A 54,257-nucleotide genomic window follows, 5' to 3' on the forward strand; every position below is an offset into this window, starting at 1 on the left:
GCGGTCAGCTTGCCTTCCATCATGATGTCAAACAGGCTTTCCGCTTGTAGTTTCTCCAGTGTGCAGCCGCAGAAACGCTGGCACAGTTCCACCCCGTTAGCCTGCTCGACGCAGCTTTTTTCACAGCTCGATTTGTAAAGTTCGACCTGATCAACCGGCGGAGGCGGGGCGATGAGGGAGAGTGCATAAACGAGGCCGATCAGCACCGGTTGGTGGATGAGGTAGAAGGCGAGGCTATGGCGGCCGGCACTGGCAACCAGATTGCGCGGTGAGCTTGGATTGCGAAAACGGTCCAGCCAGCCGCGTGGCGTGACGAATTGGGAAACCGCAAGGCCGCCGAGGAAGGGTGCGAGCCAGGGCAGCAGCGGCACGTAATCATTCGAGCGCGGCGGCATGGTGGAAAAGCCGATCCAGGCCAGCCATTTTGCGTTGAAAAGATCGGATTGCAGATATTGCGGCAGGATAAACGCAATGATCGCGAACAGCAGCGTCACGGGCGCGGGTGCCCGCAGGAACAGCAGTCCGACGAGGCTTGCGGCAGCGATATTGTGCAAGATGCCGAAGAAGATGAAACTGTCCGGGAAGGCGAAATAGGTGGCGACGGTGATGAGCAGGGCCGAACCGGCCACCATTGCAAAACGCTTGCCGAAGGACGGCCGGTTCAGCCCCTTGCCATGGGCGAGAAACAGGCTGAAGCCGGCAAGAAACAGAAACGAACTGGCGATGCCGCGCGCATAGAGCTTCCAGAGACCCGTGGTTGCCGTGCCGGGTTCAAGATAGCCGAAATATTCCAGATTCCATGTGAAATGGTAGGACGCCATGGCAAGGAGCGCGAGCCCCCTGAGGGTGTCCAGCCCGCCTATGCGGCCTTTGCGGCGGTTTACATTTGCGTCTGCGTCTGTGTCCATGTTTTCCGCTTTTCGAGGGGCCGACATTCACTTGGGTTCGCTTGAAATGATGCGTGGGCTTGGCCTTTTAAGTGCGGCTATTTCAAGGCCGGTTTTCTTCCATGATGGCGCGGCGGGCTTCTGAAAAGAACTGGCGGCGCAACAGAGCGACGATGATGATGACGGTGCTGGCGATGAAGACATAGGGGCTGATGAACCAGCCGAGATAACCGATGGACAGAAAGATCGTCCGCAGGCCGTCATTAAAGTTCTTAGCAGCGATGATGTTCATCTTTATGACGTTTTCGGCCGCACGCTCGGCCGCTTCGCGATCCGCTCCGACATCGTGGACCATGGGAATGGCGCCGAACAGGATGGTGCAATAGTTGAACAGGCGATAGGACCAGCCGAATTTGAAGAAGGAATAACCGAACAGGCAGGTGAGCCCGATGACCTTCAGTTCGAAGGCCGTGCGCCCGGCATAATGCACGAAGGGCATGTCCCGAAACACCGATTCGACCTGTTCGGTCGCGCCCAGAAGGGCAAAACATCCGCCGATGGCGAAGATGGAGGTGGAGGCGAAAAAGGCGGTCCCGTTCTGCAGGCCGGCCATGATCTGCGTGTCGATCATCTTCAGGTCGCGCTTCAGCGAATTCATGATCCAATCGCGACGGCGCCCGGCCATGGCCTGATTGAGGCTGGTTCTCGAAAAAAGCGTTCTCCCTGTCGTGACATGCGTATAGGCAGCCCACAACAGGATGAAAACGACGATCGAGATATAGTCCATGATGGTCATCACGGGCAGGCTACCTTGCTTTTCCACGAATCTTCGAAAGCATATTGATTTGAAGGCTATGGCAAGGCAATGGCGGCGATGGCCGTCACCAGAATTCTCTTTTGACCTCGCCGTTTCATCAATCGGTTTTTTGCTAACTTTCCGGTAACCAAGTCGCTTTATCAATCCTGTCGCGGACGACAGGTCTGCCGGTTCCGGGTCAGGTTTTGCGTACCGGTTCCGTGTGATATTCCGGCGCGGACGCCCGCCGATTGACAGGATGGCCTTTCGCCCCTAGCCTTTCATCAGGACCGGTGTTTCCGGCATCCGGGGTAACCAGGGCTTTTGATGTCCCGCATCCTGCAGGCAGGTCTTGTTTCTCCGGTGCGGTATCAGCGGCAGTCCGGCATGAACAACCGGGGGACGCCTTTTTCTACGAATCGTTCCCTTCATGACCGTATGTCTCTGGCTTGCGACACCGCAAAGATGCCGGTCCGCTTCATTCTTTCCTTTCAGGTTTCCCATGACAGATAAAAACCGCTCCGTTTTCATTCTTGGCGGCGCGCGCTCCGGCAAATCGCGTTTTGCCGAGGAACTTGCGGGCAAGGCTGGCGGGCACCTGCATTACATCGCCACCGGCCGGGCTTGGGATGACGAGATGCGCGACCGTATCAGCCACCATCAGGAACGGCGCGGCGTTGAATGGACCACCCATGAAGCCCCTGTCGATATCGCTGCCGTTCTGCTGCGGCTCGATGACCCGGAGAACATCATACTTATCGATTGTCTGACATTATGGCTCACCAATCTGATGATGGAAAACGCCGATATGGAAGCGGCCTTTACGGGACTGGAGACAGTGGTTGCATCGTCTCGGGCAAGGCTGATCCTCGTCTCCAACGAGGTCGGCCTCGGCATCGTGCCGGAAAACCGCATGGCACGCGAGTTCCGCGATCACGCCGGCCGCCTGCACCAGCGAATTGCGGCCATTGCCAGTGAGGTTTATTTCGTTGCGGCAGGGTTGCCGCTGAAGATGAAGGGCTGAAATGGTCCTGAGCTAACCTCGGTCGCTCTTCTGTGACGCATCAGGGCCGAAAGCTTTCGGTCATTTCAGGCGGCGGTTCCTCGGGTGGTTGCGACCCTGATTTTGCCTTTCCGGGAGAGGTGCCGTTCATCGTCGCGAATTCGATGCCGTTCTTCTCAAAGGCATCCTTCAGCATTGAATAGGCCTTTCGACGGATGACCGATTGCTGACCACTCGGTTTTACCATCATGCCGAAACCAAGTGTCATGCCGTATTCCCCGAACTGTTCGACACCCTTGAGCTTGACCGTCTCGATGAGAAGCGGCCCGAATTCCGGATCCTCCTTCAATTCCCTGCCAATCTCGCGGGTAATCGATTTCACTTTTGCAAGGTCGGTATCGAAGGCAACGGTCACCAGAAACTTGTCGATCGACCAGTCGCGGCTCATATTTTCGACGGCGCCGAGCGATCCGAAAGGCACCGTGTAGATGGGGCCGCGGTGGTGACGCAGTTTCACCGAGCGAATGCTGAAGGACTCCACGGTTCCCTTGTAGGAACCACTCTGAATATATTCACCGACCCGGAAAGCGTCATCGATCATGTAGAAGACACCGCTGATGATGTCCTTCACCAGCGTTTGCGAACCGAAGCCGATGGCGATCCCGAAAATCCCGGCGGAGGCTAGCAGGGGCCCTATGTTGACCCCAAGCTCCGACAGAACCGTCATGACACTGACGGCTCCAATTACGATCCCCAGCATGTTGCGCAGGATCGGAAGGATCGTCTGCAGCCTGTCGTCCGAGGCCGACACGCCGTGCTCTCCCGTCGCCGGAGCATTCATCTCCAGCCTGCGCGCAATGACTGTCTTGATCGCCACCCAGAAGAGGTCTGCAAAAAGCAGGACCAGGATGCCATGCAGGAGGCCGGTGAACATCGCGCTCACGGTCGACCCGCCCGGAAGCGCGCCGGGATGGTTTCGAATGAGGAACAGGAGCCATATGACAGCGGCGCCCAGCACCAGCAGCCTGACGCTGCGTTGCGCCAGAACGGGGCGGAAATCCGTCTCGGAATAGCCCCCGATGGCGGTCGCGGTTTTTCGCGCTGCTATTCCCAGAGTACCCACGGCACCGGGAAGGACCAGCGCAAAAAATCCCAGCCAGAAAAATACGCCGGTTCCCGCGATCCACAAGGCAAACAGGATGAACAGGTAAAAGGTCAAAGCTACGTCCAGCGATCGTCGGCGTTCGGTATTCGCGTCCGCTTGCGGCTGGCGCCAGACAAAATAGACGCCTAGGGCGAAGAGCGCGGCGATCATCGCATAGGAGATGAGTTTGACCACGGCAGCCATCGCTCCAAGGCTCGCAAGCGTACGAAGCACGGCCCAGCACACCACCGTAAAGGTCAGGAGATCGAAAGAGCGTGAGAGCCAGAATTTGCGCCGCGAATTTTGGCCGTCATTGATGACCCGTTTCAACAGGTCAACGACCGCTTTCACGAGCGGAAGGCCGATGCTGACCACAAGCCAGGGAAGCAGAACCGCGCTCAAGAGTGGCGACCATGGGATGGTGAAGAACATGATCATTGCCGAAAGGCCATATCCCATCGCCGGCAGCAGACGTCTCGAGGCGGTCGCGAGAGCAAATTCGGCGACATTGCCGGGCAGAGCGCGCGCGGCGCGAGCGGCGGTGATCCGGTAGGTCGCGATGCCGGCTGCGATACCCACGCCGAAAAGCAGTGCGACATGGGAAAGGAAACGCAAAGCGCCATAGGTCTCGATTTCATTGACGAGCGTTCCGCCCGCCTTCGACAATTCACCTGATATTGCCGGGGCATCACCCGCCAGTCGTGCCAGATGTTCGCGCCGCTTGCTTGCCCACTGGTCGAGCGCGCTTATGTTGCTTTCATCAGGTGCGGCTATATCCGACGTATCAGATAGCCGCTGCGCCAGAAGGGTGCGAACATCATCCTGCCCCATGAGGTTGAGGAGCTGATCGACTTTCTGTTCGGTGGTCTGATCAGTCGGAGTTGCGGGTGTTGCGGTCTGAGCGAGGACGGCGGAGGGGGAGGAAAACAGGCAAAGGGCCAGGTAAAGAGCCGGCAGGCGGGCCCAAAGCCTCAAAATGCGGGATAAAACATTCATTCCTCAACCCCACACCAGCCCGGAAGATGCCGAGCCTCCCGTGATTTCGCCAGTTTCATCGCTTCGGCCAGTGCTTCGTCAAAGGAGTCGACGAGGAGATCATGATTGATTCGACGTCTCAGAAAATCGGCCCAGCCAAATTCGGAGAAGGGAATAATCACTTTCGCATACCCTCCGGCCATGCGCAGGGCCCCGGCAAGCGATCGAAAAGGATCGTCCTCGAGATCGTTTACGTTTTTCGGGATGTCGGCGGGTTGCCGCCGCAGACCATGTGCATCAAAGGGGTAGATCATGTTGCGATGGTCCATTACCGACCAGAACTCATCCTTGCCGAGGTGGGAAAACCTCGCGACGACGCTTGTCAGCACATGTTCCACGCCTTCCTTTGAGAGTGCAAGAACGAGATGGTGGTGATCGATGAGATAAATCCTGTCTTTGGGACCGGCGACGACCGGAACGATGTGGCTCCCCAGGAAACCGTCTCCGTCTTTTTTCCTTGTTTCACGCCACTCTTTTCTTTTCAGCTCGACCTCACGGAAGCCCACGGCGATTTGTGTCGGTCGCAGTTTATCGATGGCGATACGAGACAGGCGGGGCTCATAAACGTGCGTCATTTTTCCTCCTTGAAGCCGTCCATCGCGGCGACGGCGTCGTCAACGCTGTAGTTTGCCCGACGCAAGAGATCGTCTCCACCACCGGCGGCGACAACGTCGCGCACGGCATCATGCATTCGGGCATAGAAAATCCCGATGTTGCGACCGCGCAGGTTGGCGTCGAATTCCAGCAGCGCGTCAAGCGCTGTCGTATCGAGTTCGAATATTTCTTCGAGGCTGATAATGACGGCCTTTATGTCCGATCTCGCGAGGATGCGGCGGGTGATTTCCGCAAATGTCGGCTCGGCATTTCCAAAGAACAGCGGTTGCGCGGGGCGAAGGACGAGCGTGCCTGCCGGCGCGGTAGCATCCGGGTGCCTGCTAACCTCAACGAAGTCATGGGTGTCGCCAAGGCGGCCAAGCATCACGATGCGCGGGGATGAAAGTCTCCGCAGAAACACGGCGAAAGACAGCACGATTGCGGCCAGCATTCCATTCAGCACACCAAGGAACAGCACGCCGGCGGTCGCCGTCAGGGCAAGTGGAAGGTCCTGCCGCAGCCGCCACAGCCTGATAAACGGAGACGGATCAAGGGCATGGAGCAGGGCGACGATGATGATGGCAGAAAGGGCTGCATGCGGGATGAAGGCAAACCAGTCGGCCGCGACAAAAGTGAAGCCAGCCAGTCCGATTGCCGCGATGGCCGAGGCCAGTCTGGTGCGCGGATTGGCGGCTTCGCTTGCAGCACCGGCGGAAAATCCGGCCCCGACGGGCATGCCCTGCAAGGCGGCACTTGCGACATTCGCAAAGCCGAGCGTTTTCAGTTCGCGATTGGCATCCACGGTTTCCCCGTGCCGTAGCGACAGGCCTCTTATCGTTCCCCAGGATTCTGCAAACAGGATCAGCACAAGCGGCGGGGCGAAACGTGCCACATGCGCCAGTTCGTCAAACGAAATCGCGGTGAAGTTTCCCCAGATGCCGGACAGATCGATGGTGCCGACAACATCGACGCCGCGTTGCTGCCAATCGAATACCACCGAAAGGGAGATTGCGAGGGCAATGATGATAAGGCTTCCCGGAAGCTGCGGATAACGTCTTGCGAAAAGCAGAAGGACAAGGGCGGCGATGCCGATCGCCAGGCTGAAACCGTTCCATTGGCCTGGGTTGGTCAAGATTTGCCAGATCGCCTCGAATGTTCCCGGTCCCGCATTCGGCATGCCGAAGATAGCGGGGAACTGTTTGAGGGAAATGAGGATTGCCAGTCCGAAGGCGAAGCCACGCAGCACGGGTCTCGAAATGATGCTCGACAGAGCACCCAGCCGCAATGCGCCGGCGGCAAGGAACAGGAGCCCGACAAGAAACACCGCGACCGCGACCAGCAGCATTTTTTGGCCGGGCTGCGGCACAAGTGCGGTCAGCATCGCCGCAAGGATTGCGGCGGATGATGAGGTGGGCGAGATGATGGCGAAACGGCTCTGGCCGAGAAGGGCATAAACGAGACAGCCTGCCATGGCTGCATAGAGAGCGTGCTGTGGTGGAACACCGGCAATGCCGGAATAAGCGATCGCCTCCGGCAACATCAACCCGGCGACGGAAAGCCCTGCGAGAATATCCCGCCCCTTGTTACCCATGCCGCACCGTGATCCCCGCCAGAGTTCATACGCCAAGACAGATCATTTCCAACGACGATATCAGGATTAGCGCGAAGTCTCGATGGAAATCCAGTGGCTTGGCGGCGCGGATCGATGGATTTAGACGCTGACCGAAACCGCTGCGACAAGGCCCGGCGTTTTTATTGTTCGCAATTCGTTTCATGAAACCGCGCCCTGTTTTACCGGGCTGCGACAGCTTCGCTTTCTTGATCTGGATCAAGGTGACCTTCCACTCCCGGTGGCAATGCTCCAACCGACGCAAAGGCGCGTTTCCGCTCTCCCAGGCGCGTGCCGTGCCTTTCGTCGGTCGGCTTGCACGTTGGGGGAAACCAACAATGAATTACACGTTAGAAACCGCGATTGTGGCCCTGGGGGCCTTTCTCGCGTTGCTCGGGGCAGCCTTTGCCCATGACAGTCTTTTCGCCGCCCATATGTGGGTGCTGTTTTTTACACTGCTGGTCAGTACGGTGCTTCTTTTGCGCCGTGTCTCCTTTGCGCCTGTCGATCCGGCCGTGCGCGCCCGCCGCAATTCGGAATATTTTGACGAGGTGGTGAAATACGGTGTGATCGCCACCGTCTTTTGGGGCGTCGTCGGTTTTCTGGTTGGGGTCGTCGTCGCGTTGCAGCTTGCCTTTCCCGATCTCAACATCGCCCCCTATTTCAATTTTGGTCGCATGCGGCCGCTGCACACCTCGGCGGTGATCTTCGCTTTCGGGGGAAATGCGCTGATCGCCACCTCATTTTATGTGGTGCAGAGAACCTGTCGCGCGCGCCTGTTCGGCGGTGATCTCGGCTGGTTCGTGTTTTGGGGCTACAACCTCTTCATCGTCATGGCCGCCACGGGCTATCTGCTCGGCATTACGCAAGGGCGCGAATATGCGGAGCCGGAATGGTACGTCGATATCTGGCTGACCATCGTCTGGGTCGCCTATCTCCTGGCGTTCCTCGGCACCATCCTGAAGCGCAAGGAGCCGCATATCTATGTGGCCAACTGGTTCTACCTCAGCTTCATCGTGACGATTGCCATGCTACATATCGTCAATAATCTGGCGATACCCGTGTCGTTCCTCGGGGTGAAGAGCTATTCGGCCTTTTCGGGCGTGCAGGATGCGCTGACGCAATGGTGGTACGGCCATAACGCCGTCGGCTTCTTCCTGACCGCCGGCTTCCTCGGCATGATGTATTATTTCATTCCCAAGCAGGTGAACCGCCCGGTCTATTCCTACCGCCTGTCGATCATCCACTTCTGGGCGCTGATCTTCATGTATATCTGGGCCGGCCCGCACCACCTGCATTATACGGCGTTGCCGGACTGGGCGCAGACGCTGGGCATGGTGTTCTCGATCATGCTGTGGATGCCCTCATGGGGTGGCATGATCAACGGTCTGATGACGCTTTCGGGCGCCTGGGACAAGATCCGCACCGATCCCATCGTGCGCATGATGGTGATGGCGGTTGCCTTCTACGGCATGGCGACCTTCGAAGGGCCGATGATGTCGATCAAGGCCGTCAATTCGCTCAGCCATTATACCGACTGGACCATCGGCCATGTGCATTCGGGTGCGCTTGGCTGGAACGGCATGATCACCTTCGGCGCGATCTATTACCTGACGCCGAAACTGTGGGGCAGGGAGCGTCTCTACAGCCTGCAACTCGTCAACTGGCATTTCTGGCTCGCCACGATCGGCATCGTCATCTACGCCGCCGTCATGTGGGTGGCCGGCATCCAGCAGGCGCTGATGTGGCGCGAATACGATACCCAGGGCTTCCTCGTCTATTCCTTCGCGGAATCGGTCGCAGCGCTGTTCCCCTACTACGTGATGCGCGCATTGGGCGGCCTGATGTTCCTCAGCGGCGCGCTGATCATGGCCTACAACGTCACCATGACCATCCTCGGTCATCAACGCGAGGAGGGCGCCAGCAAGGGCGCGGCTCCTTCGCTGCAGCCTGCTGAATAGGAGAGGCCGATGTCCATACTCGACAAACACGGCGTCATCGAACGTAACGCCACCCTGCTTCTGGTCGGCTCGCTGCTTGTGGTTTCGATCGGCGGTATCGTGGAAATCGCACCGCTCTTCTATCTCGAAAACACCATTGAGAAGGTGGAAGGCATGCGGCCCTACACGCCGCTGGAACTGGCCGGGCGCAACATCTACATCCGCGAGGGATGTTATGTCTGCCACAGCCAGATGATCCGTCCGTTCCGCGACGAGGTGGAGCGCTACGGGCATTACAGCCTGGCGGCAGAATCCATGTACGACCATCCGTTCCAGTGGGGCTCCAAGCGCACCGGGCCGGACCTCGCGCGCGTCGGCGACCGTTATTCGAACGAGTGGCATGTGCAGCATCTCGCCGATCCACGCTCGGTGGTGCCGGAATCGATCATGCCGTCCTACGCTTTTCTGAAGACGACGGCACTCAAGGTGACGGATGTCGACATGGAGCTGAAGGCAAACCGCGCGGTCGGCGTGCCCTATAGCGACGAGATGATCGAAAAGGCGGGCGCCGACATGAAGGCGCAGGCTGACCCGAATGCCGATACGAGCGAGCTTCTGATGCGCTACCCGAAGGCGAAGGTCGGCGATTTCGATGGCGATCCCGCAAAGCTTACCGAAATGGATGCTCTGGTCGCCTATCTGCAGATGCTCGGCACGCTGGTCGATTTCTCGACCTATGACGATGCTGCCGGATATCGGTGAGGAGGCGAAACGATGGAAACCTACACAGCCATGCGCCACTTCGCCGATAGCTGGGGTCTGCTTGCCATGACCCTGTTTTTTGCCGGCGTCGTCATCTTCACGCTTCGCCCCGGTTCGAAAAGGGCCGCGGACGATGCGGCCAGCATTCCGCTCAGGGAGGACTGAACATGTCCGAAAAACACATCGATAAAATCAGCGGCGTCGAAACCACCGGCCATGAGTGGGACGGTATCCGTGAGCTGAACAACCCCATGCCGCGGTGGTGGGTATGGACCTTCTACTTCACGATCCTCTGGGCTATCGGCTACACCATTGCCTATCCGGCATGGCCGCTGATCTCAGGCGCGACGCAGGGCGTCCTCGGCTGGAACAGCCGCGGCGAGATCGCTGCCGATTTGGCCGCTGCAAAACAGTCGCAGAGCGCTTTTGTGGACAAGATCGCCAGTTCATCGCTTGCGGACATCCAGGCAGACCCGACGCTGAGGCAATTTGCCCTTTCCGGCGGTGCAGCCGCTTTCAAGGTCAATTGCATCCAGTGTCACGGTTCGGGTGCCGAAGGCGGGCAGGGTTATCCGAACCTCAATGACGACGACTGGATGTGGGGCGGCAGCGTCGACGACATCTACACGACGGTGAAGCACGGCATCCGTTTTGCCGATGATCCTGACACCCGTATATCGGAAATGCCGGCTTTCGGCGACATTCTGAAATCGGATGAAATCCGCGAGGTTGCGGCCTATGTCACCAGTCTGACGGGAACGCCTTCCAATCCGGCGCTTGTCGAACCCGGCAAGCAGCTCTTTGCCGATAATTGCGCCTCGTGCCACGGCGAAGACGCAAAGGGCAACCGCGAGTTCGGCGCGCCCAATCTGGCCGATGCGATCTGGCTGAAGGCGCATGGGGAAGAAGGTATCGTTGCGCAGATCCGTTCGCCGAAACATGGGGTGATGCCTGCCTGGGGCGAACGCCTTGGCGATACGACGGTCAAGCAGCTGGCCATCTTCGTGCACTCGCTGGGTGGCGGCGAGTGAAGCAATCGCAATGTAAGGAAGGGCGCCGCTGAGGCGCCCTTTTTATTTTTCCGATCAGGTGTTTTCGGCCCGTCCATCCGGATATTCGGCGGGTCCCTTCAACTCGATCTTGTTGCCGAAGGGATCACGGAAGTAGAACGAGTGCCCCATCCCCCGCGCGCCGCCATGAAAGGCTTCCTGTTCGATCGTGACGTTAAATTTCGCCAGATGTGCGCGAAGCGCATCATGGTTCAGAGGACCGGTCGCGATGCAGATGTGATCGACATTCCGTCCTCCGGCGACGGGCGGAGCAGCCTTTGTGCCACCGGGATGCGTGACATCCCACAGCACGATCAAGGCATTTCCGCACCAGACCTGTTCCATCCCGAGATCAGGGTAAGAGTAACCATCAGTACACCCCAGCACGTTCCGGTAAAAATCGAGCGCCCGCGTCATGTCGTCGACGATGAAGACGATGTGATCGATACCGACCAACGAAAAAGGCGGCGTTGTCAAAGTCATGGCGGATTCCTACCGATCAGTTTTTCGACCAGACGGCCAGTTCATACCCGTCCGGATCGGTGAAATGGAAACGCCGGCCGCCGGGAAAAGCGAAGGTCGCGACGCTGATCTGGCCGCCGGCGGCTTCGACACGCCGCTGCACATCCTCGATATCGGCGGCGTAGAGAATGACGAGCGGTCCGCCCTTGGCCGAAACCGGAGCCGTGGTGGTGAAGCCGCCCGTCAGACGGCCGTCGGAAAACTCGCAATATTGCGGACCGTAATCCTTGAAGGTCCAACCGAAAGCGCCCCCGTAAAATTCCTTGGCTCGCTCGATGTCGGAGACGTTGAATTCGACATAATCGATGCGCCGGTCATTGGTATTTTCTGTCATCATTTACTCCGTCAATCCGCCTCAAGCAGGGCTTTCAGTGTTTCGAGATCGGCCGTGATCGTGCGCGCGTCCTGCTCGAAATCCTCGTCCGTCATGCCGTCAAGCCGAAGCAGCGTGAAGCTCACTTCCGCGCCGCTGCCATTCGGCGTTACCCGAAGCGCGTTATAGACCTTCAGCCCGTCAGGCAATGTGACGACATGATCTATGACGCCGAACTCGTTGGCGGGCGCGAAATTCACGCGCACCTCGCCAAGCGGTCCGCCATCAGCGATCCAGTCATTGCCATCCGGCTTCAGCCCGCCGCCAAGACCTGCCGCCCAGCGTGGCATGTTCTGCGGGTCAGAGGTAAAACCATAGACCTGGGCCCACGGCTTTTCGACTGACAGGTGAATGATTCTCGACTGCATAACGGGCATTTCATCCTCCCTCTGCGGCGCTATCCTCCCTGCGCCACTTTGTCATCACTTGATGCAAGTCAAGGATGTTTCACCGGGGAGGTGGGAGAAAGCAAGGAGATAAAAATGGACTCCTCTCATGAACATCTATCGCGCCGGACAGGATCGCCCGCAACAGCCGGTTGAAAGGCTGGAGGCGGAGGCTGTCAATTCCGCAAAGACGCGCAAACCGCTTTATGAAGCGCGCAAGAAGATTTTCCCCAAGCGCGCGGAGGGCCGGTTCCGGCGGTTCAAATGGCTGGTGATGCTGATCACGCTCGGCATCTATTATCTGACGCCTTTCCTGCGCTGGGACCGCGGGCCCTATGCGCCGGATCAGGCCGTCTTGATCGATATCGCCAACCGGCGCTTTTATTTCTTCTTCATCGAAATCTGGCCGCAGGAATTCTTTTTCGTTGCGGGCCTGCTGGTCATGGCGGGGCTGGGGCTGTTTCTCGTCACATCCGCCGTCGGGCGCGCATGGTGCGGTTACACCTGTCCGCAGACCGTCTGGGTTGATCTGTTTCTGGTGGTGGAACGCGCGATTGAGGGCGACAGGAATGCCCGCATGAAACTGGATGCGGCGCCCTTCACATTTGGAAAATTGCGCAAGCGTGTGCTGAAACATGCGATCTGGCTGGTGATCGGCGTTCTGACCGGCGGCGCCTGGATTTTTTATTTTGCCGATGCGCCGACGCTGGCCAGGGAATTCGTCACCGGCCAGGCGCCGATGATCGCCTACTCGACAGTCGCCATCCTTACCGCCACCACTTATGTCTTCGGCGGGCTGATGCGGGAACAGGTCTGCACCTATATGTGTCCCTGGCCGCGCATTCAGGCGGCGATGCTGGACGAGAATTCGCTTGTCGTCACCTATAATGACTGGCGCGGCGAACCGCGCTCGCGGCACGCCAAGAAGGCTGCGGCATCAGGGGAGAGCATCGGCGATTGCGTCGATTGCAATGCCTGTGTCGCGGTCTGTCCCATGGGCATTGACATCAGGGACGGGCAGCAGCTTGAATGCATCACCTGCGCGCTCTGCATCGATGCCTGTGACGGGGTGATGGACAAGATCGGCAAGCCGCGTGGGCTGATTGCTTATGCGACGCTTGCCGAATACCAATCCAACATGGCGCTGGCGACCGGCAATGGCCAGCACGCGATCCGGCCCGCCAACGTGCGCAAGGAGGATGGCAGTTTCAGCAATCGTGTGCGCCACTTCAACTGGCGTATCATCTTCCGTCCGCGCACTCTGCTTTATACGGCCATCTGGGCTGCCGTTGGCATCGGCATGCTGTTTGCGCTGGTGACGCGTGAGCGGCTCGCGCTCAATGTCCTGCATGACCGCAATCCGCAATATGTGCTGGAATCGAACGGTTCGATCCGTAACGGCTATACCGTGCGCATCCTCAACATGGTGCCGCAGCCGCGCATCATGAGCCTGACTATCGATGGCCTTCCGAACGCGGTGATGAAAATCAACGGCATGGCCGACAATGCCGCCCGGGCCTTCGAGGTGACGGTCGAACCGGACGAGGCAACAACCCTCAAAGTCTTCGTCACCCTGCCGGGCGAGGATGTCGCGCGAGCGGCGGAAAACTTCGAATTCATCGTCAGCGATACGGCCGGCCACGAAACGGCCCGTTACGATGCGGTCTTTAATGCTCCGGGAGTGAAAAAATGACAATGAACGATCAACGCGCTTCCGGATTTACGTTCACCGGCTGGCACATGCTGGGTGTCATGGTGCTATTCTTCGGCACCGTCATCACCGTGAACATGATCATGGCCTGGAATGCGGTCCATAGCTGGAGCGGGCTCGTGGTGCCCAACACCTATGTGGCCAGCCAGCAGTTCAACGCCAAGGCGGAAGCCGCCAAGGCACGGGCTGCAACCGGCATCAAGGGCAGGCTCGTGGTGGATGAGAAGACCGTGCGCTACGAGGTTTTCCATCCCGATAAAGGCCCCGTCGATACGGATACGGTGACGGCGCATTTTCGTCGGCCTGTGGGAGAGAGCCAGAATTTCGAGATGGAATTGATCCCGGCCACCACCGGCGTCTTTACCGGCGCACATGACATGCTGCCGGGGCAATGGATCGTCGAGGTTACTGCCGTCAAGGACGGCCGGATCATCGTGCATGAGGGCACGCGGATCGCCGTTATCAGGGGGCGCCAATGAGCTGCTGTGCACCGGGAACGGAAGGCTCGCTTCAACTCGGCGAGCCCGTCAATCCACCATCGTCGGAGGAATTGCTGCTGGCGAGCCGTGATCTGGGGCAGGGGCTGCGCCAGACCGACCTCAGCGTGCCGGATGTTTATTGCGGCGCCTGCATCACAACCATCGAAACCGCGCTTAACCGTCTGCCGCAGGTGGAACACGCGCGGGTAAACCTGTCGTCTAAACGTGTGGCGGTTGTGTGGAAGGAAGAGGTCAATGGCGTCAGGACCGATCCCGCCGAGATTGCCCGTGCAATTCTGTCGACAGGATACCGCACACATCTTTTCGCCAGCGGGCAGGATGCTTCGGACGCCGTGCGTTCGCAGCTGATAAGGGCGGTGGCGCTGTGCGGCTTTGCCTCCGCCAATATCATGCTGCTGTCTGTGTCCGTCTGGTCGGGTGCGGACGCTGCGACACGCGACATGTTTCACTGGATTTCGGCGATGATCGCCGCACCGGCGCTGATCTATGGCGGACGTTTCTTCTATCAATCTGCCTGGAACGCGCTGAAACACGGCCGCACCAATATGGATGTGCCGATCGCGCTCGCCATCACGCTCTCTTATGCCGTTTCGCTGTGGGAGACGATCCATCACGGAGAGCACGCCTGGTTCGATGCGACCGTATCGCTGCTGTTTTTCCTGCTGATCGGCCGCACGCTCGACCATATCATGCGCGACAAGGCTCGCTCGGCCATTGCCGGACTGGCCCGTCTCTCACCGCGGGGCGCGACCGTCGTCAGTGTGGATGGAACGCGGGAATATCGCCAGCTTGCCGATGTCCAACCCGGAATGTCGATTGCGATTGCGGCGGGTGATCGTGTGGCTGTGGACGCGATCGTCGTCTCCGGCAGCAGCGATCTCGATATGTCCATCGTTAATGGTGAAAGTGCACCGCGCCGCGTTGCGGCAGGCGACAGCCTGCAGGCAGGCACGCTCAACCTCACCGGTTCGCTCACCGCCAGGGTGACCGCCTCGGCCAGGGATTCCTTCCTGTCGGAAGTGATCGGGTTGATGGAGGCGGCCGAAGGAGGGCGGGCGCGTTACCGCCGTATCGCCGATCGCGCCGCAAGCTATTATTCGCCCGTGGTGCATCTTCTTGCGCTGGTGACGTTTTTCGGCTGGGGCATTTTGGGCGGGGACTGGAAACAGGCGATGCTGATTGCCATCGCGGTTCTCATCATCACCTGCCCCTGTGCGCTCGGCCTTGCCGTTCCCGTCGTGCAGGTGGTGGCCGCTGGAAGGCTCTTTCGGCACGGTATCATGGTCAAGGAAGGTTCTGCTATGGAGCGGCTGGCCGAAATCGACACCGTACTATTCGACAAAACCGGCACTCTTACCGTTGGTAAACCGAGACTCGTCAACACAGGTGATGTTAAGCCGGCCACCATGGCAATTGCGGCGGGACTTGCCGCCCATTCGCGTCATCCTCTCTCGAAAGCCCTGCATGCCGCCTATAACGGTGCCCTGCCGGCCTATGAGGTGGTGCGGGAGATTCCGGGCTCGGGTGTGGAGGCCGAGACGGAATCCGGCATCTACCGGCTCGGCAATCGCCGTTTTGCCTGCCCGGATGAGGCAAGGCTCGATGATGGCGATGCGCGGTCGGAAGTGGTGCTGTCGCTCGATAGCCATCAACTGGCGAGCTTCGGTTTCGAGGATAATCCGCGGGTTGGTGCGGTTGCGGCTTTGCATCATCTCTCAGTGCGGGGTCTTGTGCAGGAAATCGTTTCGGGTGACCGGCCCGCCGCCGTCAGCGCGATGGCGCAGCGGCTAGGGATCGGCAACTGGCGTGCCGACCTGTCGCCGAAGGACAAGGCGGCTCGTTGCGCCGAGCTTGCCGACGAGGGGCGCAGGCTGCTGATGGTGGGGGATGGTATCAACGACGCGCCGGCGCTCGCCGCTGCGCATGTTTCGATGGCGCCCGCCACCGCCGCCGATATTGGCCGGCAGGCCGCCGATTTCGTGTTCATGCAGGAGGATCTCGATGCCGTTCCTTTTGCGATCGAGACGTCGCAGCGGGCCGGAAGGCTCATCCGACAGAACTTTGCGCTTGCCATCGGCTACAACATCATCGCCGTACCGATTGCGATCGCCGGTTATGCGACGCCGATGATCGCCGCCATCGCCATGTCGACATCGTCGCTGATCGTCGTTGCCAATGCATTGCGCCTTGCCGGTGCAGCTGAAACCATCCGTGCGCGGAACGCGGTGGAAACAGGATTTGCGGGCGAGGGGGCGCAACTGGCATGAATATGCTGATCTATCTCATTCCCGTCGCACTGTTTCTGGGCGCGCTCGGGCTTTTCGCCTTCCTCTGGTCGGTTCGATCCGGGCAGTATGACGATATGGACGGGGCTGCCTGGCGAGTAATCGATGATGGTGATGACCGGCCACGGTCCTCTTGACGGAGAAACAAGCGGTCCGTTTTGAATTGGTATCGACCTGTCGCAAATATGCAAAGCTGACTTGCGTCATCAAAATTTAATCGTTTCAGTCGCGGCCAGCCTTGCCGTTTGGTGATTACAGTGCCACAACACGACCACCAAAAAAGCAAGATGGAGGCACATCCGTGGAACAGGCAGAAATCGGTTTGATCGGTCTCGGCGTCATGGGCTCGAACCTGGCGTTGAACATCGCGGAAAAGGGCAACAAGATTGCCGTATTCAACCGAACCCCGGAAGTTACACGAAAATTCTACGCCGATGCAGGCGACCTGCAGGGCCAGATCATTCCCTGCGAAACCATTGAGGAATTCGTCGCCGCCATTCGTCCTCCGCGTCCGATCATCATCATGATCAAGGCTGGCGATCCCGTCGACCAGCAGATGGAAATCCTCAAACCGCACCTGTCCAATGGCGACATCATGATCGACGCCGGCAATGCGAATTTCCGCGATACGATCCGCCGTTTCGACAATCTGAAGGACAGCGGCCTGACCTTTATCGGAATGGGCGTTTCCGGCGGTGAAGAAGGCGCGCGCCATGGACCGTCGATCATGGTTGGCGGTACCGAAGACAGCTGGAAGCGTGTCGAGAAGGTGCTGACCTCCATTTCTGCCAAGTATAATGACGATCCGTGCGTGGCATGGCTCGGTAATGACGGCGCTGGCCATTTCGTCAAGACCATCCATAACGGCATCGAATATGCCGACATGCAGATGATTGCCGAAATCTACGGTATTCTGCGTGATGGCCTGAAAATGAGCGCGTCTGAAATCGCCGATGTCTTCGGCGAGTGGAACAAGGGCCGCCTCAACTCCTACCTGATCGAAATCACCGAGAAGGTTCTGCGCGCCGCCGATCCGATCACCGGCAAGCCGATGGTCGATCTGATCCTCGACAAGGCCGGCCAGAAGGGCACCGGCAAGTGGTCCGTCATCGAGGCGCAGAACATGGGCGTCGCCGCCACCGCCATCGAGGCGGCCGTGGCTGCCCGTATTCTGTCGTCGCAGAAGGATGAGCGCGAGGCTGCCGAAAAGATCTTCGGCCTGCCGACTGTTGCCCCGGCGCCCGCGGACAAAAAAGCCTTCATCGCCGATCTGGAAAACGCTCTGCTGGCCGCAAAGGTCGGCGCTTATGCGCAGGGCTTCGCCATCATGTCGGCCGCTTCCAAGGAGTTCAACTGGAACCTGCCGATGCCGACGATCGCCCGCATCTGGCGCGCCGGCTGCATCATCCGCTCGGAATTCCTCGATGAGATCACCTCGGCCTTCACGAAGGATCCGCATGTGGCAAACCTCATCGTGACGCCGGCCTTCTCCGCGATCGTCAAGGATACCGATGCGCCGCTGCGCCGTGTGGTTTCCTACGCCATTCTGTCGGGACTGCCGGTTTCGGCGCTGGCTTCGGCACTCGGCTATTTCGATGCCTATCGCCGTGGCCGCGGCAGCGCCAACCTCATCCAGGCGCAGCGCGACTTCTTCGGCGCGCATGGTTTCGAACGCACCGATGGTGTTGACAAGCCGCACGGCCCATGGGGCAGCGGCGCCGACATTTTCTGATCGGCTGAAACCATAAACGACAAAAGGCCCGCGCAAGCGGGCCTTTTTCATTTCATCGATGCCTGGATTAGCGGGCGGCGGCGAGACCGACGATGAGGCCGCTGACGGCATTGATGAGCAGGAACTGGTTATCCACGCGCACCCAGCGCTGGTCGCGGCGCGGTTCTGCAAGGTGATAGCGGCGGTAGTCACGGCGGTCGACGTAGTGGCGACGATCGCGGGCCGAGAGGCGCTGGCCGCGATCCCAGCGGTGCTTCTTGACGATGACTTTCTTGTTGGTGACCTGACGCTCAACGGTGACGCCGCGATGGCGATCGTCATGGCGGCTTTGGGCCTGAGCCATCGGAGCTGCAAGAACGGTGGCTGCCAGAAGAATCGTAACGAACTTTTTCATGGAAGTTTCCTCTCGTGTTTCGATGAGGAGAACTTACGAATAAACGAATGAACGGAAACTGAATTTAAAATTACAATTATGTAATGGTTGTTAATGGTTAGGGGTATGATTTAAACTTTTAATTTGAGATTTTTGGCTCGGTTTTCGAAGCGAGCAGGCCGCCCAGCGGAGCTGGGCGACCGTTTCGTATCAGGTGCGTTCTGCGGATTTTGCCCAGAGGTTGATATCCGCATCCTTGGCGTAGCGGTCGATTTCCGCAAGCTCCTCGGTGGAGAACTCGGCATTGTCGAGCGCCTTCACGCAATCTTCGACCTGTTCGACACGGCTTGCGCCAATCAGCGCCGAGGTGATGCGACCGCCGCGCAGGACCCAGGCGATGGCCATCTGCGCCAGCGTCTGGCCGCGGCGTTCGGCGATGCTGTTCAGCGCGCGGATGTTTTCAACATTGCGCTCGTTGAGGAAGGCCGGGTTCAGCGACTTGCTCTGCGAGGCGCGGCTGCCTTCAGGCACGCCGCCGAGATATTTCGTCGTCAGCATGCCCTGGGCCAACGGCGAGAAGACGATGGAGCCGATGCCCAGTTCTTCCAGTGTGTCGACGAGACCGTCTTCCTCGATCCAGCGATTGATCATCGAATAGCTCGGCTGGTGGATGATGCAGGGCGTGCCGAGGTCCTTCAGGATCGCGGCGGCCTCACGGGTGCGCTTCGAATTGTAGGAGGAAATGCCGACATAAAGCGCCTTGCCCGAGCGCACGATCTGGTCAAGCGCGCCGCAGGTTTCCTCAAGCGGCGTGTCGGGATCGAAACGGTGGGAATAGAAAATATCGACGTAGTCCAGCCCCATGCGCTTCAGGCTCTGGTCGCAGGACGATATCAGATATTTGCGGCTGCCCCATTCGCCATAGGGGCCGGGCCACATGTTGTACCCGGCCTTGGAGGAGATAATCATCTCGTCGCGATAGCCCCGGAAATCCGTCTTGAGAATTTCGCCGAAGGCGGTTTCGGCGCTGCCGGGCGGCGGGCCGTAATTATTGGCGAGATCGAAATGGGTGATGCCGAGATCGAAGGCCCGGCGGCAAATGGCCTGTTTCGTCTGGTGCGGCGTGTCATTGCCGAAATTGTGCCAGAGCCCCAGCGAGATCGCCGGCAGTTTCAGGCCGGTCTTTCCGCAATGATTGTATTTCATGGACGCGTATCGGTTTTCGGCCGGTTGCCAAACCATGGGTCTTCCTCCACTTGCTGATGACTGGCTGCCGGAGAACCCGGCAACCCTTTGAACCGATGAAAACAGGTGCGAGCGCACCTGTCATTCCCGAGAGGGATGGTTATGCCTTTCTCCGCATGGTTTCAATGGCGGGATCGGGCGAGGACTGGCAGGTATGAAGATCGAAGATGCGGAAACGCGGCTGGGGGCCGGCCGCCTTCGGGGTGAAGATGATGCGACGCGTTTCGCCGGCGGAAAGGTCGAACAGGTTGTCGGAATAACGTCCGGGCTGGTCCGCCTCCAGCAAGACAAAGAGGGCGAGACCGGCGGCGGTGACATCGATTTCAAACTGGCCGTTTTTCAGCGGGCCGACGGAGAGATCCAAGCCGGCGGGCTGAAGCTCCAGTGCCTTGTAGGTGTCGCGCGCATGATGGCCTTCGCCGGTCATGCCGTTGGAAGCGATGAAGCTCCATGCAAGGATGGAGCCATCCGGCAGGCTGTCCATGTCGATGTCCGTCAGCGTCGCGGCCTTGTCCGTCGCGCATGTCCCGTTGGCGGATTTCAGCGGCACGCGGTTGCCGTCCATGGTCAGTGCCACGATGTTCATGTCGATTTCTACATCTTCCGCCGTGTCGTTGACCATCGAGAAGCTCACCCGGCGTCCATTCTCCGAGGGAATGGCCGAGACCGCGACCGGCTGGAAGAAACGGCGAGCAGCGTAATGCAGCGCCTTCCAGCCGCCGCCATAATCGAGGCTCGACCAAGAGGCGACCGGCCATGTGTCGTTCAGCTGCCAATATAGCGTGCCCATGCAATGGGGCTTTAGCGAGCGCCAGTAATCTACAGCCGTGCGGATGGCCAGCGCCTGCTGCACCTGGCTCAGATAAACGAAGTTCTGGAAATCCCTGGGGAACCGGAAATAGCGAAACATGGTGCCGGCGATCCGTTCATTGCCGCCCACATTCTTCTGGTGCAACTCAATGACCGGGGAGGCGATGTTCATGTCCTTGTCTTCCGCATAGGTGCGGATGACAGGCATGGACGTATAGGACTGGAAACCGAACTCGGAGCAAAAGCGCGGCTTGACCGAGCGGTAATTGTCGAACGACTTGTTTTCGTGCCAGACGGACCAATAATGCATGTCGCCGGAGCCATCCGCGTGCCAGGCATCGCCATAATCGAGATAACCCGAGGCTGGGCTCGACGGCCACCAGAGCGCTTCGGGGGCGGCTTTTTTAAGCGCTTTTTCGATAGTGCGGTTCAGGCGGTCGTAAGCCACAAGATAGCGGTCACGATTGTTGCGGGATTCGTCGAACCAAGTCAGCGCACCCACCAGCTCGTTATCGCCACACCATAGCGCGATGGAGGGGTGGGAGGAGAGGCGTTTGACCTGATAATCGACCTCGTGTTCGACATTGTCGAGGAAGTCATCGCTGCAGGGATAGAGATTGCATGCGAACATGAAGTCCTGCCAGACCAGAAGGCCAAGGCGATCGCAGAGGTCGTAGAACCAGTCCTCCTCATAGAACCCGCCGCCCCAGACACGGATCATGTTCATGTTGGCCTCGACTGCGGAGCAAAGGAGGTCTTCGGTCTTTTCCCGGCTGGTGAGCGAATAAAGCGCATCTGCCGGAATCCAGTTGGCGCCGCGGCAGAAGATTTCCCGGCCGTTGATGCGGAAGGCGAAGCGGCTGCCGGCCTCGTCCTTGTCGGTCAGAAGCTCGATGGTCCTGAAGCCGATCTGGCGGGTGACTGTCTCGTCGGGCAGTTCTACCGTCAGTCTGTAGAGCGTCTGCTCGCCACTGCCGGCCGGCCACCAGAGTTCCGGATTTTCCACGAAGAAGACGTGGCGTACAATCGTCTCGCCCGCGCCGACGCCGCAATCGAGCCGTAGTCTTTCGTCGTTAAGGGAGAGGTAGACCGGCAGGCTTGCCGGTCCTTCGGCAAACAGCGTGATCGCCACATGCAGCTCGACACCGCCTTCAACATGGTGCTGCGAGGTAACGATATGTTCGATGCGGGCCGTATCGAGCCGCTTCAGCAGGATTTTGCCGTAGAGGCCAAGCGGCGCGATGGCGATGTTCCAGTCCCAGCCAAAATGGCATTGCGGCTTGCGCAGCATGTTGCCATTGGCGATCGGCGAGTTGCCGGGGTGATAGGGAATGTAGAAGGGCTGCCGTGCCTGCCGCTCTGCGCCTGCCGCGATATTGGAGTGAAAATGGATGCGGATGGTGTTTTCACCCGGCCGCACGGCGCGCGAAATATCGGGGCGATAACGTCGGAAGCAATTGTCGGCGCTTAACACCGGGATATCGTTGACGAAGATGATGGCGACGGTGTCGAGATAGTCGATATCGAGATACCAGCTCGCCTCGATGTCATCGAGGATGAAGGTCCTCTCTATGATCCAGTCCTGCTGTGCGACCCATTGTACGGCCTTCTCATTGGCGCCGTGATAGGGGTCGGGAATGATGGCGGCATTTTTCAGGGCGGAGTGAATATCGCCGGGAACGGAAAGCTCGGTGGCATGGTCTCCTTCCGCCGAGGTCAGGCGCCAGAGCCCGGCCAGATCGATGACGGTTTCGGGCGTGGAGGAAGCAATCATGATCGGACCCTGCATAATTTGAATTCAACGAAGACGGCCGGCATTATGATGCAGGCTTGTGTCAGAATCTGGGGAGAATGGATGGGTGCAAAGCGGCCGCGACATGCTTATCCGGCTTTGCGATTTCCTCCCTCCGGCAACGTTACCGTAAAACAATCCTCCAGTCATTCCTTTGAGTGGCCTCCGGGTGCCTGAAAAATGCGTGGCGTTTACTGAGTAGAATAGGGAGATTTCATGGAACCCATTCATAGCAGTTTTATTGATTTATATCAGTCAATTAAAATTGTTTTCTAATCTGAATAAAAAGGATTTTTGTCGGGTCAATATCGACAGTTCCAGGCTATGACTAAAGGGCGGGGGCCGGGAAATATTTTCTCGATCTATATCGTTATAGCTGGCTTGGCGGATACGTGGAAACGACTGGCGGTTTGCCGGAGACCTTTGCCTTTGCAACGGAGCAAAAGCTATCTATGATTACCGTTAGGTAAAGCGTGGCGAAATGACATGAACGATACTGGAAAATCCGGCGGGGGCGACATACCTGCAACGACGGGCGAGCGCCCGACCCTGAAGACCATCGCTTATATGACGGGCCTTGGCATCACCACCGTGTCGCGCGCGCTGAAGGATGCGCCTGACATCGGCGCCGAGACCAAGGAGCGCGTGCGGCTCATCGCCCGGCAGATCGGATACCAACCCAACCGTGCCGGCGTGCGCCTTCGCACCGGCAAGACGAACGTCATCGCGCTGGTGCTGAGTGTCGACGAGGAGTTGATGGGTTTCACCAGTCAGATGGTGTTCGGCATCACGGAAGTGCTTTCCACGACGCAATACCACCTTGTCGTTACGCCCCACACGCACGCCAAGGATTCCATGGTTCCGATCCGCTATATTCTCGATACTGGCTCAGCGGACGGGGTGATTATCTCGAAAATTGAGCCCAACGATCCGCGTGTTCGCCTGATGACGGAACGCAACATGCCTTTCGTCACCCATGGGCGCACGAATATGGGTATTGAACATGCCTATCACGATTTCGATAACGAGGCCTATGCCTATCAGGCCGTGGAGCGTCTAGCGCAAAGCGGGCGGAAGAGAATTGCTGCTGTCGTTCCGCCCTCGCAATTCTCCTATCACGACTATGCCCGCAAGGGCTTTAACCGCGGCATCAGGGATTTCGGGCTGACCGAATTTCCCTTCGATGCCATTACGACCGAGACGCCGCTCGATAAAATCCGCGATTTCGGTGAAGCGCTGATGAAATCGGATGATCGACCGGACGGCGTCGTCTCGATCAGCGGTACCAGCACGGTGGCGCTTCTCGCCGGTTTTGAGGCCGCAGGGGTAAAGATTGGCGAGGATATCGATGTGGTCTCGAAACAGTCCGCCGAGTTCCTGAACTGGATCCAGCCGCAAATAGTCACTGTCCACGAGGATATCAAACTTGCGGGCAGGGAGCTTGCCAGGGCCCTGCTGTCACGCATCAACGGTGAGCCGCCGGAAACGCTGCAAACCATCAATCGCCCGGTCTGGTCGGCCATGAAGCTTTAGCCGTAAACGGTCTGGAGTATTTCCGGTAAAAGTTTGTGACGATTTTTCCTCAGGAAAACGCGTGGAAACAGAGACGGAAGCGCACACCGAACGACGAGGTTAAACACGGTGTGGTTGTTCTGCTGATCCGGCGTTTCCGCTGATCAGGACAGGCAGTCCTTCAGCGAACCGGCAATGCCGCGCATCAGCTTGAAATAAAGATCGGGGCCGGGCTCCAGCGTCGCGGCTTCCGGATCGAGCGTTGCCGATTTCGCCGCCGTGCCTTCGGTGATGACCGAAATCAGCTTCGGCTCGAATTGCGGTTCGGCAAAGACGCAAGTGGCGCCGAGCTGACGAACCTTCTCCTGCATCTGCTTGACCCGATCCGCGCCCGGCAGAGTTTCGGGGCTGACGGTGATCGATCCTGCGGTTTTCACGCCGTAACGGTGCTCGAAATATTGATAGGCATCGTGGAAGACGATGAAGGGCTTTTCCTTCACAGGCTTCACCGTTTCCGCGACTTCGGCATCGAGCGCGTCCAGATCGTCGATCAGCTTCCTGGTGTTGGCCTGATAGGTCGCGGCATTGCCGGCATCGGCCGCAATCAGTGCCGTTTCGATCGCCTGAGCCATGGCCTTGGCATTGGCGGGGTCCAGCCAGAGATGTGTGTCATAGGCGCCGTGTTCGTGCTCCTCGGCATCGGCATGGTTGTGCGCATGATTATGATCATGCGCGCCTTCGCCCTCGCTATGGCCCTCTTCGCCATGATCGTGCGCGTCAAAGGGGCCGCCTTCGCGGAAGGGCAGCTTCTCCAGACCCTTGGCATCTTCCAGTTCCACCACCGTCGCCTTGCTGGCCAATGCCTCCAGAGGCTTTTGCAGGAAAGCTTCCAGTCCGGGGCCGACCCAGAATACCACATCCGCCTTTTCGAGCTTGCGTGCATTGGACGGCCGCAGATTATAGGTGTGCGGCGAGGCCGCGCCGTCAACGATGAGCTGCGGTTCGCCCACACCCTTCATGATCGCTGCAACGAGAGAGTGGACAGGCTTGATCGAGACCACGACGTCGGGCGCGGCAGTTGCGCCCGAAGCGGCGGCCGCTATTGCCACCGATGCCATGAGCGGGATCAGGGTCGATTTCATGAAATGCACTCCACTTGAACAAGTATAGTTATGTTATTACATTTATTGCGTAACTCTATAACGTATGCAATAGCGGTAGGCAACATCGCCGAACGGACAATCCCATGCTTCATTCAGCCCCCGAGGGCAACGAAATACTGGTTTCCCTTGCCAATGCCGGCGTGCAGCGGAACGGCCGCTGGCTGGTGCGCGGCGTGGAGTTTTCCGTCAGCAGGGGCGAGATCGTCACGCTGATCGGCCCGAACGGCTCCGGCAAATCCACCAGTGCAAAAATGGCGATCGGCGTGGTTAAGCCAAGCGAGGGCAACGTCTCTCGCAAGCCCGGTCTGCGCGTCGGTTATGTGCCGCAGAAGCTCTCGGTGGACTGGACCATGCCGCTTTCCGTGCGGCGTCTGATGACACTCACCGGGCCGCTGCCTGCGCGCGAGATCGACGCGGCGCTGAATGCGACTGGCATCGCACATTTGGCCAATGCCGAGGTGCAGCATCTTTCCGGCGGCGAGTTCCAGCGGGCGCTTTTGGCCCGCGCCATCGCCCGCAAGCCCGATCTGCTGGTTCTCGACGAGCCTGTTCAGGGTGTTGATTTTTCCGGCGAGATCGCACTTTATGATCTTATAAAAAACATCAGAAATTCAAGTAATTGCGGAATTCTGTTAATCTCACATGACCTGCATGTGGTGATGGCGGAAACCGATACCGTTATCTGCCTGAATGGCCATGTCTGCTGCCGCGGAACGCCGCAGGCGGTCAGCCAGAGTCCGGAATATATGCGGCTGTTCGGCGGCGCGGCGTCCAAGGCGCTTGCGGTCTATAGCCACCATCACGATCACACCCATCTGCCTGATGGCCGGGTGCAGCATGCGGATGGAACGGTGACGGATCATTGCCATCCCGAGGACGGACACCATCACGGGCATGAGCATGAGCATCATCATGCCCATGGGCACCGTAAGGACGGGCATGGCGAATGCGGCTGCGGCCATGACCATGCACCCGCGGACCAGCGGCAGGGAGAACGCCATGTTTGACGATTTCTTCACTCGCGCCATGGTCGCCGGCATCGGTGTTGCGCTCACCGCCGGTCCGCTTGGCTGTTTTGTCGTCTGGCGGCGCATGGCCTATTTCGGTGATACGATGGCGCATTCGGCGCTTCTCGGCGTTGCGCTGTCTTTGCTGCTGCAGCTCAACCTCATCGTCAGCGTCTTTCTCGTGGCGTCGGCCGTTTCGGTTCTTTTGATTTTCCTGCAGCGGCGGCAGGCGCTTTCCGCCGACGCGCTGCTTGGCATCCTGTCCCATTCGGCACTGGCGATCGGCCTCGTCATCGTCGCCTTCATGAGCTGGGTGCGCATCGATCTCGTCTCGTTCCTGTTCGGCGATATTCTTGCCGTCACCCGCAGCGATATTGCGCTGATATGGGGTGGCGGGCTGGTGGTGATCGTTTCCATGGTGTTCCTGTGGAGGTCGCTGCTCGCCTCGACCGTCAATACGGAGCTGGCGGAAGCCGAGGGGTTGAACCCGGAACGGTCGAAGCTGATCTTTACGCTGCTGATGGCGCTGGTGATTGCGATTGCCATGAAGGTGGTTGGCATCATGCTCATTACGTCCCTGCTCATCATACCGGCCGCGACTGCGCGGCGTTTTTCCAGCACACCGGAGGTGATGGCGGTTGTGGCCTCGCTGATCGGTGCGGTGGCCGTTATCGGCGGCCTGTTTGGCTCTCTCACCTATGATACACCGTCTGGCCCGTCGATCGTGGTTGCCGCGGTGATCCTGTTCGTTATAAGCCTGTTGCCGGCGCCGGGTTTTTCCCGCTCCGCAGATGAAGGAGGCAAGCCATGAATGCGCAGACCCAGCAGAACCTTACCAAGAACCAGTCGCTGGTCATGAATGCTCTTTCAAATGCGCAGCAGCCGCTCAGCGCCTATATGATCCTCGACAAGCTGCGGGACGACGGGTTCCGCGCGCCGCTGCAGGTTTACCGGGCTCTGGAAAAGCTGGTGGAATTCGGTCTCGTGCACCGGCTGGAAAGCCTCAACGCCTTCGTCGCATGCACGCATACACAGGCCGAATGCTGCTCGCACCACCACGGCACCGTGGCATTCGCCATTTGTGAATCCTGCGGGCAGGTGACAGAGTTCCACGATCACGAGATCGACCACCGGCTGGAGCGCTGGGTGAAGGACAGCAAGTTCAAGGCTGAAAAGACCACTATTGAAATACGCGGCCTCTGCGCTGCATGCGCGGCGTAAAGCCCAATTCCAAGGGGTGGGCATGTGGCCCGCCGTCGATCACTTTTCGATGATCGCCAGATCCTTCGAAAAACGCTTCCAGTTTTCGATATATTTTTCCGCCGAACGGCGAAGGCCCGCCACGGTTTCTTCATCCAGCGTGCGAATGGCCCGCGCCGGCGAGCCGACAATAAGCGAATTGTCGGGAAACTCTTTGCCTTCGGTCACCAGTGCATTGGCGCCGACGAGGCAGTTGCGGCCGATCTTTGCGCCGTTCAAAATCGTCGCGCCCATGCCAATGAGCGAATTGTCGCCAATTGTGCAGCCATGCACGATGGCATGGTGGCCGATGGTGCACATATCGCCGATGGTCGCGGCGAAACCGGGGTCGCTGTGCACCATCACGCCTTCCTGAATATTGGTGCCGCGACCGATGCTGATCGGTTCGTTATCGCCGCGCAGCGTTGCGCCGAACCAGATGCCGACACCTTCGCCGAGCGTCACCGAACCGATGACATTGGCATCGGGCGCAACCCAGTAACGATCCGGGGCAGGTGTCTTAGGCACCCGGTCGGCAAGGCGGTAGAGCGGCATGGTGGTGTCCTCGCGTTTGCGTTTCCTGCCGATGCGGTCAGGCGATTTTGACCGAGAGCGTGCCGACGCCATCGACACCACACTCGATCGTATCTCCGCGCACGATCGGGCCGACGCCGGCCGGCGTTCCCGTCATGATCACGTCGCCGGCGGCAAGGGTGAACAGCTTGGAAAGCTCGGCAATCACTTCCGGCACCTTCCAGATCATCTGCGCGAGATCGCCCGTCTGCTTGCGTTCACCGTTGACATCGAGCCAGATCGCGCCGGTCGAGGGATGACCGATTTTATCAGCGGGAACGATGGCCGAGACCGGTGCGGAATGTTCAAAGGCCTTGGCGCCTTCCCAGGAGCGGCCCATTTTTTTCAGCCCGTCCTGCAGGTCGCGGCGGGTCATGTCTATCCCGACGGCATAACCCCATACATGGGTCAGCGCCTCTGACGCCGGAATATCGGCGCCGCCGCTCTTCAGGACCACGACACATTCGACTTCGTAATGCACATTGGAGGACAGCGGCGGGTAGGGGAAATCAATACCTGCGGGCAGCAGATTGTCCGGGTTCTTCTGGAAATAAAAGGGTGGCTCGCGTGAGGGATCGTGGCCCATTTCAATAGCGTGATCCGCATAATTGCGGCCGACGCAATAGACCCGCCGCACGGGGAACATATCTTGTGTGCCCTCGACCGGCAGCAGAACGGGTTTCGGGGCGGGGATGACGGTGGCGGCCATGGGATTTCCTGTCGTCTCTTGAAGCTGCAATTCTTGTCCCGCGATTCCGGAGCAATTTCCAGTTCAAAATGCTGTTGTGGGCGAAACTGGCTTTTTGCGGTCCTTTGCTGTAGAAGCCGGCGCAAAGAGGTTTATCCATGTACAGACAAGTGCTTGCCAGCGGCGAAAAAATCTTTGCCGTTGCGCCCATGATCGATTGGACCGACACGAGGTGCAGGTTTCTGCACCGGCAATTGTCGAAGCGTGCCTTGCTGTTCACCGAAATGATTGTCGCCGATGCCATCATCCATGGCCAGCGCGAGAAGTTGCTCGGTTACCACCCGCAGGAACATCCTGTCGCGCTGCAGCTTGGCGGATCGGATCCCGCCAAACTTGCCGAGGCGGTACGGATTGCCGGCGATTACGGTTATGACGAAATCAACCTCAATGTCGGTTGCCCTTCAGACCGGGTACAGTCAGGCACATTCGGCGCTTGCCTGATGCGTGAACCTGACGTCGTGGCGGACTGTATTTCGGCGATGAGAGCGGTTGCGAGCGTGCCGGTTACGGTCAAATGCCGCATCGGGGTCGATGACCAGGAGCCCGAAACGGTATTGCCGGATTTTCTGGCAAGGGTCGTGGCTGCCGGTGCGGATGCGGTCTGGGTCCATGCCCGCAAAGCCTGGCTGCAGGGGCTTTCGCCGAAGGAGAACCGTGAGGTTCCGCCGCTAGACTATGATCTCGTCTATCGCATAAAGCGGGAAAATCCTGATGTCTTCATCGGCATCAATGGTGGCATCGCCGATCTCGATCAGGCGGGCGAACATCTGAAACACATGGATGGAGTGATGCTCGGCAGGGCCGCCTATCACAACACCTCCATCCTTGCCGATGTCGACCATCGCATTCATGGAGAGGAAGCCCGCAACTATGACTGGATGGCGTTGCGGGACGTGATGATGGCTTATGCCGCCGATTATATCGCCGCAGGTGGACGTCTCAATCACGTCACCCGCCACATGGTCGGCCTGTTTCAGGGCATGCCGGGCGCGCGCCGTTTCCGTCAAATCCTTTCCAGCGACGCCACCCGGCCGGGAGCCGGGCCGGAGGTGATCGAGGCAGCTTTCGCCGCCATCGATTTCAACCCGATGAAAGAACTGGCGGGCTGATAAGGCTCAGACCGCTTTTTGCAGTTCCTGCGCACCCACGGGCGCATTGACCTTGCCGCCGGTGATGAAGAAGGCGAAGACGTCGCGCGGGGTCTTTTCCACCTTCCGCTCAGGCGCAATCAGCGGCAGGTCGTCAGGCACGCTGCCCGCCGCATAGGTCTTGACGCGTTTTGCCCAGTCATTGATCCCGGCCTTCGGATAGCAGGTCTCGATATCGTCCTCGCCCTTCTGCAGGCGGCAATAGACGAAATCGGCGGTCACGTCAGGCAGCATCGGATAATCGTGATGATCGGCGCAGACGACCGCGACCTTGTGTTTGGCCAAAAGTTCGATGAATTCCGGCACCTGGAATGTCTCGTTGCGCACCTCGACCACATGCCGCAGGGAAATGCCATCCTGCTTCTCCGGCAGCAGCGCCAGAAACGCACCGAAATCTTCCGAGTCGAATTTCTTTGTGGGCGCAAACTGCCAGAGGATCGGGCCGAGATGGGACCCGAGTTCCGTGAGACCCTGCGTCAGAAACTTCGTCATGGACTCACCGGCCTCGGCCAGAACCCTGCGATTGGTGACGAAGCGGCTCGCCTTCAGCGAGAAGATGAAATCCTCAGGCACTTCGGAGGCCCATTTGGCGAAGGTTTCGGGTTTCTGGCTGCTGTAATAGGTGCCGTTCACCTCGATTGCCGTGAGCTGACGGCTGGCGTGCTCCAACTGGCGCTTCTTCGGCAGTTTTTCTGGATAAAACGTGCCTTCCCAGGGCTCAAAAGTCCAGCCGCCGATACCGGTTCGGATCGTTCCTGATGTCGACATATGCTGTTCCTCCTCCGGCCTTCGGCCTATCGAACCCTTGCGACGAAAGCTGCGGATTATTCCGCAGCTTCCCGTTTTCCGGCCGGCCGGCGCTCGAGAAGCTCCTTCAGGAAGTGACCGGTATAGGAGCGCTCGACCTTGACGATGTCTTCCGGTGTGCCGGTTGCCACCACTTCACCGCCGCCCGTGCCGCCTTCGGGGCCGATATCGATGATCCAGTCGGCCGTCTTGATGACTTCGAGATTGTGTTCGATCACCACGACGGAATTGCCCTGTTCCACCAGCGCATGCAACATTTCCAGGAGCTTGTTGACGTCGTGGAAGTGCAGGCCGGTCGTCGGTTCGTCGAGGATATAGAGCGTGCGGCCCGTCGAGCGCTTTGACAGTTCCTTGGCAAGCTTGACGCGCTGCGCCTCGCCACCGGAGAGCGTATTGGCCTGCTGACCGACCTTGATGTAACCGAGGCCGACATCAAACAGCGATTGCAGCTTGTCGCGCACCGCCGGCACGGCAGCGAAGAATTCCACGCCTTCCTCGACCGTCATATCCAGCACGTCGGCGATGGATTTGCTCTTGAAAGTGACGTCCAACGTTTCGCGATTATAGCGCTTGCCGTGGCAGACATCGCAGGTGACATAGACGTCAGGCAGGAAGTGCATCTCGATCTTGATGACACCGTCGCCCTGGCAGGCCTCACAGCGGCCGCCCTTGACGTTGAAGGAGAAACGGCCCGGCGCATAACCGCGCGCCTTGGCTTCCGGCAGGCCGGCGAACCAGTCACGGATCGGCGTAAAGGCACCGGTATAGGTGGCCGGATTGGAGCGCGGCGTGCGGCCGATCGGTGACTGATCGATATCGATCACCTTGTCGATGAATTCGAAACCATCGATGCGGTCGTGCTCGGCCGGGATTTCGCGCGCGCCCATCACCCGGCGGGCCGCCGATTTGTATAGAGTCTCGATCAGGAAGGTGGACTTGCCTCCACCCGATACGCCAGTTACGGCGGTGAAAACGCCAAGCGGCACAGCCGCGGTGACATTCTTTAGATTGTTGCCGCGTGCGCCGAACACCTTGATCTCGCGACCCTTCTTGGGCTTGCGGCGCTCAGCCGGCACGGCGACGCCGAGTTCGCCCGAGAGATATTTGCCGGTCAGCGATTTCGGATTTGCCATCACCTCCTGCGGCGAGCCTTCGGCGATGACCTGACCGCCGTGAATGCCGGCCGCCGGGCCGATATCGACGACATAATCTGCCGTCAGAATGGCATCTTCGTCGTGTTCGACCACGATGACGGTATTGCCGATATCACGCAGATGTTTCAGCGTCTCAAGCAACCGGGCATTATCGCGCTGGTGCAGACCGATCGAGGGCTCATCGAGAACATAGAGAACGCCTGTCAGGCCCGAACCGATCTGCGAGGCCAGGCGGATACGCTGGCTTTCACCGCCCGACAGTGTGCCGGAGTTGCGCGACAGGCTGAGATAATCCAGCCCGACATCGTTGAGGAAGCGCAGGCGTTCGCGGATTTCCTTGAGGATACGGACAGCGATTTCGTTCTGCTTGGCGTTGAGGCTTTCCGGCAGCAACTCGAACCAGTCACGCGCGGTGCGGATCGACATTTCGGTGACCTCACCGATATGCAGCTTGTTGATCTTGACGGCAAGCGCTTCCGGCTTCAGGCGATAACCGGCGCAGGCCGGGCAGGGGGCCGCCGACATGTAACGCTCGATTTCCTCGCGCGCCCAGGCGCTGTCGGTCTCTTTCCAGCGACGCTCCAGATTGGGCACAATGCCTTCGAAATTCTTCACCGTCTTGTAGGAGCGGGCGCCGTCCTGATAGTTGAACTCGATCTTGTCATCCGTGCCCTGAAGAATGGCGTGCTGCGCCTCCTTCGAAAGATCGGACCATTTGCTCGACAGCTTGAAACCGAAGGCTTTGCCAAGTGCTTCCAGCGTCTGGTTGTAATAGGGCGAAGAGGATTTTGCCCAGGGCGCAATGGCGCCGTCACGCAGGGTGCGGGCGGGCTCCGGTACGATCAGGTTTTCATCCACCTTCTGCTGCGAGCCAAGGCCATCGCAGGTGGGGCAGGCGCCGAAGGGGTTGTTGAAGGAGAAGAGACGCGGTTCGATTTCCGGAATGGTGAAGCCGGAAACGGGGCAGGCGAACTTTTCCGAAAACAGCACACGCTCGTGAGTCTCGTTGAGAGACTTGTTGGCGGAGCCGCCGGCGGCGGTCTCTTCGGGCGGCAGAGGCTTGTCGGCAAATTCGGCGATTGCCAGCCCGTCGGCAAGCTTGAGGCAGGTCTCGAGACTGTCGGCAAGGCGTGCGGCCATATCCGGGCGCACGACGGCGCGGTCAACGACCACGTCGATATCGTGTTTGTATTTCTTGTCGAGGGCAGGAACGTCGGCGATCTCGTAGAACTGGCCGTCCACCTTGACGCGCTGGAAGCCTTTCTTCATCAGCTCGGCAAGTTCCTTCTTGTACTCGCCTTTGCGGCCGCGCACGATCGGGGCAAGGATATAAAGACGCGTGCCTTCCTGGAAAGCGAGGATGCGGTCGACCATCTGGCTGACCGTTTGGCTTTCGATCGGCAGGCCCGTGGCCGGCGAATAGGGCACGCCGACACGCGCGAAGAGGAGGCGCATATAGTCGTAAATCTCGGTGACCGTGCCGACCGTGGAGCGCGGATTGCGCGAGGTGGTCTTCTGCTCGATGGAAATAGCGGGCGACAGGCCGTCGATCTGGTCGACATCCGGTTTCTGCATCATTTCCAGGAACTGGCGCGCATAGGCCGAAAGGCTCTCGACATAACGGCGCTGGCCCTCGGCATAGATCGTGTCGAATGCAAGCGACGACTTGCCCGAACCGGAAAGGCCGGTCATGACGATCAGCTTGTTGCGCGGCAAATCCAGATCAATGCCCTTGAGGTTATGCTCGCGGGCGCCACGGATGGAAATCGTCTTCAGTTCACTCATGACAGGGCTCGGACAAAAATAACACACTTGATGACAGCGCGTCCTTATGTAGTGACGCAGCCGGAGGTGTCGAGGTCTATTTCCTATCGGTCGCAGCTTTTCGGGATGCTTGACTCGAAATCTGCGATTCAATAGAACAAAAAAGGAACGAATTGCAAGCGCGAATGTCGGCTCCCACAGCTTAAGATTATTCTTTGTGGATAGTTCCCTGCTTGCGGTGCCCTTTGCCGGCGGCGGCAGCTATTGTGTGGCGAATTTTTTGAAATGCAATTGCCGGCCATGAAGGCTGGCGGACAGGATGACGAGATGGCTGGTAGCGTAAACAAGGTAATTCTGATCGGGAATGTGGGTGCAGATCCCGAAATCCGCCGCACGCAGGATGGCCGCCCCATCGCCAACCTGCGTATCGCCACCTCTGAGACCTGGCGGGACCGCAACAGCGGCGAGCGCAAGGAAAAGACCGAATGGCACACCGTCGTGGTCTTCAACGAAGGTCTGTGCAAGGTCGTCGAGCAATATGTCAAAAAGGGCGCCAAGCTCTATATTGAAGGCCAGTTGCAGACCCGCAAATGGCAGGACCAGACCGGCAACGACCGCTACTCCACGGAAATCGTGCTGCAGGGCTTCAACTCCACGCTGACCATGCTCGATGGTCGCGGTGAGGGCGGCGGCCGTAGCGGTGGTGGCGACTTCGGCGGCGGCAATGATTATGGCAGTGGCGGCGGCTCCGGTTACGGCGGCGGTTATGACCAGCAGTCCTCCTCGCGCGGCGGTTCTTCCCGCGGCAGCAGCCAGCCATCGGGCGGCTTCTCCAATGATATGGACGACGATATCCCGTTCTGATCGGACCGGGGACCAAGAAACGTGTGACAGGAGGTGAGCTTGACTGACGAAACCCTGCAGCCAAAACAGCCCGCCGCCTGGCGCATTATCCTCGCGTTTTTTCTCGACTTCTGGACGGCGTTTTTCGCCGCCGGATTTCTGGTCGCGACCGTAGCGGGAGGGCGAACGCCCGGAGGTTTTGCGCTCAACGGTGCGCCGGCCTTTATCGCCTTTATGCTGATCATTGCCTACTTTGTCGTGCTCGGGCGGTTCTTCGGCGGCACACTGTGGCAGCGCCTTTTGAAAGCGAGACGCTGACATCGGGCTTTGCCATTTTTTTTAAGAGAAGAACGCTTCGACGCCCGGGCAATCTATGTCGCGACCTTGTCGGCCAGCATCGCCACCATGACATCGGATTGCGACACGATGCCGACCATCTTGCCCCTGGCGTCGATGACAGGCAGATAATGCAGCCCTTCCTCAGCAAAACGGATAATGGCTTCCTCGATGGAAGTCTCCGGCATTAGGGTTTTCACCGGCGAGGTCATGATGTCCTTGACGGTATCGTTGGGCGCGCTCGCGCCTGAAAAAATGAGGCGGAGCCGCTGCAGGAAACCGATGGAGGGGCGGCCGTTTCGCCAGCTTGCCTTTTTCAAAAAATCCGTCTGGGTGACGATGCCGACGATTTGCGCCTTGTCGTTGGTGACGGGCAACGCCTTGAAATGATGGCCGTGCATCAGCGCATGGGCGTGGCGCAGACTGTCATCGGGGGCAACGGCGACCACATCCCGGGACATCACGCTGGCGCAATCGAGATGCAGCGCGCGGCGGCGGTAGGAACGCAGCTCGGTTTTGCGCAGGATGGTTTCCAGCGCATCGCGGTCGATATCGATGAACTCGTCATATTCCTTCAGGACTTCATCGAGATCGGTCGAGGAAAAGCCGATCTTCTGGACGGGAGTGGGGTCCGTGGTGCCGTGGGCGGCCTTTGCAAGCTTCAGGCCGTGGGGATAAGCACGGCCGGTGGCATTGTTGTAGACGAGTGCCATGGCGAGGAGGATCAGCGAGTTTCCGGCGACCGGCCACAGCAGGAAACCGTAACCGAGGCTGTGGACGGCGGGGCCGCCGAGAACCGCAGTCAACGCGACAGCACCGCTAGGCGGATGCAGGCAGCGCAGCGCCATCATCGCGGCAATGGCAAGGCTGATGGCGAGCGCGCTGGCGAAGAATGGATCAGGCACCAGCAGCGCCACCGTTACGCCGACGAAAGCCGAGATCAGATTGCCGCACAGGATCGACCAGGGTTGTGCCAGAGGACTGGAGGGTACGGCGAACAGCAGTACGGCCGAAGCGCCCATCGGTGCGATCATGGCGGGCAGGGTGGGATCGAAGCGCAGAGCCAGATTGCCCAGAAGGCCGGTCAGCAGAATGCCGACAAAGGCGCCGGTTGCGGAGCGCAACCTTTCCCTGTTGCTGAGTGGTGCGGCATCCGGGATGAGGCGGCGCAGCGTGGAACGCATGGGGAGAACTTTCGAGTCCTGAAAAGATGCGCGTCTTTTAGCCGAAATGGCAACCGGATTTAAAGGTTGGATTTTTCTGCCCTGTCGCCGGATGGGGGATTTTGTTGCGTAGACGAGCGATCAGGCCGGAGCTTCAGAAATTGAACGCCGATTTAATGCCATCGACCACGAATTGCACCGAGAGTGCTGCCAGCAGCACACCGAGCAGCCGGGTAAGGATGGCGCGGCCGGTATTGCCGAGAAAACGGTCCATCCGCTCTGAGACGATCAGCGCGGCATAAACGAGGGCCATGGCGAAAGCGAGGATCAGGATGAGCACCACCATCTCGACGGTGGTCTTCATCGAGCCGGCAAGCAGCACCGTGGCGGAAATGGCGCCCGGTCCGGCGATAAGCGGCAGGGCCAGCGGAAAGACCGCCAGATTGTGCAGGTGGTCCTTGGTAATGGCGATTTCCGAGGTCTTTTCCTTGCGCTCCTGGCGTTTCTCGAAAATCATTTCGAAGGAAATCCAGAACAGCAGAAGGCCACCGGCGATACGGAAGGCACCGAGCGAAATGCCGAGCAGGTTGAGAATGGCAAGGCCGAAAAGCGCGAAGACGGCGAGAATGCCGAAGGCGATGATGGAACCGCGCAATGCCACCTGGCTGCGCTGGTCACGCGTCATGCCGACGGTGAGCGCCAGGAAAACGGGGGCGAGGCCCGGCGGATCGAGCGTGACCAGAAGGGTGGTGAGCGCGTTGATGAGCGTTTCGCTGCTGGCCATTCTTTCCCCGTCTTATCTGTTTTTATGGCAAAGCCTACGCAACTCGCCGGAACATTGAAAGGGAGCGGCGGCGCTTTTGCCGGGCTAAATCGTGAAAAGCGGCGTTCGTCTTGCAAATGACGCAAAAGCCTGTTCAAAACTCGCCGGGAAATTGGCTTAACGTTGCTGTTTCCGCTATAAAAATCCATCCGATTCTTAACAGAGAATGTGATCCGTTTTGACTGACCAGAGCCCCCCCGGCGGCGGAAAACTTCCGCCAGGCATTGAACCGATTTCCATCATGGAGGAAATGCAGCGGTCGTATCTCGATTACGCCATGAGCGTTATCGTGTCCCGCGCGCTTCCCGATGTGCGAGACGGCCTGAAGCCGGTTCATCGCCGTATTCTGTACGGCATGTCCGAACTCGGCATCGACTGGAACAAGAAATACGTCAAATGCGCCCGCGTCACCGGTGACGTGATGGGTAAATTCCATCCGCACGGCAATTCGGCGATCTATGACGCGCTGGCGCGTATGGCGCAGGATTGGTCGCTGCGTCTGCCGCTCATCGACGGTCAGGGCAATTTCGGCTCCATCGACGGCGATCCGCCGGCGGCCGAGCGTTACACCGAATGCCGTCTTGAAAAGGCCGCGCATTCTCTGCTTGATGATCTCGACAAGGAAACGGTCGATTTCCGCGACAACTACGATGGCACGTTGCAGGAGCCGGTCGTCGTTCCGGCGAAGTTCCCGAACCTTCTGGTCAACGGGGCAGGCGGCATCGCGGTGGGCATGGCCACCAATATTCCGCCGCACAATCTCTCCGAAGTCATCGACGGCTGTATCGCACTGATTGAAAATCCGGCGATCGAGCTGCCTGAGATGATGCAGATCATTCCAGGACCGGATTTCCCGACCGGCGCATTGATCATGGGCCGTTCGGGCATCCGCTCGGCTTATGAGACCGGCCGTGGATCGGTCATCATGCGCGGCGTTGCGAACATCGAGCCGATGCGCGGCGACCGCGAGCAGATCATCATCACCGAAGTTCCCTACCAGGTGAACAAGGCTTCGATGATCGAAAAGATGGCCGAGCTGGTCAAGGAAAAGCGCATCGAGGGCATTTCCGACCTGCGCGACGAGTCCGACCGCCAGGGTTATCGCGTCGTCATCGAACTGAAGCGCGATGCCAATGCCGAAGTCATTCTGAACCAGCTTTATCGCTACACGCCGCTGCAGACCTCGTTTGGCTGCAATATGGTGGCGCTGAACGGTGGCAAGCCGGAACAGATGACGCTGCTGGACATGCTGCGCGCCTTTGTTTCGTTCCGTGAGGATGTCGTCAGCCGCCGCACCAAGTATCTGCTGCGTAAGGCGCGCGACCGCGCGCATGTGTTGGTCGGTCTGGCGATTTCGGTCGCGAATATCGACGAGGTCATCCGCGTCATCCGTCATGCTCCCGACCCGGCTTCGGCCCGCGAGGAGCTGATGACACGGCGCTGGCCGGCGCAGGATGTGGAAAGCCTGATCCGTCTGATCGACGATCCGCGCCATCGCATCAACGAAGACGGCACCTACAATCTTTCCGAAGAGCAGGCGCGCGCCATTCTGGAATTGCGTCTTGCCCGTCTCACCGCGCTTGGCCGCGATGAAATCGGCGACGAGCTGAACAAGATCGGCGCGGAAATTTCCGAGTACCTCGAAATCCTGTCGTCGCGCCTGCGCATCCAGCAGATCGTCAAGGACGAGCTTGTGTCGATCCGCGACGAGTTCGGCACTCCGCGCCGGTCCCAGATCGTCGAGGGTGGTCCTGACATGGACGATGAAGACCTCATCGCCCGCGAAGACATGGTCGTCACCGTCTCGCATCTCGGCTACATCAAGCGCGTACCGCTGACGACCTATCGGGCGCAGCGTCGCGGCGGCAAGGGCCGGTCCGGCATGGCAACGCGCGACGAGGATTTCGTCAACCGTCTCTTCGTGGCGAATACCCATACGCCGGTACTGTTCTTCTCCTCGCGTGGCATCGTCTACAAGGAAAAGGTCTGGCGTCTGCCGATCGGCACGCCGCAGTCCAAGGGCAAGGCCCTCATCAACATGCTGCCGCTGGAGCCTGGCGAGCGTATCACCACCATCATGCCGTTGCCCGAGGATGAGACCGCCTGGGAAACGCTCGATGTGATGTTCTCGACCACGCGCGGTACTGTTCGGCGCAACAAGCTCGGCGATTTCGTTCAGGTCAACCGCAACGGCAAGATCGCCATGAAGCTTGACGAGGAGGGCGATGAAATCCTCTCCGTCGAAACCTGTACCGATCGTGACGACGTGTTGCTGACAACGGCGCTTGGCCAGTGCATCCGCTTCCCCGTGGACGATGTGCGCGTTTTTGCCGGCCGCAACTCCGTCGGCGTGCGTGGCATCAATATGGCTGAAGGCGACCGCATCATCTCCATGACGATTGTGGGTCATGTGGATGCCGAACCGTGGGAGCGGGCGGCCTATCTCAAGCGCTCGGCAGCCGAGCGCCGTGCAGCAGGCGTTGACGAGGAAGACATTGCACTCGTCGGCGAGGAAGTGACGGAAGAGGGCGAACTCGGTGAAGAGCGTTATCAGGAACTGAAGGCACGCGAAGAGTTCGTGCTGACGGTTTCCGTGAAGGGCTACGGCAAGCGTTCGTCTTCTTACGATTTCCGTACCTCGGGTCGCGGCGGCAAGGGCATCCGCGCCACCGATACGTCGAAGACCAACGAAATCGGCGAACTCGTCGCGGCCTTCCCGGTGGAAGAGGGCGACCAGATCATGCTGGTTTCCGATGGCGGTCAGCTCATCCGTGTGCCGGTCAACGGCATCCGCATCGCCAGCCGTGCCACCAAGGGCGTCACGATCTTCTCTACCGCCAAGGATGAGAAGGTGGTTTCCGTGGAGCGCATTAACGAGCCGGAAGGCGACGACGACGCAGAGAACGGTCATGGCGAAGATGCCGCCGATGATCTGCCGGAGACACCGGAAGCACCGGAGAGCGAGGCGTAAGCCGCCTCGTTATCTTCGGTTACCAATCAAGAAAAACCCCGCGGCGCTCAGGCTCCGCGGGGTTTTTCTTTGTGTTGTATCGACTAGGTTGGATGCTCAGCGAATCCGGATATGGACCGGGGCGCGACCCGAACGGCTCGCGACATGAAGATGGATGTTTGCTTCCGGCTGATTGGAGCGCCACGCGCGGGCGCCGTGCGACAGAAGCAGGCTGACGAGATCACGCGTCTTTGCCTTGGAACGGTTGAGACCGAGATCGGCGATACGCATTGCCGCCTCGTGAATGGGATGCAGAACCGACAGACTGCCATGCCCGTTGCCAGACGCAATGTCCGAATAATTCTCGTTGACTGCCATCTTGGAAAGCCTCGCTACTCATTACACAATTCGAGGAGACAGGCGATGTTTCGACAATGAAGCACCGCCTGCGGAAACATCGGTTACTGGAGTGACGCCCAGCAGCTGACGCCTTTCTTTTTCAAAGTGTTGCATGCATTTACCGCAGCATTCTGGCCGTCAAAGCCGCCAAAACGGGCGCGGTAGATCTGGGAGCCGTCCTTGCTGAAGGCGACCGTGAAGGGCTTTGCGGAGCGCAGTGCCGCGCCGCCTTTTTCCTGTGCGTTCTGCAGCAGGCCACGGGCGGAGTTTTCATCCGGCGATGCGCCGATCTGAATGACCCAGCCACCCTGCGGTGCGTCCGCCTTGGCGGAAGCGGAAGGTGCGGTGGATGCCGTGACGATATTGTCCACCTTGGTCGAGTTGGTGATCATGCTGCGATCTGGAGCGACCGGCGCGCGAACCACCGGATCCTTGCCCTTCTGCCAGGTGGCAGCTTCCATGGCCTTGACGGCGGCATTGGAAGATGAACCCGCAAAAGCGGTGACCGGCGCTTCTTCGTAACGCGTCTGCGGAACGGGACCTGCATGCGGAAGACCGGCATCGGTGGCCGCGACGGCCACGGAAGGAACGGCTTCCGCAACGGTAACGGGTTCCTCGACCGGGGCAGAGCGCGTCTGTGCGATCAGGTTGCTGTTGCCGCCGCGCGATGCCTGCGGAAGATAAGTAGCGACAAGCTTGCGCATGGTGGCGTCACGGGCAGCACTGGAACGGCCGCCGAGAACGACGGCGACGATGGAACGACCATCGAGCTGCGCCGATGTCGCGAGGTTGCTGCCGGCCGCGCGGGTATAACCGGTCTTGATACCATCCACGCCCTTCACGGTTCCGACGAGGCGATTGTGGTTGCCGATAACCTGCTTGCCGAAATTGAAGGTGCGGGTGGAGAAATAACCGTAATATTGCGGGAAATGCTGGCGAAGGGCGATGCCAAGGCGGGCCTGGTCGCGTGCCGTCGTCATCTGCGCCGTATTGGGCAGGCCGTTCGCGTTGCGATAGGTCGTGCGGGTCATGCCGAGTGCGCGGGCTTTCGCCGTCATCATTCTGGCGAAACGATCTTCCGAACCGCCGAGATTTTCGCCAAGTGCGGTCGCCATATCGTTTGCGGAGCGGGTAACCAGTGCGAGAATGGCCTGCTCAACCGTGACGCTGCCGCCGGCGCGCACGCCAAGCTTGGATGGCGGCTCCTTGGCTGCATTTGCTGACACCATTACTTTGGAATCAAGCGAGATACGTCCGGCACTGAGCGCTTCGAATGTCAGATAAAGCGTCATCATTTTCGTCAGCGATGCCGGATAACGCAGACCGTCGGGATCCTCACCATAAAGGACCTTGCCGGTCTTTGCGTCGATGACGATACCCGCATATTTCGGGTCGGCCTTTGCGGTCTGAACGGATGTTGCGGTTATGAACGCCGCAGCAAGGGTCAACGCAATAAACCTCACGAAAGACGTTGCACCCGCTTTGCGCGAATGTGCTCCAGATAGACTTTTCAACACTGCTGAACTCTTCAATCGCATATTTATGTTCCGCTCGGACACGCCCCGCCCGATGCTCCGAGACGAAACTTTATCGGGATGGCGTTACCAAGTGGTTTATGAAAGGTATCCGCCTTCCATAAAATGCGACTTTTCGCACCTGATCTGTCCCGTGCCGTGTCACGGATTTCCGTCTTTTCCGAGGCGTTGCGCGACATAGTTTTTCACATCCGCATCAAGCTTTTGCCATTGAGGCAGCAGATTGGCGGAAAAACGGTAGAACAGGCTGAGGTCCTGACCGATATGGATATCCCTCTGGCAGTCGCTGCCCGTTGCTTCCTGCGGCGTCTGCGGCAGGAGGCAGCGCGCCACAAAGGTGTCGCTGTTTTCACGTTCGCCGGTCACGATGACCTCCCTGCCATAGCCGGAATCAGCGCGCAGGCGATGCAGCAGCAGGCCGTGTTTCAGCGGTACCGGCTCCCCTTCGGTCAGCCGTGAATAGATCGGCCCGAATCGTCCCGACATATCCTCGGACATGGTGCTTTGTGAGAGCTGGACGAAAATCAACCCCGCTGACTGAGCAGGATCATCGAAGATTGCGCGATTAGCATCCTCGTATCCTTTAAGGTCAGGCCAGGTCAGATAGAGATCAATCCGTTCGCTTTCGCCGCCCTGCCGCTCGGAAGGCGTTCTTAGCGTGTTTCTGGCGAGTTTCAGCCGATCGTTGCCGATGGTGATCTCCACCTCGCTGGTGTCGGTCGTATGTCCCGCCGCTAGGATCCGCTCGCCATACCATTTGATGCCGACATTAAGGCCGGCAAGAAGGATAAGGAGAATTCCGGCAATGATGGCTGCGCGGCGCAGGAGAGACGATGAAAGCAGGCGGCTTTGGTCGTGCATGGGCTTCGATATTCGTTCCGGCCGCCGGATGAATTTCCTGGCGGAAAACAGCGATACCAAGCTTTAACCTGAGGTACACGGCATTGAAATGACGTTTTGCCGCTGCTACCTGATACCAAGCAAGCAAAGGACGGCAGATGGCAGCGCGCGACAGATATTCCCGAAAACTCGAATGTTCGAAATGTGGTCATCAGGGTTTTGCCGAAGCGTCTGAATCGGATGACAAGAGCCGCCGCGATGTCGATTTTCGCGTCGATGAGATGCCGAGGGGCTTTCGTACGGAACGCGCTTCTGGCGACCCCACGGATTTCATGATCCGCTGCGCCCAATGTGGCAATATATTCCGCTTCCAGCAGAAAACCGCCTATGCGCCCGGAGGCGAACCGCGCGTGAAGGCCTGAACGGGAGGGACCGGCATGACTTTACCGCAACAGCAGAACGGCCCCCCGCAGAGGCGCAAGCCGATCTGGCCCTGGATCGTGCTTCTGGTGCTGACGCTTTCGGCCATCTATTCCTATAATCGCGCTAGCGAAATCATTGCGGAATTCTCCGACAACTTGCCGCCGGCGCTGCTCAATCTGTTCGAGGACATCCTTCGGGGCGACGGCCGGCACAGCAATGGCGGACCAGGCATCGGCGTCTGAAGCGCGCGTAGCGGTGAGTCGTGTTCTCATGCGCGTCTAAAAGCGGACATATTTTTCGGCTGCCAGAAAGAAAAAAGCCCCGCAAACAGCGGGGCAGGTTGATCGCTCGGGGAAAGTTGGGCAATGCCCGGGAGCGATGGCTCGATATAAGTGACAATAATGTTGACGCGATAGGCCACTTCCGTCCCAAACAGTACGCTTATGCATATATTTCGCTCAATCTACGAATTTTTGAACGATGAGTTTCTTAAATCTGTAAGACAACTTGACAGACTTTCACTTTATTCTTTGCATTGCCTCGAATTGCACATATTCGCCTTTAACATAACGTGACATGAGCAGACGCATGGACAAATCGGGAATCCTCTTCGTGGCGCTTTTACTGGTGCTTGTCGCAATCGTTCTCAGCCTGACGTTGTTTGATTCGGCGCAGCAAGTTCCGAATGTTCCGTCCGGAGAAGGCTCACTGCTGCCTCCTGCAACCACGCCCGGACAATGATCTGTCTGCGGATCAACACAGGGAAAGTGCGGGGCGGGCGTTGCTTGAAATGGCGGGATTGACGGCCCTTTTCAAACCGCTATAAAGCCTCACCACCGAAGGATGGGTGTCCGAGTGGTTTAAGGAACCGGTCTTGAAAACCGGCGTGCGTGAGAGCGTACCGTGGGTTCGAATCCCACCCCATCTGCCATTAACAAAAACGATCACAGCAATCCCACCACGCGGGCAATCTCCGCACGTTTGTTAAGCAAATGGATTGGGCGCTGATCGTCATGGCAAGAAACCCGCCTTTCAGCGGGTTCCATGCGGTGTTCATCCGATCAGATTTCCGGGCAGCCCCGTTCGTTTGCGAATGTGATGCGATCCTGGCCGCGGCGGGTGAAACCTTCGACCACGACGCGGCGAGGGGTCACGCGCACGACCTCGGGGTCACGCAGGCCGGATTCGCGGGCAGCGGCGCGGGCTTCACGCTCGCTGCAGCCGCGCATGCGGTCCATGTCCCGGTCGCGATCGCGGATGACGGGGCGAACGCCGTCCGGTCCGATTCGCAGTTCCATGTCCTGCGCGCTAACGGGTACGGTTGCGGCAAAGGATGCGACGGCGAGGCCGATTGCCAGACCTGTGGTTTTCATAAGTTTGATCATGTTTCCTCCCTCAGCCGAAACCGGCGGAAAGCTTGTTTCTTTGCGGGGAGAGAACGCCGTCGTCAGCGGTTTGTTCCTTGTGGGCAAAGCGAAGATAGTCGGGAACGGCGGGCAAATGACGTCGCAGCGGGGCGTCAAAAAGATAGAAATCATTAACCACGTTCGTTACAATTTTATCGAATTTGCAGAAGTCGTTCGCATTTTCGCCACGTTATGCACAAGATTAAGCGACTGTTAGGTGCTTCGATGGCAGGGGCAAATCATCGAGGCAAGTGAGGGTGCGGTTCTCCGAGCCAATAAGCGTGGGGCATACGATTTGAATTCTACGGTCAAGAAACTCGGCATCAGCACCAGATCGGGTGCGAAGTGGCTTGCAATTTCCGTGCTTTGCGCTGCGACGGCTTCGTGTTCCACAACCTCTGAGACCAAGCCTAAGCCCAAGCGCAGCAAGGAATATTTCTCTGAATCGGAATATGGCGTCAAAGCCAGCCCGCGTGTTGCTGACGGCAAGAACATTCCCAAAGGTGGTGGGCGCGAGTTGCTCGGTAATGCCTATACCGTCAAGGGCCGTCGTTATTTTCCGAAAGAAGAGCCGGGTTACAACAAGACCGGTCTTGCTTCCTGGTACGGTTCAGCCTTCCACGGCCGCCTGACGGCGAATGGCGAAGTTTACGATAAAGAACATCTTTCCGCCGCACACCCGACTTTTCCCCTGCCGAGCTATGCGCGCATTACCAATATGGACAATGGCGCGTCGGTTCTGGTGCGCGTTAACGATCGCGGGCCTTTCCATGAAGGCCGCCTGATCGACGTTTCCAGCAAGACCGCCGATCTTCTCGACATGAAGGGGACGGGTACGGCGAATGTGCGTGTGCAATATGCCGGCCGTGCCCCTCTTGACGGTCACGACATGCCCTATCTGATGGCTTCCTATATTCCGAAGGGTTCACGCTCGCCGGGTGTTGCGCCGGAAGGGCAGATCGCTACGGGTGTGATGGTGGCCTCGGCTTCTCCGAACTTCGTGCCGGCGCCAGCCTCCAATCCGAATTATGGCGGCTCCACGCAGACGGCGCTGGTCGGCTCCAAGAAGAATGCCGCGCTCCAGGCCATGCCGCTGGTCGACGGCGTACAGCCGGCTTTCGAGCAATTTGTAGTCCTGCCGGAAATCGGTCCCTTCCTGGCCGAGCGGCCGGAGGGCAATTTCATGCGTGAGCCGGTGGCGCCCGGCGGCAATTATCTGCGCGTGCCGACGCCGTCGTCCAAATATTCGGCGGCCTATGCGGAAGAATCAGCTACGGTTTCCAAGACGGCGCGCGCCTTCGACAGCGTGCTTGTCGATCGTGGTGCGCTCAACGAGCAATCGATACTCGCCCATGTGAAGCGTCAGCAGGCGACCTCGCGCTGACGAATTAAGGACAGGCTGCCTCTCGCTTTCATTGCGTGCAGCCGATTGCGGCAGGCAGGACTGGGCGGTTTCATGCGCAAGGCCATTTATCGCTCCTATCGGTCGGTCATTGTGGCGGCCGCTTTTGCATTTTTCAGTGCGGGCACGGCGCAGTCTCAGACTGGGCCTTTTATCGCCAAGGCTGAGCAGGCCTATATGATCGATGCCGAGACCGGCACGGTGCTTCTTTCGCAAAATGAAGATCAGTCCTTTCCGCCCGCGTCGCTTGCCAAGCTGATGACGGTGGAAGTGGTGCTCAATGCACTCTCCAAGGGGAAGGTAACGCTGGAGACGACCTATCCGGTCTCGGAATATGCCTGGCGCACGGGCGGCGCTCCTTCGCGCACCTCCACCATGTTCGCGGCGCTGAAATCCTCGATCGGCATCAACGATCTCATCACGGGCATCATCGTGCAGAATGCCAATGACGGCTGCATCGTCGTGGCGGAAGGCATGGCGGGTTCGGATGCCGCCTTTGCCAAGGACATGACGACGCGGGCGGGCGAACTTGGCATGAACCGCAGCATATTCGCCAACTCCACGGGTCTTCCTGATCCCGGTAACCGGACGACGGCGAAGGACATGGTGCGCCTGGCCCAGCATCTGCATGACACTTATCCCGATCGATACAGGCTTTTCACCAAGCCCGATTTCGAGTGGAACCGGATTTTTCAGCGCAACAAGAATACGCTGTTTATGCCGGGCAGCGGCATAGATGGTCTTGGGCTGGGTTTTGCGGAAGGCAGCGGTTTTGCCGCCGTCGTTTCGGCCGAGCGGGAAGGGCGTCGCGTTTATCTGGCACTCGCCGGCATAGCAGACGACAAGACGCGGCAGGAAGAAGCCCGCCGGGTGGTGGACTGGGGCCTGACGGCCTTCGAAAAACGCCATCTTTTCAGCAAGGATGAAGCGGTCGGCGCCGTCAGCGTTTACGGCGGTGATGTCTCGCATATCGATCTTTCGCCGAAGGAAGATGTCAGCGTACTGGTGCCGGTGAACAATCCGGATCGCATTTCCGGCCGCATCGTCTATCGCTGGCCTCTGAATGCGCCGCTGGATGCCGGCGCGAATGCGGGAACGCTCAAGATATTTTCTGGCGAAAGGTTGCTGCGTGAAGTGCCGCTTTATACGAAGGCGGCGGTTGGCAAGGGGTCGCTGACCCAGAATGCGACGGGTGCGCTGAAGGAACTGCTGCTCTTCTGGCTGTGACAGCCGTTTTCGCCGGCCTTATTCCTATGCTTTTGTTCACGCCCTGGATTTTCCGAAAACCGCTTCACACATTTCGCTTCGATGCTGTAAACAGGCATTTCAACATTTACGTGAATTCCTCGCAGGACGTGACATTGGCCGAAAAGACCGGATTGTTCATCAGCTTCGAAGGCGGCGAAGGCGCTGGCAAGTCGACGCAGATTCGCACGCTTGCCGAGGCGCTTCGCGGCCGTGGTTTCGAAGTCGTCGTCACGCGAGAGCCGGGTGGTTCGCCGGGGGCCGAAGCGGTCCGACACGTCATTCTGTCAGGTGCGGCGGAATCCTTCGGCGTGCGCATGGAGGCGATCCTGTTTGCGGCGGCGCGCAACGACCATGTCGAGGAGGTCATTCGCCCGGCGCTGGCGCGCGGTGAGATCGTGCTTTGCGACCGTTTCCTTGATTCCTCGCGGGTCTATCAGGGCACGACCGGCAATCTGGAGCCTGATTTCATCGAGACGCTGCAACGCATCGCCATCGATGGCGTCGTGCCGGAACTGACGCTGATTTTCGACATCGCCGCCGAAAAGGGGCTCGCCCGCGCCAGAAAACGCGCGGATGAGGGGGCAACCCCCGACCGTTTCGAAAAAGAGGAAATCGAGACCCACGAAAAGCGGCGTGAGGCCTATCTGGATATTGCGCTGGCCGAACCACGTCGCTGCCGGATCGTGAACGCCGATCAGCCGGAAGACAAGGTGACGGAAGACGTCATGTCCTTCGTTGAGCCATTGCTCGAGCGTACGGGAAACTCAGCGGACGCGGCGCATGAGTGAGGTTCAGGGCGTTCTCGACGGCGCGATCGCGCCGCAGCAGAACACGAAGCTTTACGGCCACGGGGAAGCGGAGGCATTCCTCGCGCAATCCTATCGCTCCGGCAAGGGTCATCATGCCATCCTGATCGAGGGGCCGGAAGGGGTAGGCAAGGCGACGCTCGCCTTCCGTTTCGCCAATCATGTGCTGAGCCATCCCGATCCCGCATCCGCGCCGGATTTTCTTGCCGACCCCGATCCGCAATCTCTCGTCAGCCGGCAGATTACCGCCGGCGCCTCGCATAATCTCCTGCATCTTACCCGTCCGGTGGATGAGAAGACCGGACGGGTGAAATCCGCCATCACGGTGGATGAGGTGCGGCGGGCAGGGCACTTTTTTTCGCAAACCTCGGGCACCGGAAACTGGCGTATCGTCATTATCGATCCGGCCGACGATCTCAACCGCAATGCGGCCAATGCCATCCTGAAAATTCTGGAAGAGCCGCCAAAACGGGCGATGTTCCTCGTGCTTTCGCATGCGCCGGGAAAATTGCTGCCGACGATCCGTTCACGCTGCATGCCTCTCCGGCTGCTGCCGCTTTCCGATGCGGCCATGGTGCAAGCGCTCGATCACCTCGATATCAGCCCTGAGGGCGAAAAGCGCGACGCCCTGCTTGCCGCCTCGAAGGGCAGCGTCGCGCAGGCGCTGAAACTGATGAATTATGGCGGTTCCGACATCGTCGAGGCCTTTGCCGAGGTCATGTCTGGGGAAGGGCCGGGCGCACGCAAGAAGATGCACAAGCTGGCCGAAGTTCTGGCGCAGAAAGACGGCGACATCGTTCTCGGATTCTTCATGGAGCATGTGACGGAAGAATTGATGGACCGGGCGCGGGCGGCCGCAATGGCGGGCGATATAGCGGCGGCGGAAAAACATGCCCGGCTGTCCTCCACGCTTTCGGAGCGCATTGCCGTGGCTCAGGCCTATAATCTCGACAAGAAACAGATGGTGCTTTCCATTCTGGAAGATATTCGCGGCGTGTGAGTGCTGTAGATCGTACAGCGTGTACGCTTTTGCTTTCGCTGTTGCGAACAATGGTTTAAGAGCGGTCTATCCAAAAAACAGCCTGTAAAGTCGATAGACCGTCATGACAGACAAGACACCATTCTACATCACCACCGCAATCTCCTATCCTAACGGCAAGCCGCATATCGGCCACGCCTATGAGTTGATTGCGACGGACGCCATGGCACGCTTTCAGCGCCTGGACGGAATGGATGTTTTCTTCCTGACGGGCACGGACGAACACGGCCAGAAAATGCAGCAGACGGCGCGGGCGGAAGGCATTTCGCCGGAAGAGCTGGCGCAGCGCAACTCCGACCAGTTCCGCGAGATGGGCAAGCTGCTTAATGCCTCGAATGACGACTTCATCCGCACGACGGAAGAGCGTCACCACGAGACGTCGCGCAATATCTGGAACCTGATGGCCGACAGCGGCGACATCTACAAGGACAGCTATGCCGGCTGGTATTCCGTGCGCGACGAGGCCTATTACGCCGAGGACGAGACGGAAGTTCGCGCCGATGGCGTCCGGTACGGGCCGCAAGGCACGCCGGTGGAATGGGTGGAAGAGGAAAGCTACTTCTTCAAGCTTTCCGAATACCAGGACAAGCTGCTGAAGCTCTACGAGGAGAACCCCGAGTTCATCGGCCCGGCCGAACGCCGCAACGAGATCATCTCCTTCGTCAAATCCGGCCTGAAGGATCTGTCGATTTCCCGCACCACCTTCGACTGGGGCATCAAGGTTCCCAACGATCCGAAGCATGTCATGTATGTCTGGGTCGATGCGCTGACCAACTACATCACCGCAACGGGTTATATCGAAGATAAGAATGGCCCTCGCGCCAAGTACTGGCCCGCTGACGTACACATCATCGGCAAGGATATCATCCGCTTCCACGCGGTCTACTGGCCTGCCTTCCTGATGAGCGCCAAGTTGCCGTTGCCCAAGCGTGTCTATGCGCATGGCTTCCTGCTCAACAAGGGCGAGAAGATGTCGAAGTCGCTCGGCAACGTCGTTGATCCCGCCAATCTGGTTGCCCATTTTGGCCTTGATCCGGTTCGTTATTTCTTTATGCGCGAAGTCTCCTTCGGCCAGGATGGCAGCTATAGCGAAGAGGGTATCGCCACCCGTATCAATGCCGACCTCGCCAACGGCATCGGCAATCTCGCCAGCCGTTCGCTGTCGATGATCGTGAAGAATTGCGACGGCCAGATCCCGACGCCCGGCGCATTCAACGATGAAGACAAGGCGATGCTCGCTTCTGCCGACGGGCTGCTGGCCATTTGCCGTGAGGAAATGGGCAAACAGCTCATTCACCGCGCGCTCGCCGCCATCATCGCTGTCGTTTCGGAAACCGACCGTTATTTCGCATCGCAGGAGCCGTGGGCACTTAAAAAGACCGATCCGGAGCGTATGGGCACGGTGCTTTACGTGACGGCTGAAGTGGTGCGTCAGATCGGCATCCTGCTGCAGCCCTTCATGCCTCAGTCCTGCGAGAAGCTGCTCGATCTTGTCGCCGCACCTGCCGACAAACGGGATTTCGCAGCGCTTGGCGAAGCCGGCCGTCTGGTTCCGGGCACACCGCTCGAAGCGCCGAAGCCGGTGTTCCCGCGTTACGTCGCCCCTGAAGCGTGAAGGCGTAAGCATGCTTATCGATACACATTGCCATCTGGATTTCCCGGATTTCGAGGCGGAGCGCGACGATATCATCGCTCGCGCCCACACTTCGGGTGTGAGCCAGATGGTGACGATTTCGACCCGGGTACGCCGCCTGCCGGAGCTGTTGAAGATCGCGGAACACTATCCATCGGTCTTTTGCTCGGTCGGCACACATCCGAACAACGCCGACGAGGAACTCGACATTTCCGCCGACGATCTGGTGCGGCTGGCGGAAAGTCACGAGAAGATCGTGGCGATCGGCGAGGCGGGTCTGGATTATTTCTACGACACGCAGAAACCGGAAGACCAGAAAACTGGTCTTCTCCGCCATATCGAGGCAGCGCGGAGAACCAGGCTACCGCTCGTCATTCATAGCCGCAGCGCTGACGACGACATGGCCTCCATTTTGCGCGCGGAAAGCGATAAGGGGGCTTTCCCCTTTATTCTGCACTGCTTCTCTGCTGGTCCTGAACTGGCAAAAACCGGTGTCGAGCTTGGTGGTTATGTTTCCTTCTCCGGCATCCTGACCTTCCCGAAGTCGCAGGACATCCGCGATATCGCCGCCACCGTGCCACTGGATCGGCTTCTGGTGGAGACGGATGCGCCTTATCTTGCGCCGAAGCGCTGGCGTGGCAAACGCAACGAGCCGTCCTACGTGGTCAACACGGCGGAGGTTCTGGCCGAGGTGCACGGTATTTCCTTCGAGCGCATGGCCGAAATCACCACCGAAAACGCCTTTCGCTGCTTTTCAAAGATGACAAGGGTGTAGGTGTGGCAATCTACCGTCGTCGCTTCACGGTTCTCGGATGCGCGTCGTCGCCCGGCGTTCCGCGCATCAACGGCGACTGGGGTGCCTGCGACCCTGACAACCCCAGGAACAGGCGCACGCGCGCGGCTTTCATGGTGGAACAGATCGGCCCGGATGGCGGCAAGACCACCGTCGTCATCGATACCGGCCCGGATTTCCGCGAGCAGATGATCGCCGCGAAGGTGGAGGCCGTCGATGCCGTGCTTTACACCCACGCCCATGCCGACCATCTGCACGGCATTGACGATCTGCGCATCTATTTCGCTCTGCAGAAAAGCCGCATTCCGATCCATGCCGATCCCATCACCATGGCGCGCATTCGGGACGGTTTCGCCTATTGCCTTGAGACACCGGCGGGCAGCAGCTATCCGCCGATCGTCAGGCCGCAGCTCATCGCCGATATCAATGAGCCTGTTGTCATCGACGGGGCAGGCGGGCCTATCCCCTTCAAGGCGCATATGCAACAGCATGGCGACGTCCATTCGCTTGGTTTTAGAATTGGCGACGTTGCCTATTGCACCGATGTCAGCGATTTTCCGCCGGAAAGCCTGGCCGGGCTCACCGGCCTCGACGTTCTTATCATCGATGCCTTGCAGTATCGATATCACCCCAGCCATCTGTCGCTGGAGCAGGCGCTTGGCTGGATCGAGGCATTCGCACCCAAACGGGCGATCTTGACCCACATGCATATTCCGCTCGATTATGACACGGTGATGCGTGAGACGCCGGATCATGTCGAACCGGCCTATGACCAGATGCGCTTCGAGGTTGAGATCGAAGCGCCCTGAGCACGCCTCCCAAAATGAGGATTCCGATTTTGGGCAGGATGTGTTTTGAAACAATAAATCAAGGCGTGTTGCGCTTTGGCGCCGCCTGAAAAGGAACAGCATGTCGACCAAGCCTTTCCGTGCACCCAGTATGGCGAGCTTCGTCGACAATCTGCGCACCAGCCGGTTGCGGGCGATGTTCCGGCGCGGCGAACTGGGGCTGGTTGTGCTCGCCGTCTTCATCGGCATTGCGGCGGGCCTGCTGGTGGCGCTGATCGGGGCCTTGAGCACGGCGCTGCATATACTGGTCTTCGGCGTCGAGCGGCTGAGCAGCAGCGACTTGACCGGACGGATCGTGCTGTTCGGGCCGATTATCGGCGGCATTCTGCTTGGTCTTATCATCTTCATTCTGTCGAAGACCCGCAAGAAGCCCATGGTCGACCCGATCGAGGCGAATGCGCTGCATGGCGGCCGCCTGTCGCTGACGGACAGCATCATTGTCTGTGTGCAGAACATCGTTTCCAACGGTTTCGGCGCGTCCGTCGGGCTTGAGGCCGGTTATACGCAGATCGCCAGCGGCGTCGCTTCCAAGATCGGCATCAAGCTGAAGCTGAGGCGAGGGGACATGCGCATCCTCGTCGGCTGCGGCGCCGCAGGTGCGATTGCCGCCGCCTTCAACGCGCCGCTCACCGGCACATTCTACGCCATCGAACTCATCATCGGCACCTATACCGTGGTGACGCTCGCGCCGCTTATCGTTTCCGCATTGGTTGCCACAACCGTCATCGGGCTGATCGGCGGCCATGGCCTGTCGATCGATATTGTGGATGCCAGCCGCGTGACGCCCGCCGACTACGTGCCGGCAATCTTTCTTGGCGTCGTATGTGCTGCCATAGGCATCGTTCTGATGCAGGCGGTGTCCTTCATCGAGGAAACCGCGCGTAAAAGCGCCATTCCCGGTTGGCTGCGTCCCACGATCGGTGGTGTGGCGGTGGGTGGGCTGGCGCTGATTTCTCCGCAGGTTCTCTCGAGCGGCCATGGCGCGCTGCATCTCAATATCGATGCCGAACTGACGATTTACGGTCTTGCCGGGCTGTTTCTGCTGAAGGCCGCGGCCAGCGCCATTTCCATCGGCTCGAATTTCCGCGGCGGCCTGTTTTTCGCCTCGCTGTTCATGGGCTCGCTGCTCGGCAAGATTTTCGCGCTCTGCGCACCCTATATCGGTTACGGTTCGACGGCCCCGATCGTCTATGCGGTGATCGGCATGAGTGCCTTTGCCGCCGCCATCATCGGCGGGCCGCTGACGATGACGTTTCTGGCGTTGGAATTGACCGGCGACTTCCAGATCACGGCGCTTGTGCTTGCCGCCGTCATCACCACCTCGCTGGTGGTGCGCACCACTTTCGGTTACTCCTTCGCCACCTGGCGTTTTCACCTGCGCGGTGAGAGCATTCGCAGCGCCCATGATATAGGCTGGATCCGTGATCTGACGGTGGGCAAGATGATGCGCGCCGACATCCGCAAGGCCAATGTCAGCATGGGGCTTCCGGCCTTCAAGGAGAAGTTTCCTCTGGGCTCGACGCAACGGGTGATCATGACCCATGATGATGGGCGTTATGCCGGGATCGTGCTTGTGCCGGAAATCTATGCCGATCCGATGGACCGCGACCCAAGCAAGATCAGCCTTGAAACCTATCTGCACTACAAGAACGACATATTGCTGCCGACCATGAATGCACGGCAGGCGGCGGCCGCTTTCGACGCAGCGGAAAGCGAAGCGTTGGTCGTCGTCAACGACAAGATCGAAAACCGACCAGTCGGCTTGCTTACTGAAAGCCACACGCTGAGGCGCTATAGCGAAGAGCTTGATCAGAGACGCCGGGAGGCTTCCGGGGAGTTCTAAACTACATGAGGATTCCTCGTCTATTTATTGATATATCTTCAACGCTGAGGAAGTGAACGAAAGGAACAGGCAGCTGAAATTGAAAAGCGCGTTTCAATGAAATCAATCTAAGCAGTCGGGGTTTCACAAGCCAATAAGTTCCATAATCTATCTTATGCGATCTAAATGGTGTAGCGCCCATTTAGTAATGCCACAGTTGGGCCGGATAGAAATGCGACACTCTCCTCGCACGACGACGCTGGTCAATGTCAACGTTGGGAGCAA

52 protein-coding genes and 1 tRNA gene (1 of these 53 running past the window's edge) are annotated in these 54,257 nt (G+C 59.0%); 30 read left to right on the plus strand and 23 right to left on the minus strand.

The window, feature by feature from the left end:
• A protein-coding gene (locus tag ACFVTJ_RS05015; RefSeq protein WP_386905115.1) for a heparan-alpha-glucosaminide N-acetyltransferase crosses the window boundary here: on the minus strand, positions 1–908 show its 5' portion. The gene continues 58 nt to the left of window position 1, outside the view; only the first 908 of its 966 coding nucleotides appear in the window; the start codon lies at positions 906–908; the stop codon falls past the left edge of the window.
• A gap of 82 nt (positions 909–990) precedes the next feature.
• A complete protein-coding gene (locus tag ACFVTJ_RS05020) occupies positions 991–1,683 on the minus strand; it encodes a DUF599 domain-containing protein (RefSeq protein WP_386905289.1) in 693 nt (230 codons plus the stop codon).
• A 502-nt stretch (positions 1,684–2,185) separates the two neighbouring features.
• Between ACFVTJ_RS05020 and cobU the strand changes: the two genes are divergently transcribed.
• Positions 2,186–2,707 carry a bifunctional adenosylcobinamide kinase/adenosylcobinamide-phosphate guanylyltransferase gene (cobU, locus tag ACFVTJ_RS05025; RefSeq protein ID WP_386905117.1) on the plus strand — a complete coding sequence of 174 codons (522 nt, stop codon included), beginning with the start codon at positions 2,186–2,188 and terminating at the stop codon, positions 2,705–2,707.
• A 40-nt stretch (positions 2,708–2,747) separates the two neighbouring features.
• Here cobU and ACFVTJ_RS05030 read toward each other — a convergent pair whose 3' ends face one another.
• From ACFVTJ_RS05030 to ACFVTJ_RS05045, 4 genes are read right to left on the minus strand one after another with little or no spacing between them, the layout of a single operon-like run.
• A complete protein-coding gene (locus ACFVTJ_RS05030; protein WP_386905119.1) occupies positions 2,748–4,826 on the minus strand; it encodes a mechanosensitive ion channel family protein in 2,079 nt (692 codons plus the stop codon).
• Positions 4,823–5,440 (minus strand): ParB-like protein, encoded by a 618-nt coding sequence (locus ACFVTJ_RS05035; RefSeq protein ID WP_386905120.1) that lies wholly within the window; start codon positions 5,438–5,440, stop codon positions 4,823–4,825. Before ACFVTJ_RS05035 ends, ACFVTJ_RS05030 begins: the two co-directional genes overlap by 4 nt.
• Positions 5,437–7,050 carry a SulP family inorganic anion transporter gene (locus tag ACFVTJ_RS05040; protein WP_386905290.1) on the minus strand — a complete coding sequence of 538 codons (1,614 nt, stop codon included), beginning with the start codon at positions 7,048–7,050 and terminating at the stop codon, positions 5,437–5,439. Before ACFVTJ_RS05040 ends, ACFVTJ_RS05035 begins: the two co-directional genes overlap by 4 nt.
• A gap of 25 nt (positions 7,051–7,075) precedes the next feature.
• A complete protein-coding gene (locus ACFVTJ_RS05045; RefSeq protein ID WP_386905122.1) occupies positions 7,076–7,291 on the minus strand; it encodes a hypothetical protein in 216 nt (71 codons plus the stop codon).
• 115 nt (positions 7,292–7,406) lie between these two features.
• Here ACFVTJ_RS05045 and ccoN point away from each other — a divergent pair, with 115 nt between their 5' ends.
• Genes ccoN through ccoP form a run of 4 tightly spaced genes read left to right on the plus strand, consistent with a single transcriptional unit; the run spans position 7,407 to position 10,801 of the window.
• Positions 7,407–9,029, plus strand: a complete 1,623-nt coding sequence (gene ccoN, locus ACFVTJ_RS05050; protein ID WP_386905124.1) for a cytochrome-c oxidase, cbb3-type subunit I — start codon at positions 7,407–7,409, stop codon at positions 9,027–9,029.
• 9 nt (positions 9,030–9,038) lie between these two features.
• Complete coding sequence (ccoO, locus tag ACFVTJ_RS05055; protein WP_386905126.1) at positions 9,039–9,770, plus strand: cytochrome-c oxidase, cbb3-type subunit II; 732 nt, start codon at positions 9,039–9,041, stop codon at positions 9,768–9,770.
• 12 nt (positions 9,771–9,782) lie between these two features.
• Positions 9,783–9,935 (plus strand): CcoQ/FixQ family Cbb3-type cytochrome c oxidase assembly chaperone, encoded by a 153-nt coding sequence (locus tag ACFVTJ_RS05060; protein WP_004441852.1) that lies wholly within the window; start codon positions 9,783–9,785, stop codon positions 9,933–9,935.
• Positions 9,936–9,937: 2 nt separating this feature from the next.
• The gene (gene ccoP / locus ACFVTJ_RS05065; RefSeq protein WP_386905129.1) at positions 9,938–10,801 is read left to right on the plus strand and encodes a cytochrome-c oxidase, cbb3-type subunit III; all 864 of its coding nucleotides are present in this window, start codon (positions 9,938–9,940) and stop codon (positions 10,799–10,801) included.
• A 54-nt stretch (positions 10,802–10,855) separates the two neighbouring features.
• Here the strand turns inward: ccoP and ACFVTJ_RS05070 are convergent, their stop codons facing one another.
• From ACFVTJ_RS05070 to ACFVTJ_RS05080, 3 genes are read right to left on the minus strand one after another with little or no spacing between them, the layout of a single operon-like run.
• The gene (locus tag ACFVTJ_RS05070) at positions 10,856–11,302 is read right to left on the minus strand and encodes a VOC family protein (RefSeq protein ID WP_386905131.1); all 447 of its coding nucleotides are present in this window, start codon (positions 11,300–11,302) and stop codon (positions 10,856–10,858) included.
• A gap of 16 nt (positions 11,303–11,318) precedes the next feature.
• Entirely contained in the window at positions 11,319–11,675 is a 357-nt protein-coding gene (locus tag ACFVTJ_RS05075; RefSeq protein WP_386905133.1) for a VOC family protein, read from the minus strand.
• Positions 11,676–11,686: 11 nt separating this feature from the next.
• Complete coding sequence (locus tag ACFVTJ_RS05080) at positions 11,687–12,091, minus strand: SRPBCC family protein (RefSeq protein ID WP_386905135.1); 405 nt, start codon at positions 12,089–12,091, stop codon at positions 11,687–11,689.
• A 118-nt stretch (positions 12,092–12,209) separates the two neighbouring features.
• Between ACFVTJ_RS05080 and ccoG the strand changes: the two genes are divergently transcribed.
• The 5 genes from ccoG (at position 12,210) to gndA (ending at position 18,328) form a co-directional block, all read left to right on the plus strand.
• Positions 12,210–13,793, plus strand: coding sequence for a cytochrome c oxidase accessory protein CcoG (gene ccoG, locus ACFVTJ_RS05085; protein ID WP_386905137.1), 1,584 nt, complete (start codon positions 12,210–12,212; stop codon positions 13,791–13,793).
• The gene (locus ACFVTJ_RS05090) at positions 13,790–14,290 is read left to right on the plus strand and encodes a FixH family protein (protein WP_386905139.1); all 501 of its coding nucleotides are present in this window, start codon (positions 13,790–13,792) and stop codon (positions 14,288–14,290) included. The genes ccoG and ACFVTJ_RS05090 overlap by 4 nt, the downstream gene beginning before the upstream one ends.
• On the plus strand, positions 14,287–16,578 hold the full coding sequence (locus ACFVTJ_RS05095) for a cation-translocating P-type ATPase (RefSeq protein ID WP_386905141.1): 2,292 nt from the start codon (positions 14,287–14,289) through the stop codon (positions 16,576–16,578). The genes ACFVTJ_RS05090 and ACFVTJ_RS05095 overlap by 4 nt, the downstream gene beginning before the upstream one ends.
• Positions 16,575–16,733: a cbb3-type cytochrome oxidase assembly protein CcoS gene (gene ccoS, locus ACFVTJ_RS05100; RefSeq protein ID WP_386905143.1), complete on the plus strand. Its 159-nt coding sequence runs from the start codon at positions 16,575–16,577 to the stop codon at positions 16,731–16,733. Before ACFVTJ_RS05095 ends, ccoS begins: the two co-directional genes overlap by 4 nt.
• A gap of 164 nt (positions 16,734–16,897) precedes the next feature.
• A complete protein-coding gene (gndA, locus tag ACFVTJ_RS05105; RefSeq protein WP_386905145.1) occupies positions 16,898–18,328 on the plus strand; it encodes an NADP-dependent phosphogluconate dehydrogenase in 1,431 nt (476 codons plus the stop codon).
• A gap of 67 nt (positions 18,329–18,395) precedes the next feature.
• On the opposite strand, the gene ACFVTJ_RS05110 is transcribed toward gndA, so the two are convergent.
• The 3 genes from ACFVTJ_RS05110 to ACFVTJ_RS05120 all read right to left on the minus strand — a co-directional run bounded on the left by ACFVTJ_RS05110 (position 18,396) and on the right by ACFVTJ_RS05120 (position 22,545).
• Entirely contained in the window at positions 18,396–18,722 is a 327-nt protein-coding gene (locus tag ACFVTJ_RS05110) for an RcnB family protein (RefSeq protein WP_386905147.1), read from the minus strand.
• A 189-nt stretch (positions 18,723–18,911) separates the two neighbouring features.
• Complete coding sequence (gene mgrA, locus ACFVTJ_RS05115; RefSeq protein ID WP_386905149.1) at positions 18,912–19,943, minus strand: L-glyceraldehyde 3-phosphate reductase; 1,032 nt, start codon at positions 19,941–19,943, stop codon at positions 18,912–18,914.
• Positions 19,944–20,046: 103 nt separating this feature from the next.
• Positions 20,047–22,545: a glycoside hydrolase family 2 protein gene (locus ACFVTJ_RS05120; protein ID WP_386905151.1), complete on the minus strand. Its 2,499-nt coding sequence runs from the start codon at positions 22,543–22,545 to the stop codon at positions 20,047–20,049.
• A 489-nt stretch (positions 22,546–23,034) separates the two neighbouring features.
• Here ACFVTJ_RS05120 and ACFVTJ_RS05125 point away from each other — a divergent pair, with 489 nt between their 5' ends.
• The gene (locus tag ACFVTJ_RS05125) at positions 23,035–24,081 is read left to right on the plus strand and encodes a LacI family transcriptional regulator (protein WP_386905153.1); all 1,047 of its coding nucleotides are present in this window, start codon (positions 23,035–23,037) and stop codon (positions 24,079–24,081) included.
• A gap of 143 nt (positions 24,082–24,224) precedes the next feature.
• Here ACFVTJ_RS05125 and znuA read toward each other — a convergent pair whose 3' ends face one another.
• Positions 24,225–25,202, minus strand: a complete 978-nt coding sequence (gene znuA, locus ACFVTJ_RS05130; RefSeq protein WP_386905155.1) for a zinc ABC transporter substrate-binding protein ZnuA — start codon at positions 25,200–25,202, stop codon at positions 24,225–24,227.
• 104 nt (positions 25,203–25,306) lie between these two features.
• Here znuA and znuC point away from each other — a divergent pair, with 104 nt between their 5' ends.
• Genes znuC through zur form a run of 3 tightly spaced genes read left to right on the plus strand, consistent with a single transcriptional unit; the run spans position 25,307 to position 27,451 of the window.
• Positions 25,307–26,230: a zinc ABC transporter ATP-binding protein ZnuC gene (gene znuC / locus ACFVTJ_RS05135; RefSeq protein WP_386905157.1), complete on the plus strand. Its 924-nt coding sequence runs from the start codon at positions 25,307–25,309 to the stop codon at positions 26,228–26,230.
• A complete protein-coding gene (gene znuB / locus ACFVTJ_RS05140) occupies positions 26,223–27,041 on the plus strand; it encodes a zinc ABC transporter permease subunit ZnuB (RefSeq protein ID WP_386905159.1) in 819 nt (272 codons plus the stop codon). Before znuC ends, znuB begins: the two co-directional genes overlap by 8 nt.
• Complete coding sequence (gene zur, locus ACFVTJ_RS05145) at positions 27,038–27,451, plus strand: zinc uptake transcriptional repressor Zur (protein WP_386905161.1); 414 nt, start codon at positions 27,038–27,040, stop codon at positions 27,449–27,451. Before znuB ends, zur begins: the two co-directional genes overlap by 4 nt.
• A gap of 39 nt (positions 27,452–27,490) precedes the next feature.
• Here zur and ACFVTJ_RS05150 read toward each other — a convergent pair whose 3' ends face one another.
• Both ACFVTJ_RS05150 and ACFVTJ_RS05155 read right to left on the minus strand, forming a co-directional pair.
• The gene (locus ACFVTJ_RS05150; protein ID WP_386905163.1) at positions 27,491–28,024 is read right to left on the minus strand and encodes a gamma carbonic anhydrase family protein; all 534 of its coding nucleotides are present in this window, start codon (positions 28,022–28,024) and stop codon (positions 27,491–27,493) included.
• Positions 28,025–28,061: 37 nt separating this feature from the next.
• Complete coding sequence (locus ACFVTJ_RS05155; protein WP_386905165.1) at positions 28,062–28,751, minus strand: fumarylacetoacetate hydrolase family protein; 690 nt, start codon at positions 28,749–28,751, stop codon at positions 28,062–28,064.
• Positions 28,752–28,888: 137 nt separating this feature from the next.
• Here ACFVTJ_RS05155 and dusA point away from each other — a divergent pair, with 137 nt between their 5' ends.
• Complete coding sequence (dusA, locus tag ACFVTJ_RS05160) at positions 28,889–29,899, plus strand: tRNA dihydrouridine(20/20a) synthase DusA (RefSeq protein ID WP_386905167.1); 1,011 nt, start codon at positions 28,889–28,891, stop codon at positions 29,897–29,899.
• 6 nt (positions 29,900–29,905) lie between these two features.
• Here the strand turns inward: dusA and ACFVTJ_RS05165 are convergent, their stop codons facing one another.
• Positions 29,906–30,706, minus strand: a complete 801-nt coding sequence (locus tag ACFVTJ_RS05165) for a DUF72 domain-containing protein (protein ID WP_386905169.1) — start codon at positions 30,704–30,706, stop codon at positions 29,906–29,908.
• Between the two features lie 56 nt (positions 30,707–30,762).
• Positions 30,763–33,684 carry an excinuclease ABC subunit UvrA gene (gene uvrA / locus ACFVTJ_RS05170; protein ID WP_386905171.1) on the minus strand — a complete coding sequence of 974 codons (2,922 nt, stop codon included), beginning with the start codon at positions 33,682–33,684 and terminating at the stop codon, positions 30,763–30,765.
• A gap of 264 nt (positions 33,685–33,948) precedes the next feature.
• Between uvrA and ACFVTJ_RS05175 the strand changes: the two genes are divergently transcribed.
• Together ACFVTJ_RS05175 and ACFVTJ_RS05180 are read left to right on the plus strand one after the other, a co-directional pair.
• Positions 33,949–34,527 (plus strand): single-stranded DNA-binding protein, encoded by a 579-nt coding sequence (locus ACFVTJ_RS05175; RefSeq protein ID WP_386905173.1) that lies wholly within the window; start codon positions 33,949–33,951, stop codon positions 34,525–34,527.
• A 33-nt stretch (positions 34,528–34,560) separates the two neighbouring features.
• Complete coding sequence (locus ACFVTJ_RS05180; protein ID WP_386905175.1) at positions 34,561–34,824, plus strand: hypothetical protein; 264 nt, start codon at positions 34,561–34,563, stop codon at positions 34,822–34,824.
• A gap of 53 nt (positions 34,825–34,877) precedes the next feature.
• Here the strand turns inward: ACFVTJ_RS05180 and ACFVTJ_RS05185 are convergent, their stop codons facing one another.
• Together ACFVTJ_RS05185 and ACFVTJ_RS05190 are read right to left on the minus strand one after the other, a co-directional pair.
• Positions 34,878–36,026 (minus strand): HPP family protein, encoded by a 1,149-nt coding sequence (locus ACFVTJ_RS05185; RefSeq protein ID WP_386905177.1) that lies wholly within the window; start codon positions 36,024–36,026, stop codon positions 34,878–34,880.
• A 133-nt stretch (positions 36,027–36,159) separates the two neighbouring features.
• Complete coding sequence (locus tag ACFVTJ_RS05190; RefSeq protein ID WP_386905179.1) at positions 36,160–36,789, minus strand: MarC family protein; 630 nt, start codon at positions 36,787–36,789, stop codon at positions 36,160–36,162.
• Positions 36,790–37,006: 217 nt separating this feature from the next.
• Here ACFVTJ_RS05190 and gyrA point away from each other — a divergent pair, with 217 nt between their 5' ends.
• A complete protein-coding gene (gyrA, locus tag ACFVTJ_RS05195; protein ID WP_386905181.1) occupies positions 37,007–39,799 on the plus strand; it encodes a DNA gyrase subunit A in 2,793 nt (930 codons plus the stop codon).
• Positions 39,800–39,895: 96 nt separating this feature from the next.
• On the opposite strand, the gene ACFVTJ_RS05200 is transcribed toward gyrA, so the two are convergent.
• The 3 genes from ACFVTJ_RS05200 to ACFVTJ_RS05210 form a co-directional block, all read right to left on the minus strand.
• Positions 39,896–40,156 carry a hypothetical protein gene (locus tag ACFVTJ_RS05200; protein ID WP_386905183.1) on the minus strand — a complete coding sequence of 87 codons (261 nt, stop codon included), beginning with the start codon at positions 40,154–40,156 and terminating at the stop codon, positions 39,896–39,898.
• 83 nt (positions 40,157–40,239) lie between these two features.
• Positions 40,240–41,715, minus strand: a complete 1,476-nt coding sequence (locus ACFVTJ_RS05205; protein ID WP_386905185.1) for a D-alanyl-D-alanine carboxypeptidase — start codon at positions 41,713–41,715, stop codon at positions 40,240–40,242.
• A 138-nt stretch (positions 41,716–41,853) separates the two neighbouring features.
• The gene (locus tag ACFVTJ_RS05210) at positions 41,854–42,573 is read right to left on the minus strand and encodes a hypothetical protein (protein WP_386905187.1); all 720 of its coding nucleotides are present in this window, start codon (positions 42,571–42,573) and stop codon (positions 41,854–41,856) included.
• A 137-nt stretch (positions 42,574–42,710) separates the two neighbouring features.
• On the opposite strand from ACFVTJ_RS05210, the gene ACFVTJ_RS05215 reads away from it, so the two are divergent.
• From ACFVTJ_RS05215 to ACFVTJ_RS05230, 4 genes are all read left to right on the plus strand, one after another.
• Positions 42,711–42,974, plus strand: coding sequence for a hypothetical protein (locus ACFVTJ_RS05215; protein ID WP_386905189.1), 264 nt, complete (start codon positions 42,711–42,713; stop codon positions 42,972–42,974).
• A gap of 15 nt (positions 42,975–42,989) precedes the next feature.
• Positions 42,990–43,217, plus strand: coding sequence for a hypothetical protein (locus tag ACFVTJ_RS05220; protein ID WP_386905191.1), 228 nt, complete (start codon positions 42,990–42,992; stop codon positions 43,215–43,217).
• Positions 43,218–43,563: 346 nt separating this feature from the next.
• Complete coding sequence (locus ACFVTJ_RS05225) at positions 43,564–43,716, plus strand: hypothetical protein (protein WP_386905192.1); 153 nt, start codon at positions 43,564–43,566, stop codon at positions 43,714–43,716.
• Between the two features lie 100 nt (positions 43,717–43,816).
• Positions 43,817–43,906: transfer RNA gene (locus tag ACFVTJ_RS05230), tRNA-Ser, on the plus strand.
• A gap of 130 nt (positions 43,907–44,036) precedes the next feature.
• Here ACFVTJ_RS05230 and ACFVTJ_RS05235 read toward each other — a convergent pair.
• On the minus strand, positions 44,037–44,360 hold the full coding sequence (locus tag ACFVTJ_RS05235; protein WP_386905193.1) for a hypothetical protein: 324 nt from the start codon (positions 44,358–44,360) through the stop codon (positions 44,037–44,039).
• Between the two features lie 316 nt (positions 44,361–44,676).
• Here ACFVTJ_RS05235 and ACFVTJ_RS05240 point away from each other — a divergent pair, with 316 nt between their 5' ends.
• From ACFVTJ_RS05240 to ACFVTJ_RS05275, 8 genes are all read left to right on the plus strand, one after another.
• Positions 44,677–45,765: a septal ring lytic transglycosylase RlpA family protein gene (locus tag ACFVTJ_RS05240; protein WP_386905195.1), complete on the plus strand. Its 1,089-nt coding sequence runs from the start codon at positions 44,677–44,679 to the stop codon at positions 45,763–45,765.
• Between the two features lie 72 nt (positions 45,766–45,837).
• Positions 45,838–47,010, plus strand: coding sequence for a D-alanyl-D-alanine carboxypeptidase family protein (locus tag ACFVTJ_RS05245; protein ID WP_386905197.1), 1,173 nt, complete (start codon positions 45,838–45,840; stop codon positions 47,008–47,010).
• 134 nt (positions 47,011–47,144) lie between these two features.
• Positions 47,145–47,819 (plus strand): dTMP kinase, encoded by a 675-nt coding sequence (gene tmk / locus ACFVTJ_RS05250; protein ID WP_386905199.1) that lies wholly within the window; start codon positions 47,145–47,147, stop codon positions 47,817–47,819.
• Positions 47,812–48,837 (plus strand): DNA polymerase III subunit delta', encoded by a 1,026-nt coding sequence (locus ACFVTJ_RS05255; RefSeq protein ID WP_386905201.1) that lies wholly within the window; start codon positions 47,812–47,814, stop codon positions 48,835–48,837. The genes tmk and ACFVTJ_RS05255 overlap by 8 nt, the downstream gene beginning before the upstream one ends.
• Positions 48,838–48,940: 103 nt before the next feature.
• Positions 48,941–50,491, plus strand: coding sequence for a methionine--tRNA ligase (gene metG, locus ACFVTJ_RS05260; RefSeq protein ID WP_386905203.1), 1,551 nt, complete (start codon positions 48,941–48,943; stop codon positions 50,489–50,491).
• Positions 50,492–50,501: 10 nt separating this feature from the next.
• Complete coding sequence (locus ACFVTJ_RS05265; RefSeq protein WP_386905204.1) at positions 50,502–51,284, plus strand: TatD family hydrolase; 783 nt, start codon at positions 50,502–50,504, stop codon at positions 51,282–51,284.
• A 2-nt stretch (positions 51,285–51,286) separates the two neighbouring features.
• Positions 51,287–52,111, plus strand: a complete 825-nt coding sequence (locus tag ACFVTJ_RS05270) for an MBL fold metallo-hydrolase (RefSeq protein WP_386905206.1) — start codon at positions 51,287–51,289, stop codon at positions 52,109–52,111.
• Positions 52,112–52,241: 130 nt separating this feature from the next.
• Positions 52,242–53,993, plus strand: a complete 1,752-nt coding sequence (locus ACFVTJ_RS05275) for a chloride channel protein (RefSeq protein WP_386905292.1) — start codon at positions 52,242–52,244, stop codon at positions 53,991–53,993.
• Positions 53,994–54,257 lie beyond the last annotated feature (264 nt).

It is taken from the genome of Agrobacterium sp. NPDC058088, from assembly GCF_042885035.1.
GTDB lineage: Bacteria > Pseudomonadota > Alphaproteobacteria > Rhizobiales > Rhizobiaceae > Agrobacterium.

Coding starts and splice junctions, on each gene's coding strand:
- ACFVTJ_RS05080 (WP_386905135.1), bottom strand. CDS start 12,091: ATGCCCGTTATGCAGTCGAGAATCATTCACCTGTCAGTCGAAAAGCCG.
- ACFVTJ_RS05215 (WP_386905189.1), top strand. CDS start 42,711: ATGGCAGCGCGCGACAGATATTCCCGAAAACTCGAATGTTCGAAATGT.
- ACFVTJ_RS05110 (WP_386905147.1), bottom strand. CDS start 18,722: ATGAAAAAGTTCGTTACGATTCTTCTGGCAGCCACCGTTCTTGCAGCT.
- uvrA (WP_386905171.1), bottom strand. CDS start 33,684: ATGAGTGAACTGAAGACGATTTCCATCCGTGGCGCCCGCGAGCATAAC.
- ACFVTJ_RS05210 (WP_386905187.1), bottom strand. CDS start 42,573: ATGCACGACCAAAGCCGCCTGCTTTCATCGTCTCTCCTGCGCCGCGCA.
- znuC (WP_386905157.1), top strand. CDS start 25,307: ATGCTTCATTCAGCCCCCGAGGGCAACGAAATACTGGTTTCCCTTGCC.
- ACFVTJ_RS05090 (WP_386905139.1), top strand. CDS start 13,790: ATGACAATGAACGATCAACGCGCTTCCGGATTTACGTTCACCGGCTGG.
- ACFVTJ_RS05245 (WP_386905197.1), top strand. CDS start 45,838: ATGCGCAAGGCCATTTATCGCTCCTATCGGTCGGTCATTGTGGCGGCC.
- ACFVTJ_RS05035 (WP_386905120.1), bottom strand. CDS start 5,440: ATGACGCACGTTTATGAGCCCCGCCTGTCTCGTATCGCCATCGATAAA.
- ACFVTJ_RS05220 (WP_386905191.1), top strand. CDS start 42,990: ATGACTTTACCGCAACAGCAGAACGGCCCCCCGCAGAGGCGCAAGCCG.
- ACFVTJ_RS05075 (WP_386905133.1), bottom strand. CDS start 11,675: ATGACAGAAAATACCAATGACCGGCGCATCGATTATGTCGAATTCAAC.
- ACFVTJ_RS05185 (WP_386905177.1), bottom strand. CDS start 36,026: ATGCGTTCCACGCTGCGCCGCCTCATCCCGGATGCCGCACCACTCAGC.
- ACFVTJ_RS05150 (WP_386905163.1), bottom strand. CDS start 28,024: ATGCCGCTCTACCGCCTTGCCGACCGGGTGCCTAAGACACCTGCCCCG.
- ACFVTJ_RS05175 (WP_386905173.1), top strand. CDS start 33,949: ATGCAATTGCCGGCCATGAAGGCTGGCGGACAGGATGACGAGATGGCT.
- cobU (WP_386905117.1), top strand. CDS start 2,186: ATGACAGATAAAAACCGCTCCGTTTTCATTCTTGGCGGCGCGCGCTCC.
- ACFVTJ_RS05225 (WP_386905192.1), top strand. CDS start 43,564: ATGGACAAATCGGGAATCCTCTTCGTGGCGCTTTTACTGGTGCTTGTC.
- ccoS (WP_386905143.1), top strand. CDS start 16,575: ATGAATATGCTGATCTATCTCATTCCCGTCGCACTGTTTCTGGGCGCG.
- ACFVTJ_RS05165 (WP_386905169.1), bottom strand. CDS start 30,706: ATGTCGACATCAGGAACGATCCGAACCGGTATCGGCGGCTGGACTTTT.
- ACFVTJ_RS05120 (WP_386905151.1), bottom strand. CDS start 22,545: ATGCAGGGTCCGATCATGATTGCTTCCTCCACGCCCGAAACCGTCATC.
- ACFVTJ_RS05155 (WP_386905165.1), bottom strand. CDS start 28,751: ATGGCCGCCACCGTCATCCCCGCCCCGAAACCCGTTCTGCTGCCGGTC.
- zur (WP_386905161.1), top strand. CDS start 27,038: ATGAATGCGCAGACCCAGCAGAACCTTACCAAGAACCAGTCGCTGGTC.
- ACFVTJ_RS05205 (WP_386905185.1), bottom strand. CDS start 41,715: ATGCGATTGAAGAGTTCAGCAGTGTTGAAAAGTCTATCTGGAGCACAT.
- znuA (WP_386905155.1), bottom strand. CDS start 25,202: ATGAAATCGACCCTGATCCCGCTCATGGCATCGGTGGCAATAGCGGCC.
- ACFVTJ_RS05265 (WP_386905204.1), top strand. CDS start 50,502: ATGCTTATCGATACACATTGCCATCTGGATTTCCCGGATTTCGAGGCG.
- metG (WP_386905203.1), top strand. CDS start 48,941: ATGACAGACAAGACACCATTCTACATCACCACCGCAATCTCCTATCCT.
- ACFVTJ_RS05275 (WP_386905292.1), top strand. CDS start 52,242: ATGGCGAGCTTCGTCGACAATCTGCGCACCAGCCGGTTGCGGGCGATG.
- ccoG (WP_386905137.1), top strand. CDS start 12,210: ATGAACATCTATCGCGCCGGACAGGATCGCCCGCAACAGCCGGTTGAA.
- ACFVTJ_RS05030 (WP_386905119.1), bottom strand. CDS start 4,826: ATGAATGTTTTATCCCGCATTTTGAGGCTTTGGGCCCGCCTGCCGGCT.
- ACFVTJ_RS05125 (WP_386905153.1), top strand. CDS start 23,035: ATGAACGATACTGGAAAATCCGGCGGGGGCGACATACCTGCAACGACG.
- ccoP (WP_386905129.1), top strand. CDS start 9,938: ATGTCCGAAAAACACATCGATAAAATCAGCGGCGTCGAAACCACCGGC.
- ACFVTJ_RS05200 (WP_386905183.1), bottom strand. CDS start 40,156: ATGGCAGTCAACGAGAATTATTCGGACATTGCGTCTGGCAACGGGCAT.
- ACFVTJ_RS05070 (WP_386905131.1), bottom strand. CDS start 11,302: ATGACTTTGACAACGCCGCCTTTTTCGTTGGTCGGTATCGATCACATC.
- ACFVTJ_RS05235 (WP_386905193.1), bottom strand. CDS start 44,360: ATGATCAAACTTATGAAAACCACAGGTCTGGCAATCGGCCTCGCCGTC.
- ccoN (WP_386905124.1), top strand. CDS start 7,407: ATGAATTACACGTTAGAAACCGCGATTGTGGCCCTGGGGGCCTTTCTC.
- ACFVTJ_RS05020 (WP_386905289.1), bottom strand. CDS start 1,683: ATGACCATCATGGACTATATCTCGATCGTCGTTTTCATCCTGTTGTGG.
- ACFVTJ_RS05255 (WP_386905201.1), top strand. CDS start 47,812: ATGAGTGAGGTTCAGGGCGTTCTCGACGGCGCGATCGCGCCGCAGCAG.
- ACFVTJ_RS05190 (WP_386905179.1), bottom strand. CDS start 36,789: ATGGCCAGCAGCGAAACGCTCATCAACGCGCTCACCACCCTTCTGGTC.
- ACFVTJ_RS05060 (WP_004441852.1), top strand. CDS start 9,783: ATGGAAACCTACACAGCCATGCGCCACTTCGCCGATAGCTGGGGTCTG.
- mgrA (WP_386905149.1), bottom strand. CDS start 19,943: ATGGTTTGGCAACCGGCCGAAAACCGATACGCGTCCATGAAATACAAT.
- dusA (WP_386905167.1), top strand. CDS start 28,889: ATGTACAGACAAGTGCTTGCCAGCGGCGAAAAAATCTTTGCCGTTGCG.
- ACFVTJ_RS05040 (WP_386905290.1), bottom strand. CDS start 7,050: ATGGGTAACAAGGGGCGGGATATTCTCGCAGGGCTTTCCGTCGCCGGG.
- ACFVTJ_RS05095 (WP_386905141.1), top strand. CDS start 14,287: ATGAGCTGCTGTGCACCGGGAACGGAAGGCTCGCTTCAACTCGGCGAG.
- ccoO (WP_386905126.1), top strand. CDS start 9,039: ATGTCCATACTCGACAAACACGGCGTCATCGAACGTAACGCCACCCTG.
- znuB (WP_386905159.1), top strand. CDS start 26,223: ATGTTTGACGATTTCTTCACTCGCGCCATGGTCGCCGGCATCGGTGTT.